The 45,617-nt window shown below is 55.1% G+C and carries 35 protein-coding genes, 2 tRNA genes, 3 rRNA genes, 1 other RNA gene and 2 pseudogenes (1 of these 43 only partly in view); 4 read left to right on the forward strand and 39 right to left on the reverse strand.

What is annotated here, in order from left to right:
• The 4 genes from MELB17_RS04420 to MELB17_RS04435 all read right to left on the reverse strand — a co-directional run.
• Positions 1–159, reverse strand: the beginning of a protein-coding gene (locus MELB17_RS04420; protein ID WP_007348940.1) for a Nudix family hydrolase. Its footprint begins 786 nt before the window's first position; only the first 159 of its 945 coding nucleotides appear in the window; its start codon is at positions 157–159; its stop codon lies beyond the left edge, outside the window.
• Positions 160–341: 182 nt separating this feature from the next.
• Positions 342–1,559, reverse strand: coding sequence for a bifunctional glutamate N-acetyltransferase/amino-acid acetyltransferase ArgJ (gene argJ / locus MELB17_RS04425; protein WP_007348941.1), 1,218 nt, complete (start codon positions 1,557–1,559; stop codon positions 342–344).
• 117 nt (positions 1,560–1,676) lie between these two features.
• Positions 1,677–4,424: a preprotein translocase subunit SecA gene (gene secA / locus MELB17_RS04430; RefSeq protein ID WP_007348942.1), complete on the reverse strand. Its 2,748-nt coding sequence runs from the start codon at positions 4,422–4,424 to the stop codon at positions 1,677–1,679.
• 137 nt (positions 4,425–4,561) lie between these two features.
• Positions 4,562–5,494, reverse strand: coding sequence for a M23 family metallopeptidase (locus MELB17_RS04435; protein WP_007348943.1), 933 nt, complete (start codon positions 5,492–5,494; stop codon positions 4,562–4,564).
• Positions 5,495–5,641: 147 nt separating this feature from the next.
• On the opposite strand from MELB17_RS04435, the gene MELB17_RS04440 reads away from it, so the two are divergent.
• Positions 5,642–6,088 (forward strand): DciA family protein, encoded by a 447-nt coding sequence (locus MELB17_RS04440; protein WP_007348944.1) that lies wholly within the window; start codon positions 5,642–5,644, stop codon positions 6,086–6,088.
• A gap of 10 nt (positions 6,089–6,098) precedes the next feature.
• Here MELB17_RS04440 and lpxC read toward each other — a convergent pair whose 3' ends face one another.
• The 18 genes and pseudogenes from lpxC to rsmI form a co-directional block, all read right to left on the reverse strand.
• Positions 6,099–7,013, reverse strand: coding sequence for a UDP-3-O-acyl-N-acetylglucosamine deacetylase (gene lpxC / locus MELB17_RS04445; protein ID WP_007348945.1), 915 nt, complete (start codon positions 7,011–7,013; stop codon positions 6,099–6,101).
• 377 nt (positions 7,014–7,390) lie between these two features.
• Positions 7,391–8,377 (reverse strand): annotated as a pseudogene (gene ftsZ, locus MELB17_RS04455) (cell division protein FtsZ); the annotation flags it as partial.
• 97 nt (positions 8,378–8,474) lie between these two features.
• On the reverse strand, positions 8,475–9,710 hold the full coding sequence (gene ftsA / locus MELB17_RS04460) for a cell division protein FtsA (protein ID WP_007348948.1): 1,236 nt from the start codon (positions 9,708–9,710) through the stop codon (positions 8,475–8,477).
• A gap of 36 nt (positions 9,711–9,746) precedes the next feature.
• Entirely contained in the window at positions 9,747–10,586 is an 840-nt protein-coding gene (locus MELB17_RS04465; RefSeq protein WP_007348949.1) for a cell division protein FtsQ/DivIB, read from the reverse strand.
• Complete coding sequence (locus MELB17_RS04470; protein WP_007348950.1) at positions 10,579–11,607, reverse strand: D-alanine--D-alanine ligase; 1,029 nt, start codon at positions 11,605–11,607, stop codon at positions 10,579–10,581. The genes MELB17_RS04465 and MELB17_RS04470 overlap by 8 nt, the downstream gene beginning before the upstream one ends.
• Positions 11,600–13,060, reverse strand: coding sequence for a UDP-N-acetylmuramate--L-alanine ligase (murC, locus tag MELB17_RS04475; RefSeq protein WP_007348951.1), 1,461 nt, complete (start codon positions 13,058–13,060; stop codon positions 11,600–11,602). Before murC ends, MELB17_RS04470 begins: the two co-directional genes overlap by 8 nt.
• Positions 13,053–14,138 carry an undecaprenyldiphospho-muramoylpentapeptide beta-N-acetylglucosaminyltransferase gene (gene murG, locus MELB17_RS04480; RefSeq protein ID WP_007348952.1) on the reverse strand — a complete coding sequence of 362 codons (1,086 nt, stop codon included), beginning with the start codon at positions 14,136–14,138 and terminating at the stop codon, positions 13,053–13,055. The genes murC and murG overlap by 8 nt, the downstream gene beginning before the upstream one ends.
• Positions 14,131–15,333 (reverse strand): putative lipid II flippase FtsW, encoded by a 1,203-nt coding sequence (ftsW, locus tag MELB17_RS04485; protein WP_007348953.1) that lies wholly within the window; start codon positions 15,331–15,333, stop codon positions 14,131–14,133. The genes murG and ftsW overlap by 8 nt, the downstream gene beginning before the upstream one ends.
• Complete coding sequence (gene murD, locus MELB17_RS04490; protein ID WP_007348954.1) at positions 15,330–16,676, reverse strand: UDP-N-acetylmuramoyl-L-alanine--D-glutamate ligase; 1,347 nt, start codon at positions 16,674–16,676, stop codon at positions 15,330–15,332. Before murD ends, ftsW begins: the two co-directional genes overlap by 4 nt.
• 15 nt (positions 16,677–16,691) lie before the next feature.
• Positions 16,692–17,777 (reverse strand): phospho-N-acetylmuramoyl-pentapeptide-transferase, encoded by a 1,086-nt coding sequence (mraY, locus tag MELB17_RS04495; protein WP_007348955.1) that lies wholly within the window; start codon positions 17,775–17,777, stop codon positions 16,692–16,694.
• Entirely contained in the window at positions 17,762–19,141 is a 1,380-nt protein-coding gene (locus tag MELB17_RS04500; protein WP_007348956.1) for a UDP-N-acetylmuramoyl-tripeptide--D-alanyl-D-alanine ligase, read from the reverse strand. The genes mraY and MELB17_RS04500 overlap by 16 nt, the downstream gene beginning before the upstream one ends.
• Positions 19,138–20,622 (reverse strand): UDP-N-acetylmuramoyl-L-alanyl-D-glutamate--2,6-diaminopimelate ligase, encoded by a 1,485-nt coding sequence (locus tag MELB17_RS04505; RefSeq protein ID WP_007348957.1) that lies wholly within the window; start codon positions 20,620–20,622, stop codon positions 19,138–19,140. The genes MELB17_RS04500 and MELB17_RS04505 overlap by 4 nt, the downstream gene beginning before the upstream one ends.
• A gap of 2 nt (positions 20,623–20,624) precedes the next feature.
• Complete coding sequence (locus MELB17_RS04510) at positions 20,625–22,370, reverse strand: peptidoglycan D,D-transpeptidase FtsI family protein (RefSeq protein ID WP_007348958.1); 1,746 nt, start codon at positions 22,368–22,370, stop codon at positions 20,625–20,627.
• A gap of 73 nt (positions 22,371–22,443) precedes the next feature.
• Positions 22,444–22,851: a cell division protein FtsL gene (ftsL, locus tag MELB17_RS04515; RefSeq protein ID WP_007348959.1), complete on the reverse strand. Its 408-nt coding sequence runs from the start codon at positions 22,849–22,851 to the stop codon at positions 22,444–22,446.
• Positions 22,851–23,828, reverse strand: a complete 978-nt coding sequence (gene rsmH / locus MELB17_RS04520) for a 16S rRNA (cytosine(1402)-N(4))-methyltransferase RsmH (RefSeq protein ID WP_007348960.1) — start codon at positions 23,826–23,828, stop codon at positions 22,851–22,853. The genes ftsL and rsmH overlap by 1 nt, the downstream gene beginning before the upstream one ends.
• Positions 23,825–24,274: a division/cell wall cluster transcriptional repressor MraZ gene (gene mraZ / locus MELB17_RS04525; protein ID WP_007348961.1), complete on the reverse strand. Its 450-nt coding sequence runs from the start codon at positions 24,272–24,274 to the stop codon at positions 23,825–23,827. Before mraZ ends, rsmH begins: the two co-directional genes overlap by 4 nt.
• A gap of 313 nt (positions 24,275–24,587) precedes the next feature.
• Positions 24,588–24,944: RNase P RNA component class A (gene rnpB, locus MELB17_RS23145), an RNA gene on the reverse strand.
• 50 nt (positions 24,945–24,994) lie between these two features.
• Positions 24,995–25,876, reverse strand: a complete 882-nt coding sequence (rsmI, locus tag MELB17_RS04530; protein ID WP_007348962.1) for a 16S rRNA (cytidine(1402)-2'-O)-methyltransferase — start codon at positions 25,874–25,876, stop codon at positions 24,995–24,997.
• Between the two features lie 68 nt (positions 25,877–25,944).
• Between rsmI and MELB17_RS04535 the strand changes: the two genes are divergently transcribed.
• From MELB17_RS04535 to MELB17_RS04545, 3 genes are read left to right on the forward strand one after another with little or no spacing between them, the layout of a single operon-like run.
• Positions 25,945–27,930 carry a penicillin-binding protein activator gene (locus MELB17_RS04535; RefSeq protein WP_227498785.1) on the forward strand — a complete coding sequence of 662 codons (1,986 nt, stop codon included), beginning with the start codon at positions 25,945–25,947 and terminating at the stop codon, positions 27,928–27,930.
• 26 nt (positions 27,931–27,956) lie between these two features.
• Positions 27,957–28,322, forward strand: coding sequence for a YraN family protein (locus tag MELB17_RS04540; RefSeq protein WP_007348964.1), 366 nt, complete (start codon positions 27,957–27,959; stop codon positions 28,320–28,322).
• Positions 28,323–28,331: 9 nt separating this feature from the next.
• Positions 28,332–28,922, forward strand: coding sequence for an SIS domain-containing protein (locus MELB17_RS04545; protein WP_007348965.1), 591 nt, complete (start codon positions 28,332–28,334; stop codon positions 28,920–28,922).
• Positions 28,923–29,106: 184 nt separating this feature from the next.
• Here MELB17_RS04545 and MELB17_RS04550 read toward each other — a convergent pair whose 3' ends face one another.
• The 17 genes and pseudogenes from MELB17_RS04550 to MELB17_RS04630 form a co-directional block, all read right to left on the reverse strand.
• A complete protein-coding gene (locus MELB17_RS04550; protein WP_227498797.1) occupies positions 29,107–29,520 on the reverse strand; it encodes a ClpXP protease specificity-enhancing factor in 414 nt (137 codons plus the stop codon).
• Positions 29,521–29,582: 62 nt separating this feature from the next.
• Positions 29,583–30,212, reverse strand: coding sequence for a glutathione S-transferase N-terminal domain-containing protein (locus tag MELB17_RS04555; RefSeq protein ID WP_007348967.1), 630 nt, complete (start codon positions 30,210–30,212; stop codon positions 29,583–29,585).
• A gap of 108 nt (positions 30,213–30,320) precedes the next feature.
• Positions 30,321–31,076, reverse strand: coding sequence for a cytochrome c1 (locus MELB17_RS04560; RefSeq protein ID WP_007348968.1), 756 nt, complete (start codon positions 31,074–31,076; stop codon positions 30,321–30,323).
• The gene (locus MELB17_RS04565) at positions 31,076–32,308 is read right to left on the reverse strand and encodes a cytochrome b (protein WP_007348969.1); all 1,233 of its coding nucleotides are present in this window, start codon (positions 32,306–32,308) and stop codon (positions 31,076–31,078) included. Before MELB17_RS04565 ends, MELB17_RS04560 begins: the two co-directional genes overlap by 1 nt.
• Positions 32,308–32,901 (reverse strand): ubiquinol-cytochrome c reductase iron-sulfur subunit, encoded by a 594-nt coding sequence (petA, locus tag MELB17_RS04570; RefSeq protein WP_007348970.1) that lies wholly within the window; start codon positions 32,899–32,901, stop codon positions 32,308–32,310. The genes MELB17_RS04565 and petA overlap by 1 nt, the downstream gene beginning before the upstream one ends.
• Positions 32,902–33,141: 240 nt before the next feature.
• Entirely contained in the window at positions 33,142–33,534 is a 393-nt protein-coding gene (rpsI, locus tag MELB17_RS04575; RefSeq protein WP_007348971.1) for a 30S ribosomal protein S9, read from the reverse strand.
• A 12-nt stretch (positions 33,535–33,546) separates the two neighbouring features.
• Positions 33,547–33,973, reverse strand: a pseudogene (gene rplM, locus MELB17_RS04580) (50S ribosomal protein L13).
• Positions 33,974–34,253: 280 nt separating this feature from the next.
• The gene (locus tag MELB17_RS04585) at positions 34,254–34,973 is read right to left on the reverse strand and encodes a TatD family hydrolase (RefSeq protein WP_007348973.1); all 720 of its coding nucleotides are present in this window, start codon (positions 34,971–34,973) and stop codon (positions 34,254–34,256) included.
• A gap of 36 nt (positions 34,974–35,009) precedes the next feature.
• Positions 35,010–36,599 (reverse strand): peptide chain release factor 3, encoded by a 1,590-nt coding sequence (gene prfC, locus MELB17_RS04590; RefSeq protein ID WP_007348974.1) that lies wholly within the window; start codon positions 36,597–36,599, stop codon positions 35,010–35,012.
• A 111-nt stretch (positions 36,600–36,710) separates the two neighbouring features.
• Positions 36,711–37,199 (reverse strand): ribosomal protein S18-alanine N-acetyltransferase, encoded by a 489-nt coding sequence (rimI, locus tag MELB17_RS04595; RefSeq protein ID WP_007348975.1) that lies wholly within the window; start codon positions 37,197–37,199, stop codon positions 36,711–36,713.
• Between the two features lie 3 nt (positions 37,200–37,202).
• Positions 37,203–38,123 (reverse strand): hypothetical protein, encoded by a 921-nt coding sequence (locus tag MELB17_RS04600; RefSeq protein WP_007348976.1) that lies wholly within the window; start codon positions 38,121–38,123, stop codon positions 37,203–37,205.
• A 40-nt stretch (positions 38,124–38,163) separates the two neighbouring features.
• Positions 38,164–39,714 carry a 2-isopropylmalate synthase gene (locus MELB17_RS04605; RefSeq protein WP_007348977.1) on the reverse strand — a complete coding sequence of 517 codons (1,551 nt, stop codon included), beginning with the start codon at positions 39,712–39,714 and terminating at the stop codon, positions 38,164–38,166.
• Positions 39,715–39,894: 180 nt separating this feature from the next.
• A 5S ribosomal RNA gene (gene rrf / locus MELB17_RS04610) occupies positions 39,895–40,008 on the reverse strand.
• A 108-nt stretch (positions 40,009–40,116) separates the two neighbouring features.
• Positions 40,117–43,009 (reverse strand): 23S ribosomal RNA (locus MELB17_RS04615).
• 356 nt (positions 43,010–43,365) lie between these two features.
• Positions 43,366–43,441, reverse strand: a tRNA-Ala gene (locus tag MELB17_RS04620).
• Between the two features lie 235 nt (positions 43,442–43,676).
• Positions 43,677–43,753: transfer RNA gene (locus MELB17_RS04625), tRNA-Ile, on the reverse strand.
• A 214-nt stretch (positions 43,754–43,967) separates the two neighbouring features.
• Positions 43,968–45,522 (reverse strand): 16S ribosomal RNA (locus MELB17_RS04630).
• Together the 16S, 23S and 5S rRNA genes with 2 tRNA genes alongside form the textbook arrangement of a ribosomal RNA operon.
• Between the last annotated feature and the right edge of the window lie 95 nt (positions 45,523–45,617).

The raw sequence follows: 45,617 nt of genomic DNA on the forward strand, positions 1-45,617 counted from the left end.
TTCTTCGGCAATCTCACGCACTAACGCCTGCTGCACGGTTTCACCCGGCTCCACTTTACCGCCAGGAAACTCCAGTAATCCCCCCTGATGGGCGTGTTCGAGCCTGCGGGCAATCAGTACCCGCCCATCGCGAATGATCACACCGACGGCGACGTGCACTTCACGTAATACGCCTGGCGCTTGCTCAGGTACCTTTCCAGGTGCTTTCTCAGGTGCTTTCTCAGGTGCTTTCTCAGGTGCTTTCTCAGGTGCTTTCTCAGGTGCTTTCTCAGGTACTTCCTCAGGTACTTTCCCAAGTGCTATCGCAGGCGGTCGCTCAGGCATTTTATTAGTCACAGGCATCAACTGCGGTAGTCGGCGTTGATGGTGACATAGTCGTGGGAGAAGTCGCAGGTCCAGACGGTTTCATTCACTGCGCCTCGCTTGAGGTCGATGCGGATGGTAATTTCTTCCTGGTTCATCACCGCCTGCCCGCGTTCCTCCGAGTAATCGTCTGCCCGGCCGCCATTCTGTACCAGACACACGTCTCCCAGATAAATCTCCAGGGCGTTCAAGTCCAGGCCTTCGACACCAGCGCGGCCAACGGCGGCCAGAATGCGACCCCAGTTGGGGTCTGATGCAAACAGCGCAGTTTTAACCAGCGGCGAATGGGCGACCGTGTAGGCTACATCCAGAGCTTCATTGACTGTCGCTGCGTGGTTAACCTCAATGGTCACAAACTTGGTTGCCCCTTCACCGTCGCGCACAATGGCGTGGGCCAGATCCATATACACCTGGCGCAAAGCGTCTTTCAACGGCGCCAGTAGCGAACTGTCAGCGGTTATTTCCGGGCCGCCGTAACAACCGCTGGCCATCAGCATGCAAGCGTCGTTGGTGGAGGTGTCACCGTCGATGGTAATGCGATTGAAGGACTGCTCACCCAGCTCCGAGGCCAGGGATTGCAAGACTTCCGGCGCGATACGGGCGTCGGTAGCAATGAACCCCAGCATGGTAGCCATGTTGGGGCGAATCATGCCCGCGCCCTTGCTAATGCCGGAAATACTCACCGTATGACCGCCCAAATCCACTTGCACCGATGCCCCTTTGGGACGAGTGTCGGTGGTCATAATGCCGTTTGCCGCTTCTGCCCAGCGATCTACGCGAGTATCCGCCAGTGCATCGGGCAGCGCTGCGACAATTTTGGCGACTGGCAGGGGCTCACCGATCACACCGGTAGAAAATGGCAACACCTGTTGCTCGCCAACGCCGGCAGCAGCTGCAAGAGCCTCGCAGCAGACTGCTGCGTCGGCCAGGCCGCGTTCGCCAGTGCCCGCGTTGGCGTTACCGGTATTAATGAGTAGATAGCGCGGCGCACCTGCAGCAAGATGCTTGCGACTAAGCGTAACCGGTGCCGCACAGAACTGGTTGCGGGTGAAAATTCCGGCTACCTGCGTGCCCTCAGCCAAGGAAAATAATACGATATCTTTGCGGCCAGACTTTTTAATACCGGCACTGGCAATACCCAGTTCTACGCCTGTGATGGGAAAAAACTCGGGTAAGGTTCCGGGACCTACCGCCATGGTAATTCTCCTGACAAATAATGAATAAAGACTGCCCGCAGGCATTCAAAACGCAAAAACCCGCAGCCTGAATGAACCAGATTGCGGGTTGAAAATAGCTTTCAATGACAGTGCTGTTTAACTAATTTTGCCACAGCACTGCTTGAACTTCTTACCAGACCCGCAAGGACAAGGCTCATTACGGCCCACTTTTCGCTCGTTACGTACAAAGGTTTCCGGCATGGCCTGGCGTGAACTATCGTCGCCACCGGCCTCTCCCCCGGCGCCAGCCTGAGATGTTGCGCTGGTTTCGTTGTGGCGCAGACGAGCACGTGCCAGTTCATTCGCCAATGCCTCTTTACGCTGGCGCTCAATTTCTTCCAACTCTTCCTGACTTTGCACTTTAACGTGGCAAAGCACCCGAATAACATCCCCCTTCATGGCTTCCAGCATACTTTCAAACAGATTGAAGGCTTCGCGCTTGTATTCCTGCTTCGGGTTTTTCTGAGCGTAACCACGCAGGTGAATACCGCGGCGCAGGTGGTCCATATTCGACAGATGCTCTTTCCACAAGGTATCCAATACCTGCAAAAACACCTGTTTTTCAAACTTACGCATGGGTTCCGCGCCGACCACGGCCTCTTTGGCGTCGTAAGCAGTCACAATCAGCTCCAGAATTTTCTGGCGTAAATTGTCTTCGTAGAGTTTGCTGTCTTCATCCAGCCACTGCTGGACCGGAAGATCAATGCCCATTTCCGACTGCAGCTGGGTTTCCAAACCGGCAACATCCCATTGCTCCGGCATGCTCTGCGGTGGAATGTGAGCACTCACCAGGGTGTCTACTACGTCAGCGCGAATGGTTTTCACCATCTCCGACACGTCGTCTGAACCCATTACGTCGTTGCGCTGGTCGTAAATGACCGAACGCTGGTCGTTGGCAACGTCGTCGTATTCCAGCAGCGTTTTGCGCATGTCAAAGTTTCGGCCTTCGACCTTGCGCTGGGATTTCTCAATGGCGTTAGTGACCATGCGATGCTCAATGGCCTCGCCTTTTTTCATACCCATGGCCTGCATCAGACTCTTGACCTTGTCCGGAGCAAATATCCGCATAAGGTTGTCTTCCAGCGACAGGAAGAAGCGGGATGAACCCGGATCGCCCTGGCGGCCGGCACGACCCCGCAATTGGTTGTCAATGCGGCGGCTTTCATGACGCTCGGTGCCAATGATGTGCAAACCGCCGGCTTCCAGCACGCTGTTGTGGCGCTCAGTCCACGCATCTCTCAGCACCGCGCTCTGTTCGTCAGTCGGGCTATCATGTCCTGCCAACTCATATTCCCAGTTACCACCGAGCACGATATCGGTACCCCGCCCAGCCATGTTGGTGGCAATGGTAACGGCGCCAGGGCGGCCCGCCTGTGCAATAATCTGGGCTTCGAATTCGTGCTGCTTGGCGTTCAGAATTTTATAATCAATCTGGGTTTTCTTCAGCAGGCTCGCCAAACGCTCAGACGCCTCGATGGACGCAGTACCCACCAGAATGGGCCGACCTTCGCCTGTAGCGTCTTTAATTTCGTCGATAATGGCGTGGAATTTTTCTTCTTCCGTCAGGTACACCAAATCGTTGTAATCGGTCCGCTGAATCGGTTTGTTAGGCGGAATGACCACCACATCCAAGCCGTAAATCTGGCGAAATTCAAACGCTTCGGTGTCTGCGGTACCGGTCATGCCCGACAGCTTTTCATACAGCCGAAAGTAGTTCTGGAAAGTGGTGGACGCCAGGGTCTGGCTTTCCGCATGAATTTTCACGCCTTCTTTGGCTTCAATCGCCTGATGCAAACCTTCACTCCAGCGCCGGCCCGGCATGGTGCGACCGGTGTGCTCGTCAACAATGATAACCTGCTCGCCCTGCACGATGTAATCCACGTTTTTCTGGAACAGGTTATGGGCCCGCAATCCGGAGTGCACGTGATGCAGAAGGCTGAGATTGGCCGCGGAATACAGGTTTTCATCCGCTTTAAGCAGTTCCCGCTCCAGCAGCAACTGCTCTACTTTTTCGTGGCCGCGCTCGGTCAGTTCTACCTGACGAGTTTTTTCGTCAATAGTGAAATCGCCGGTAGGATCGCCTTCCTCTGGCACTTCACCTTTTTCCAAGCTCGGAATCAGAATGTTAATCGCCTGATACATCTTCGAGCTGTCTTCGGCGGCGCCAGAAATAATCAGCGGTGTACGGGCTTCGTCGATCAGAATGGAGTCGACTTCGTCAACGATAGCGAAATGAAGACCGCGCTGAACTTTGTCCGCGGTACTGAACGCCATGTTGTCGCGCAGGTAGTCAAAACCGAATTCGTTGTTGGTGCCGTAGGTGATATCAGCCTGATAAGCGGCGCGCTTTTCTTCGCCCGGTTGGCCGGCGTTTACAACGCCCACTTGCAGACCCATAAAGTTATACAACTTACCCATCCAGTCCGCATCGCGGCGGGCCAGATAATCGTTCACGGTGATCACGTGAACGCCCCTGCCAGACAAAGCGTTCAGATAAGCCGACGCGGTGGACATCAGGGTTTTACCCTCACCGGTTTTCATTTCGGCTATGCGGCCCTCATGCAGGGTTACAGCACCTACAAACTGCACGTCGTAATGGCGCATGCCCATGACTCTGCCACTGGCTTCGCGCACGCAGGCAAACGCCTCGGGCATCAGCTCGTCTAGACTTTCGCCTTTTTGCAGGCGCTCACGGAACTCTGTGGTTTTTCCCTGCAACTCGCTGTCGGTCAGGCTGCCAAATTGCTTTTCAAGTTCATTAATACGCACGGCAATCTTGCGCATTCGCTTGATTTCCCTGGCGTTCTTACTACCGAATACTTTCGTTGCAAGCTTTGTGAACATAGACCAATGCTTCTTTGATTAAACGGAGGAAGCCGGCATTCTACCTTTATTTAGCGGCGGGGCAAAAGCCACAGCCGGTGACAACAACGCCAGCCGACAATTCGGCGCTGCCAATCACATTTGCGTTACAGGATTTTCTAATGGCTGGCCCGCGCCATGTACTTCACCGGATCTGTCGTGCGGCCATGTTTCAGTACTTCAAAATGCACGTGGGGCCCGGTAGACCGGCCGGTACTGCCCATCAGCGCCACCACCTGGGCTTTCTGGACCAGGTCACCGACTTTTACACTCACGGCTTTGGCATGGGCGTAGCGGGTAACCAAACCATCGCCATGGGCGATTTCCACCAGGTTGCCATAGCCACGACGCTTGCCAGCCCAAGTAACAACGCCCGCGGCCACCGCAACAATGTCACTGCCGTCTTTGCCTGCCAGATCAACGCCGCCATGCCAGGTGCGTTTGCCGCTAAACGGATCCGTTCGGTAGCCATATTCGGATGACAGCCAACCCCAGGTAATGGGGCGGCCCTCAACAAAACGTTCATCATCAAATTTTTGCCGCGAGGCCAGCTTGTCCAGCAAACGCAACTGCTGCTCGCGATTGTCTAAGCGGTGTTCCAAGCGCTCAATCATCTCGCTTAGACCCGGCACGTTGTAAGACTCTGGAGGCAATAGCACTTCGGGGCCGCCCACTGGCGCCGGAGCGCTAAAATCAAACTCTTCGTTGTTCACCAGTCCACTTTCGACAAATCGTTGCCCCAAAGCGTCCAGCCGCAACAGGCGGCCCTGCATCGCACCCAGGCGTAGCGTCATGGCATCGACTTGATGCTGCACGTCTGTTTCAACCTGCGCCAGTGCGGCCTTCTGCTCCTGCAAGCGTGCCTGCCAGCGTACAACTAACTCAGCGCTAGCAGGGGTTTCAGCTCCAATTTTCGCCACCGCCAGCGTGTAGCCAGTCCAACTGGCAATGGCTGTCAGCACCAGAGCAAAAATCAGCAAGGCGAGTAAAAAACGGCGATTCAGTATGATGGCCGGAGGCGGGAGCAGATCAGAAACAATGTTTGTCGTCATAATGTGTGGTTGTTGCAGTGGATCGCAAACCGATGTTTAAAGCACCCGCCAGCGGTTACACTGGTTATGAATAGTCGTGGTACTCACCTAAAAAAGAAAAAGAAGTGTACCCAATGGTTTACAGCTCCGTCGAGTACCCAGGCCGCAATGACGCCAAAAAATGAACAGAAAATGACTTTCGACCCATTCTCCGGGCCGGCCGGCTTGCGCAAACTGGTGGCGCGGGCCGAGCAGCACCGGCTTGCTGAACAGGCGCTGCTGGCTGAATTGCCGCCGTCGTTGCAGTCAGGTACGCGTTTTGTGAGCTGTCATGAGGGCGAACTTGTTCTGGCAGCAGACAGCGGGCCCAAAGCCAGCCAGATTCGCTTTCGCCAGCATGACATTATGACTGCTGCGCGCAATCTGGAGTTATTTCGCTTTGTCTGGAAGCTGAAAGTAAAGGTTGTACCGCCGCGCTTTCAGGACAAGGCGATGGCCAAAAAGCTGCCACTAAGTAAAGAAAACGCCCAGCTCCTCAAAGAAGAAGCCGGGCACACAAAAGACAAAGCGTTGCGCGAGATTCTGGAAAAGCTCGCCAGTCACGTTCGCGACTGACGATGGCGCTTCAGGCGCTGGCTAATACAGGTTTGACGTAAGAAATCGGAGCATTCGCTTCGTCATCAAAGGTGACTACTTCCCAGGCGTCCTGCTCTGCAATAAGAAGGCGCAGCAAGCGATTGTTCAGGTCGTGGCCGGATTTCACTCCGCGGAACTCACCAATCAGGCTGTTGCCCAACAGATACAGGTCGCCGATAGCGTCCAGAACCTTGTGCTTAACGAACTCGTCTTCATAACGCAAACCGTCTTCGTTAAGAATTTTGTAATCATCAACAACGATGGCGTTATCAACGCTGCCACCAAGAGCCAGGTTCATAGAGCGAAGTTTTTCAATATCGCGCATGAAGCCGAAGGTGCGGGCCCGACTGACTTCTTTCACAAACGAAGTGCTGGAGAAATCAACAGTGGCGTTCTGGGCGCGGCCTTTGAAAGCAGGGTGATCAAAGTCGATACCAAAGCTGACCTTGAAGCCTTTAAATGGCAAAAAGGTAGCGCTTTTATCACCGTCTGTGATCGATACTTCACGTTTGATGCGGATAAATTTCTTGGCTGCGTCTTGCTCGGCAATACCGGCAGACTGCAGCAAAAACACGAAAGGCCCTGCCGAGCCATCCATGATCGGCACTTCAGAAGCGCTCAGTTCCACAAAGCAGTTATCGATACCCAAGCCGGCCATAGCAGACAGTAAGTGCTCTACCGTTGACACCCGTACGCCGTCTTTCATCAATGTGGTTGACAGCATGGTCTCGCCGACATTTTCTGCACGGGCCCGAATTTCGACCACAGGGTCCAGGTCGGTACGGCAAAAAATAATGCCAGCGTCAATGGGTGCGGGCTTAAGGGTTAGATACACCTTTTCACCCGAATGCAGGCCAATGCCGGTAGCGCGAATGGTGTTTTTCAGAGTCCGTTGTTTGATCATCGGTCCATAGTTCCGTCGAAAAGGCGATACGCTAAGCAAAAAAACTGCTCGCACAATATCAGAAAATACAACTGGCCACCATGAAAACGCCCTTTTCTGCTCAAAAAACAGCCAAAACGGGCCATAGGTAACCAGTGCACACTTTCCCGACTGAAGGTTTCAAACACCCGCCCCAGCCGGCTCCGGGTCATATTTATGACAGTCTATCAATCCGCCTGACGGCGAAGGAATGCGGGAATATCGAGATAGTCCACATTCTGCTCTTCGCTGTCGCGACCTTGATCCAGCGCCGTATTACCGGAAGCCACTGCGCGACGACGCAGAATGGCCGGCCGGTCCAGTTGGTTGTAGTCGGTTTTGCCATCCAGAGTGCGGCTATTATCGACCACTTTGGTCGGTTTTTCGCGACTGCCGCCCAGGCCGGTGGCTACTACAGTCACCTTAAGTTCGTCCGTCAAGTCCTGATCAATCACCGTGCCCACAACCACTGTGGCCGTATCTGAAGCAAATTCGCGAATGATGTCGCCTACCTCAGCAAACTCGCCCAGATTCAGGTTAATGCCGGCGGTAATGTTAACCAGAATGCCCTTGGCACCGTGCAGGTTAACGTCTTCCAACAGCGGGCTGCGAATAGCGGCTTCGGCGGCTTCACGGGCACGATTTTCACCGGTTGCTCGGGCCGTACCCATCATCGCCATGCCCATTTCGGACATCACCGTTTTCACGTCTGCGAAGTCGACGTTGATCATGCCATTGCGGGTAATCAGATCGGCAATACCCTGAACCGCGCCCAGCAGTACGTCGTTAGCAGACGCAAAGGCATCCAGCAGGCTGGTATTCTTGCCCATCACCGACAGCAGCTTCTCGTTAGGGATGGTGATCAATGAGTCTACGCACTCTTCCAGCTCGCGCAGCCCGGCTTCCGCCACGCTCATACGCTTGCCGCCTTCAAACAGAAATGGTTTGGTGACTACGGCGACGGTCAGAATGCCCAGCTCGCGGGCCACTTGAGCCACTACCGGTGCCGCACCCGTACCGGTACCGCCACCCATGCCAGCGGTAATGAACACCATATCCGCTCCGCTGAGTGCGTCAGCAATACGGTCGCGGTCTTCCAACGCCGACTGACGTCCTATTTCCGGATTAGCACCGGCACCCAGGCCCTTGGTGATAGCGCCACCGAGCTGGATGATTTGGCGTGCGTCCAGGTCTTTCAAGGCCTGGGCATCCGTGTTGGCACAGATAAAATCAACACCTTCAATATCGCTGTTTAGCATATGACGCACGGCGTTACCGCCACCGCCACCCACACCAACCACTTTTATGACTGCGTTTTGCTGCACACTATCGACAAGTTCAAACATATCCCCACTCCTTCGTGCTTTAGTCAGCCTGTTTTCCGGCTGTTCTTTTTTAAGATTTGATGGTTCAAAACGGTTGCTGTTGTGCTTGTCTGGCGGCTCAGAAATGGCCGGTAAACCAGGCTTTCATTCGCTCAAACAGCGTGGGAGCATGCTCCCCCTTGAGCACCGGCGCCCGCCCCAGATCCATTTGGCGGAAACCGTGTATCAACAACCCAACACCCGTGGCGTAAATCGGGTTGTTAACCACTTCCGTCATGCCCGACACGGCCTGCGGACAGGCCAGCCTGACCGGCATGTGGAAAATCTCTTCTGCTAGCTCAATCACGCCCTCCATGGTGGATGCGCCTCCCGTAATTACGATGCCCGCCGGGATCATGTCTTCAAATCCCGAACGTCGAAGCTCCGACTGCACCAACATGAACAGTTCTTCGTAGCGCGGCTCAACCACTTCGGCTAAAGCCTGACGTGACAAATCTCGCGGAGCGCGATCGCCAACGCTGGGCACTTTGATGGTTTCATCCGCGCCCGCCAACTGGGTCAGCGCGCAAGCGTATTTGATTTTGATTTCTTCGGCGTTCTGGGTTGGCGTACGCAACGCCATGGCGATGTCGTTGGTGACCTGATCACCGGCGATCGGAATCACAGCGGTGTGGCGAATAGCGCCACCGGTAAACACTGCGATGTCGGTGGTACCGCCGCCCATATCCACCACGCACACGCCCAACTCTTTTTCATCTTCAGTGAGAATGGCGTGGCTGGAAGCCAGCTGCTCAAGAATGATGTCGTCGACTTCAAGGCCACAGCGGCGAATGCATTTTTCAATATTCTGGGCGGCGTTCACCGCGCAGGTCACCAAGTGCACCTTGGCTTCCAGGCGCACGCCAGACATGCCCAGCGGCTCTTTAATGCCTTCCTGGTTATCAATCACAAATTCCTGCGGCAGTATGTGCAGAATTTTCTGATCGGCCGGAATGGCCACGGCCTGGGCTGCGTCAATTACCCGATCGATATCCGCCTGGGTCACCTCGCGATCACGAATGGCCACAATGCCGTGGGAGTTCAGGCTTTTGATGTGGCTACCGGCAATGCCTGCGTACACCGAATGAATGCGACAGCCGGCCATCAGCTCGGCTTCTTCCACCGCGCGTTGAATAGCCTGAACCGTGACTTCAATATTGACCACGACACCGCGCTTCAGCCCTTTTGAGGGGTTAGAGCCAACGCCCAACACCTCAATAGAGCCGTCCATTTTGCGCTTACCAACAATGGCCACCACTTTTGAGGTGCCAATATCCAGGCCGACAATCATGTTTTCCGTTTCAACCGATGACATGTGTTCCACCAAACCCCAGGTCTGAATAAACCGTTGTTATGTTTTCGGAGTTGAGGCAGCCGTAACCGCCTTCCACTGCACCGCTACACCATTGGTGTAGCGCGCATCCACCCTACTGACTTCATCTGCCCGGGATGACAGCCGGGCCTGATACACGGTCATAAACCGCTCAAAACGCTGCTCAACCTGGTCACGGCCCAGCACAACATCTATGCCGTTACTCAGGCGCAGGGTCCACGCCCCGCGCTGCTCCAGATTCAGGCCACTGAAGCCAAGTCCATGGCCAACCAGTTGATCACTCAGCGCGCGCGCCATGGCGATCACATCTCTTACCCGCTCATCAGGACCGGACAACAACGGCAAAGCGCCGGCCACTTGCGGGTTTGGTGGGCTGAACAACTCGCCCGTGCGGCTAACCAGGCGGCCGTCGCTCCAGTAGGCCAGCGGCTTTTTCTCGCGAATGTTGACCGTTAGACGGTTTGGCCATTCGCGCTTCACGGCCGCCGATTCAACCCACGGGCGCTGCTCCAGGCTAGCCTTGATCTCTTCCAGATCAGTTGCGAAATAGCTGCCTCCAACCCAGGCCCCAAGGTGGCGCTCCAGGCCCACCTGGTTTTCGCCAACCAGCGTGCCATTCACGTCGATAGCTAAAATCTGCTGATCCATGGCGGCCAGCACTTTACTGACGCCCCAGGGCACCAGTGCTGCGGTCAGGATCACCACAATACCCAAACCAAACTGCAACCAAGGCACGGCGCCAAATACCGCTTTTAACACTGCAAACCGATCATGCTCCGGGCCAAGGGTTGTTGCCCCACGGCGTTGCGGCGGCTCGGACGGCAGTGTCCGAGCCCGGATCAGCAGGTTATCAAGCATGGCCCGGCTCTCCTTCTTGTTCTGCGCCGTTTTGCTCCAGAGTGTCGGCCAGAATGCGCACCACCAGTTCTTCAAAACTAATGCCCGCTGCCCGTGCAGACATTGGCACCAAGCTGTGGTCGGTCATTCCCGGCACGGTATTCACCTCCAGCAACCAGAACTTACCGTCAGCATCCTGCATAATGTCGACCCGGCCCCAGGTGCGGCAGCCCACAACCCGGAAGGCTTCAAGCGCTAACTGCTGAAGACGCAGTTCTTCATCTGCTGACAGCCCACAGGGAATGCAGTAGCGGGTGTCGTCGGCCAGATACTTGGCGTCGTAATCGTAAAACACGTGATCGGTGCTCAGGCCGATAGCCGGTAGCGCGCGGTCTTGCAACAAACTGACGGTAAATTCCGGGCCTTCAATCCACTCTTCCACCAACACCGAGGTATCCAGCGCCGCGGCCGCCTGCCATGCTTGAACTAACTCGCCTGCACTGGTGACTTTACAGATGCCAATACTTGATCCTTCACGCGACGGTTTCACGCTCAGCGGCATTCGCAACTCAGCGGCGATACTGTTGGCGTCTTCCGCAGACGCCATGGTGCGGAACTTGGGCGTGGCCAAACCGCAACCCGCAAACACGTATTTGGTGCGCAGCTTGTCCATGGCCAGGGCCGAAGCCATCACGTCACTGCCAGTGAACGGAATACCGGCTTGGGACAGAATCGCCTGCAGCGTACCGTCTTCACCACCGCGACCGTGCAACGCAATAAATACCCGGTCGAACTCTGGCTGCTCCACGGTTTTCAACAGACAACCTTGCACGTCTACGCCAAAGGCATTTACACCCGCTGACAGCAGCGCCGAAAGCACTGCTTGTCCGCTTTTCAGCGACACATCGCGCTCGGCGGAATCACCGCCCATAAACACGGCCACCCGGCCAAAGGCCCTCAGCATGGCAGGCTCGGCCAGAAACGGCTGTATTTGGTGCAATATTGGATAGTGCTGCAATGGATAGTGCTGCTGGTCACTCACCGCTTATCTCCCCTGTTGCTACTACTCCCGTTGTTGCCAGACGGGCTGCCACCGCCCCGATATCACCGGCCCCTTGAGTTATCAGCAAGTCACCATCGCGCAACACGCTGGCCAACAGGGTTTCGATGTCTTTATTGTGCTCGACAAACACCGGTTCTACTTTGCCTCGCTGGCGCAGGCTGCGGCACAGCGCGCGGCCGTCACATCCGGGGATCGCTGCTTCGCCGGCGGAGTAAACGTCCATCAGCAGCAAACCATCCACCGTAGACAGCACTTTGACAAAATCTTCGTAAAGGTCACGGGTGCGGCTGAACCGGTGCGGCTGGTACAGCATGACCACGCGTCGGCCGGGCCAAGCATCACGAGCGGCGCGAATGACCGCGGCGACTTCGGTGGGGTGGTGGCCATAATCGTCAACCAGGGTTATGGAACCCTTGGCGATCGGATAGTCGCCGTACACCTGAAAGCGCCGGCCAACACCGGCGAAACCCGCCAAACCGCGGCCGATTGACGCGTCGTCAACACCGTCATCGGTGGCCACGGCAATCACCGCCAGAGCGTTGAGCACGTTGTGGCGGCCAGGCATTTTCAGCTCTACCTGCAAATCGGCCCGCGGCCCCGGGCGCTTTACCAGAAAGCGCGTGCGCAGGCCGTCAGACACAATATTCTCGGCGCGGTAGTCGGCCTCCGGATTATCAATACCGTAAGTAATAATGGTGCGCGAGATACGCGGCAGTATTTCACGCACGTAGGGATCGTCTATGCACATCACGGCCACGCCGTAAAACGGTAAGTTGTGGAGGAAATCAACAAAAGTCTGCTTCAGCTTTTCCACATCGCCACCGTAGGTGTCCATGTGGTCGGCTTCGATGTTGGTGACCACGGAAATCAGCGGTGTCAGGTGCAGAAACGATGCGTCGCTCTCGTCGGCTTCCGCGATCAGGTAGCGCGATCCGCCCAGCTTGGCATTGGTGCCGGCGCTGTTTAGCTTGCCACCAATCACAAAGGTCGGGTCCAGACCCGCCTCAGCAAACACCGAAGCAATCAGGCTGGTGGTGGTGGTTTTACCGTGGGTTCCGGCAACCGCAATGCCGTGGCGATAACGCATGATTTCCGCCAGCATTTCCGCTCGCGGCACGATGGGAATGCGATTACTGCGCGCAGCAACCACTTCCGGGTTGTTGGCCGCCACCGCTGAAGACACCACGACCACATCGGCTTTTTCAGTATTTTCGGCGCGATGGCCAATCTGTACATCAATACCCATGGCCGTCAGGCGCTGGGTAACGGCACCGTGGCGCAAGTCAGAGCCGGACACGTTATAGCCCTGGTTCTTTAGCACCTCGGCAATACCGCTCATGCCGGCGCCGCCAATACCGACAAAGTGAATATGACGGATGCGGCGCATTTCCGGTACCTGATATACCAGTGGCAGTGTGTTGGCATCAGCCATTGGCGGCCTCCAGACAATAATTCACGACTCTCTCCGTTGCATCGATGCGGGCCAGCTTGCGAGCTGCCTGCGACATCATTAATACCCGTTCACGATCATTTACCAGATCGCCCAGAGTGTCTGCCAACAGCGCGGGGGTAAGGCGCGGCTGGGGTATAAGTAGGGCCGCACCGGCGCTAACCATCTGTTCGCCGTTGCGTGTCTGGTGGTCATCCACCGCGTAGGGGAAAGGCACCAGAATGGCGGCGCAACCGGCAGCACAGAGTTCCGACACGGTTAACGCACCCGCGCGGCACAGCACCAGATCGGCCCAGGCAAAAGCCGCAGCCATATCGGTAATGAATGGCTCCACGCTGGCCTCAACGCCTACTGCCTGATAGGCATCGCGAGCGGCCTCGGCGTGGTTTTCACCGCACTGGTGGCGCACTTGTGGGCGACACTCGCCCGCCATTTGCGCCAGCGCCTGGGGCACCTGCTGGTTGAACACCTGTGCGCCCAGACTGCCACCAACGACGAGTAACTGCAGCGGGCCTGTGCGCCCCGCCAGACGTTCTATTGGTGCTGCCAGCGCGGCAAAATCCGTGCGCACCGGATTGCCGGTGCAGCGGGTGACAGTTTTTGCATCAAAGCTACCGGGGAATGCTTCCAGCACAGTGTCGGCGAAGCGCACCAGCAGTCTATTGGTCATGCCGGCAACGGCGTTCTGTTCGTGAATGACCAAGGGTGTGCCGGTCAACCTGGCCGCTAACCCACCAGGGCCGGTCACAAAGCCGCCCATGCCAACCACGCAGTGCGGGCGAATGCGCCGAATAATGGTGAACGCTTCGCCCAGGGCACGCATCAGTTTGAACGGTGCTTTTATCAGCGCCAGCTTGCCCTTGCCGCGCAATCCAGAAATATGGATCAACGACATTTCAATATCGGTATCGGCGACCAGCCGCTGTTCCATTCCGCCAATGGCACCCAGCCAGAACACCTGATGGCCGCGGGCCTGCAAGGCGCGGGCGGTAGCCAGCGCCGGGAACACGTGGCCACCAGTGCCACCGGCCATCATCAAAAAACGCCGGGGTTCAGTCATAAGCAGCCCCTCCCCGGTGTTTCTTGCCGGCAGGCTCGGCTGCTGCCGTTTCGGCATCTAAGCGCTCCATCTCTATGCGCGCCAATATGCTCAGGCACACGCAGGTCATCATCAAGCTGGAACCGCCGTAACTAACCAATGGTAACGTTAGCCCTTTGGTAGGCAGCAATCCGGTGGCTACCGCCATATTAATGGCCGCCTGCAGGCCAATCAACAGGCTAATGCCATAGGCGAAACAGGCCGCAAATGGCTGCTTGGCCTGTTCTGCGCGGCGGGCAATCACAAAACCGCTGATCACCAGAATGGTAAACAGTGCCACCACTAACAAAGCCCCAATCAGGCCAAATTCTTCGGCAATAATGGCGAAAATAAAGTCGGTATGGGCCTCGGGCAGAAAAAACAGCTTCTGAATTGAGTTGCCCAAGCCGACTCCGGTCCAGTCTCCGCGTCCGAACGCAATCAGCGACTGGGTCAGCTGATAACCGCTGTTAAACTGGTCCTGCCACGGGTCCAGATAGCTCACTACGCGTTTCATTCGATAGGGCTCGGCAATCACTGCCAGGGCGCCCAGTGCAGCCAGTGCCACAACTAAGGGTGCAAAGCGCATAAGGCTGACACCGCTAAGGAAAATCATGCCGGCGGCTGCGCCCACCAGCACCACGGTGGCGCCAAAGTCCGGCTGCACCATCAGCAGGCTCGAGGCCACACCCATCACCGCCAGCGGCTTGATAAAACCGGGCCAGGTATTCAACAGCTCTTCGCGGCGGCGAACCACGTAGCTGGCTAGATAACCCACCAGGCAAACCTTGGCGATTTCGGACACCTGAACGTTGAAAATGCCAAACGGAATCCAGCGAGTAGAGCCGTTTACCGTGCGCCCCAGCGGCGTTAGCACCAGCACCAAAACCAACAACCCCACGCCCAACAGCAACCAGCCGCTATTCTGCCACCAGAAAACCGGCACATTAACCGCGATCAGAGCCAACATGCAGCCAAGCACCACAAACACAAGCTGGCGAACTATAAAGTGGTAACTATTGCCAAAGGTCGCACTGGCAATGTCCATAGACGCCGACGAAATCATCACCAGCCCCAACACCATCAACGCGGCGGCGCTAACAATCAGCAATGGCAAGGGTTGCAGCGCTGAATGACGATTGCCGTACACGGGCAATACCGATTGGGCCTGAATCATAGCGCCTCCACCAGCGTGCGGAAGCGCTCACCGCGATCAATATAATCACGGAACATATCCAGACTGGCGCAGGCCGGCGATAACAACACCCGGTCACCCGGTTGCGCCAGCCGCGCGGCGCTTGCCACCGCGTCGGCCAAGCTATTTTCAATATGGGTTGCGGTGCCCTGCGCCAGAACTTCTTGCAGCTGCGCCGCATCACGGCCAATCAGAACGACCGCACGGCAGTGTCGGCGTGCAGGGTCCGCTAGCGGGCTGAAATCGGCGCCTTTTCCATCACCGCCAGCAATCAGCACAATCTTGCCCGCCGCCGGTGCCAGACTGTCGAGCGCGGCAACTGTAGCGCCCACGTTGGTGCCTTTTGAATCGTTGATGTACTCAACGCCATTGACCAGGCGAAGTGATTCACAACGGTGGGGCAAACCGTGAAATGCGCGCGCGGTCGCCAGCATGCTATCCATGGGCAGACCGGCCGCTTTGCCCAGACCAAGCGCCGCCATCACGTTGCTGAGGTTATGGCGGCCGACTAGTCCAAGTTCATCGGCGCGAATCAGATTATCCAACCCCCAGGTTACCCAGGGGTGGCCACTGACACTGTCGTCACGGGTGCTGAAGGTCTCCGGATTGACCCGGTTCATACCAAAGCAGATAAAGCGCAGAGTGTTCCGCGCCATAGGTGTACTAAGGGCGTCATCCAGATTCACAATGGCGTACTGACAGCCACGGAATATCCGCTGTTTGGCTTGGTAATAGGCCATTTTATCTGGGTAACGATCCATATGGTCGTCACTGACATTGAGCACCGTAGCCGCCAGCGCATTCAGTTCATCCGTCGTCTCCAGTTGAAAACTGGACAGTTCCAACACGTATAAGCGCGCCCCGGTATTCAACAAATCCAGCGCCGGAGTGCCAATATTGCCACCCACTGCCACCTGGTAACCGGCATCACGAGCCATGTCAGCGACCAGCGTGGTCACCGTGGTTTTGCCATTGGAACCGGTGATGGCAATAATCGGAGCATCGGCGGCTTCTGCAAACAGGTCAATATCACCGCGAATACGCGCGCCACTGGCAGCAGCAGCAGCGATAGCGGGCTCGGCCACACTAATACCCGGGCTTACAATCAGTTCACTGAAAGCGCTGAAAACGTCGCTGTCAAACGCACCCAAATGTACTTCGACGTCAGGCCAACCGGTTTGCAGCTCAGCAAGACCCGGTGGTGCCTCACGGGTGTCAGCCACGGCCAGGTTGCGGCCTTGTGCTGCCAGATAGCGCACGCAGGAAAGCCCGGTTTTACCGAGCCCTACGATTAACGTGCGACGATCCGACACAATGACACCCATATTCGGCAACCCTCCTTATCTCAGCTTCAAACTGGCCAAACCAATCAACACCAGAACCACGGTAATAACCCAAAAGCGCACGATAACCCGCGGCTCGGGCCAGCCTTTCAATTCGAAATGGTGATGCAGCGGCGCCATGCGGAAAATTCGCCGCCCGGTCAGGCGGAACGACGCCACCTGCAAAATTACCGATACGGTTTCCATCACAAACACGCCGCCCATGATGAACAGCACAATTTCCTGGCGCACAATCACCGCCACGATGCCAAGAGCTGCGCCCAGAGCAAGAGCACCGACATCGCCCATAAACACCTGAGCGGGATAGGTGTTGAACCACAAAAACCCCAGACCGGCGCCTACAATGGCGCCGCAAAACACAATCAGTTCGCCGGTGCCAGGCAAGCGCGGAATCAACAGGTAATTGGCAAACTGGACGTGGCCCGACAGGTAAGCAAATATGCCCAGCGCAGCGGCTACCATCACCGTGGGCATAATCGCCAGACCGTCCAGTCCGTCGGTAAGGTTGACCGCGTTACTGGTGCCAACAATCACGAAATAGGTCAGCAGAATAAACAGCACCGGGCCCATAGTGAGCGACACCTGCTTGAAAAACGGCAGATATAGCGAGGTTTCCTGAGGTAGAGACGCCGTCATAAACAACGCGATAGCGGCACCGGCGCCTACCACCGACTGCCAGAAGTACTTCCACCGGGCCGACAGGCCACGGGGGTTGCGCTCGACCACTTTGCGATAATCATCTACCCAGCCGATAGCACCAAATAGCAGAGTAACCAGCAGGGTGATCCACACGTAGCGATTGCTTAAGTCTGCCCACAATAGGGTACTGACAGCGATGGCCACCAGAATAAGAGCGCCACCCATAGTGGGCGTGCCGGCTTTGCTCAGATGGGTTTGTGGGCCGTCGTCGCGCACCGCCTGGCCAATTTGGTATTGCGCCAGCTTGCGAATCATCACCGGGCCCACCAGCAGCGAAATCAGCAGCGCCGTTAACGTGCCCAGAATGCCGCGCAGGGTGAGGTACTGAAACACCGTCAGCGATGTGAAGTACTGTGAGAGTATCTCTGTCAGCCAGAGCAGCATGTGCCATTCACCTTATTTTTTATTCCCTCCGCCACAATCTCCATGGCGGAACTGCGAGAACCTTTTACCAGCACGGTGGCCGGTACCTGTGTGTTTTTTAAAACGGCGTTAATCGCCTGGTCGTGACTGGCGCAGATTTCGACCGTGGCACCAAATCCCCTGCCGTAGCCTTCACAGCCCGGGCCTACCGCCAGCAGCCGCTCAATGCCCAGATCACGAGCGTATTGCGCGACTTCCCGGTGCAGCTGGGCAGCCTGCTCGCCCAGTTCAGCCATGGCGCCCAGTACCGCAATGCGCGGTGACGGGCGTTTTGCCAGCACCGCCAGCGCGGCTTTGATCGACGCCGGATTGGCGTTGTAACTGTCATCAATGAGGGTCCAACCCTGCGCCAGTGGCTGTATGTGCAAGCGACCTTTTACCGCTAACACCTGCTCCAGCCCCGCTTTAATATGTTCATTGGTGGCGCCCAGTTCACGCGCTGCAGCGGCTGCCATAGCCGCGTTACTGAGATTGTGCTCACCTTCAAGACCAAGCCGTAGGTCGCAAAGCCAGCCATCTGGCCCGCTGATCTGCACCTGACCGCCAGCCCCGGCTATGACCTTATAATCAGCGCCGGCATGGCCTGCGCGACTTACGCTTGCCACACGGCGACGGCCGGCACGGACCAGCCACTGATCAAACGCCGGATCGTCCCGATTAAGCACAACCAGGCCATCATCAGCCACGCCGTCAATGATCTCGCCCTTGGCAAGCACGATGTTCTGGTAGCTGCCAAAACCTTCAAGATGGGCCTGGCCCGCGTTAGTCAGAATCGCCACCTGCGGTTTCACCATCGCTACGGTGTATGCAATTTCATTAAGGCCACTGGCGCCCAGTTCGATTGCACCAAATCGGTGCTCAGGCGCCAGACCAAACAGAGTCAGCGGCACACCAATGTGATTGTTCAGATTGCCCTGGGTTATCAAAGCCGGGCCCATTTGCTGCAAAATCGCCCCGGTCATTTCACGCACCGTGGTTTTGCCGCTGCTACCGGTAATGGCAATCAGAGTCGCGTTGCTGGTTGCACGGTGTCTCGTTGCCAGCTCGCCCAGCGCGATCAAAGTGTCGCTGACCAGCAACTGGGGAAGGTCCACAGCGGCATCAATGCAATCCACGACAGCAGCGCTTGCGCCCTGCTCCTGCGCTTTTTGCAAAAACCGGTGGCCGTCAAAATTCTCACCACGCAACGCCACGAACAACTGCCCTGGCAGCAAACTGCGGGTGTCGGTGTTAACAGCGTTAAACGTTAATTTGTCCGGCCCGTCAAAATGACAGTCAGGCTGCAACCATTGAACGGCTTCCGCTAGCGAAAAAGCGCGCATCATGCCACTTCCTCCCGCTGTTTCAGAGCCTGGGTTACCTGCTCGCTGTCACTGAACGGATACTTGCAACCGGCGATATCCTGATAGTCTTCGTGGCCTTTGCCAGCGACCAGTACCAGATCGTCCGGGCCGGCCAGAGCAAGGGCAGCGGCGATGGCTTGGGCACGACTGTGAATCAGTTGAATCTTTTCCGGAGCTATAAATCCAGCCATAATATCGGCTGTGATAGCGGATGGGGTTTCAGTACGCGGGTTGTCGTCAGTGACAATCACCAGATCAGCACCGTTTTCAGCCTGTTGCGCCATTTCCGGCCGCTTGCCACTGTCACGGTCGCCGCCACAGCCGAAAACGCAAATCAGCCGTCCGCTTACGTGGGGGCGCAACGCCGCCAGCGCGTTGTTCAAAGCATCAGGGGTGTGGGCATAGTCCACCACCGCCCGGGCACCGTCGCCGGCGGTAAACACCTGCAAGCGTCCGGCGGGTGGCACTAGCCGGCGAACGCCGTGCTGCACTTGGGTTACATCAACCCCCAACGCCATCACCGTGGCAACCGCAGCCAGTACATTGCTGGCGTTAAAGCGGCCCATCAGCGGCGCCTCGATGGTGAATTCGCCCCACCGGCCATCCAGCACGGCGCGAAAGCCGTTGTCCAAAGCGCAAAATTCTTTTAGCCATAACTCCGCTTGCGGTTCATGCAGGCTGAAGCGAAGGCGGTCACACTTGCCTTCAAGCTGGTGATAAAGCTTGCGACCAAATGGGTCGTCGACATTAATCACCACAAAGCGCAACTCTTCACGGCTGAAAAGCTTGGCCTTAGCTTCACCATAGGCGGCCATGGAACCGTGGTAATCAAGATGATCCCGGGTCAAATTGGTAAACACCGCGGCCGTTAGAGTAAGACGATCGATTCGACCCTGGTCCAAAGCATGGGAAGACACTTCCATCGCCGCAGCACGGCCGCCGCTGGCTAAAATACCTGCCAGTACCCGATTGGCTTGCACCACGTCCGGGGTTGTGTGCGTCGCCGGCTGCAAAGTCTCGGGCATGCCGTAACCTAATGTACCCAGCACGCCACAGGGCGTGCCTGCCGCCTGAAGTAGCTGGGCAATATACTGGGTTACCGAGGTTTTACCGTTGGTACCTGTTACACCGACAAGCTGCAGGCGTTGTGACGGGTATTCAAAAAACCGGTCCGCCAGCTTACCCAGACGGACTTTTAATTCGGGCACTGGCACAATTAATGCGCCGCTACGCTCGCTGCACTCACCAGCCTGTTCAGATTCCAGCAAAATCACCGATGCGCCAGCGCGAATAGCGTCGTCTATATAATGTTCGGGCCCTGTATGAGCGCCCGCCAACGCAACAAACGCATCACCGGTTCGCACTTTGCGGCTGTCAGTTTGCAAGCCATGGATGGTCACATCGAATACCGACGGCACCACAACCACGCCTTGCAACAGTGTATTTAGTGACGTTATCTGCATGGTCAGCCCCTCTCCCCGCTGGCGGATGAAGGTGCTGACGGTCGCGGCGCACTGCTGTGCACTATGTCCAACTCCGGTTTGACATTAAGCAACCGCAAGGCATCGCTCATCACCCGTGCAAACACCGGCGCAGCAACCTCACCGCCGTAATACTCGCTAGACTGAGGCGCATCCACCGCCACGATTGTGACGATTCGCGGATTATCAATGGGCGCCATGCCGGCAAAAATAGCCTTGTATTGGCCATCTTCGTAACCTTGAGCACCTACCAGGTGAACGGTGCCGGTTTTACCTCCGGCAGAATAGAACCCCGGTTGCGCGCGCTTGCCGGTACCGCGAGTGACAACGTCACTTAGCATGCTGCGAATCTTTGCTGTTATCTGCTCTGACACCACACGCTCGCCGGTCGGCGCATGATCCAGCTTCAACAAGCTCAACGGATAGCGCACGCCACCGTTGGCAATGACCATATAAGCTTGGGCCAGCTGCAGCGCATTTACGCTAAGCCCGTAACCGTAAGACAGCGTGGCCTCTGCTGCCGGGCGCCATTTAACGGGCGAGGGCAGAACCCCGATAGCTTCACCCGGAAAACCAATGCCAGTCGGCTGACCCAGGCCGACCCGGGCGTAAAAATCGCGAATCACCTGGCCGCCAATCTCGGTGGCAATCTTGCTCATGCCTACGTTGCTGGACTTCACAACGATATCCGTCAGACTCAAAACGCCGTAGTTACCGCTATCACGAATGGTAAAACGGCCAAAACGGCGAAAACCCGGGGACGTATCAATCTGGCTGCCGATTGTGTATTGACCCGTTTCCAGCGCCGCTGCCATAGCCAGTGGTTTCATCGCAGAACCCGGTTCAAACAGATCGGTAATGGCTTTGTTGCGAAGATTTTCCGCCGCCAACTGGCTGCGGTCATTAGGGTTATAGGAGCCCTGATTCACCATCGCCAGCACTTCGCCACTGTTCGCATCCAGCATCACCAAGGTGCCACCGCGGGCATTGTGAGCGCTAACGACCGCTTTCAATTCGCGGTAAGCCAAATACTGCAGTCGCAAATCGAGGCTTAATGTCAGTTCGCCACCCGGACGGGCATCACGAATTAGTGTCAAATCTTTGATCAGCCGACCACGGTTGTCTTTCAACACCCGCTTACGCCCGGACTCTCCGGACAAAACCCGGTTGAAGGCCAGCTCAATACCTTCCTGACCGTTCTCGTCTATGTTGGTAAAGCCAACAACGTGCGCGGTGACTTCTCCAGCAGGGTAGTAGCGCCGATATTCTTGGCGAGAGTAAACTCCGCCGATACCCAGAGCCATAGCGTTACGCGCCAGTTCAGGCTGGATTTTTCGGCGAAGATAAATAAATTCCCGAGCGGCATAGTCAATCAGTCGCTGACGCAGAGTCGCTTCGTTAAGGTGAAGCAGGCGAGCAAGATTGGCGATGCGCGGATCTTTTGCGTCCATCTCTGTTGGATTCATCCAAAGCGTCTGTACCGGCGTACTAACTGCCAGCGGTTCGCCATAACGATCGGAAATAACGCCGCGATGGGCGTCTATGCTTTCTACGCGAATTGTCCGGACGTCGCCCTGCTGGCGCAAAAATTCGTTGTCGATAACGTGCAAATCCACCAAGCGCACGGAAATAGCACCGATCACCAGTACAAATGCGCCCAATACAAAGCCATAGCGCCAGTTAGCGGCGATGCGCTGACTCCATGTAGCTGTGGCTTGCGGGTCGGACACGTTAGGGATTCCTGCGTAAGATTCTGTTCATTATCAAGCGGCCTAATAACTAACTTCGGCAGCTGCGTGAAAGTCAATAGGATCGTTTTTCTGGGACCAGAAGCGGCACCAACACAATGTCCTGGCGCCCGGGAACAACCATACCGAAACGCGTGGACGCCAAGCTTTCAACACGCCCGTGAGCACTCAGCGCACTTTGCTCTAACAGCAACTGACTCCACTCTCTCTGAAAATCGTCACGCTCTTCATGCAGTTGTGACAGTCCATTGAACAGAACACGATTTTTATGTGCACTCACCACCACACCAATGGCAGAAGCCAGCAACATAATCACTAGCAACAGTGAGACCAAAACGTTGCTTTGCCGTGTTGCAACGAACACCTGACCGGAAATGCGCAGCGCAGACGCTACGCCACTCCTCACCACTTTGGTGTTCAAGCGGCGGGTTTGCACCCGCTCTTCAATAGCCACAGCGCCCATCAGATTTTCTCCTGTGCAATGTCTGCGCGACGTTCCAACACCCGCATTACCGCGCTGCGGGCTCTTACGTTATCGCTCACCTCGTCAGACGCCGCCTTGCTGGGTTTACCAATAAGACGATACGCCGATGACTCTTCGGCTGCGGTGACCGGAATACCCTTTGGCATCTGCGGGCCGCGCGCCAGATCACGCATAAAACGCTTCACTAACCGATCTTCCAACGAGTGAAAACTGATCACTACCAAACGGCCACCGGGGGCCAGTTTTTCGGCAGCGGCCTTCAATCCCAGCTCCAGATCTTCCAGTTCGCGGTTGATAAAAATGCGAATAGCCTGGAATGTCCGGGTTGCCGGGTGTTTGTGTTTTTCCTTTTTTGGCACCGCCTTAGCCGCCAGTTCTGCTAACTCCAGAGTGGTGGTGATCGGCGCTTCCGCTCGACGCTCCACGATCAGCCGGGCAATACGGCGGGAGAATCGTTCTTCACCATATTTGAAAATAACGTCAGCAATCACTTTTTCATCAGCGCTGGCCAGCCACTCTGCGGCACTGGGGGCTTGCTGAGGATTCATTCGCATGTCCAGGGGGCCCTGGCGCATAAAACTAAAACCACGAGAGGCATCGTCCAGCTGTGGCGAAGACACACCTAAATCCATCAATACGCCTTCAACCTGAGGCCAATGCGCCTGTTCCAGCGCCTGACCCAGGTCAGCAAACGAGCCATGAAAAGCATTAAAACGTGAATCTGCCGCCGCCAGAGTACGAGCTTCATCGATGGCCTGCGGGTCTTTATCGATACCCAGTAGCGCGCCATTTTCAGCCAGGCGCTCAAGAATCATGCGGCTGTGGCCGCCACGGCCAAACGTAGCGTCAACGTAGCGGCCGCCGCTATCGGTCAGCAATAAATCTACCGCGGAGTCCAGCAATACCGAGCGATGCGAGAACGAACCCGCAGCGCCATCCGTCGACGTCAGCGTCACAGCGACAAGTCCTTCATGGCGTCAGTCATCTCTTCGGCGTCAGGAGGTGTATCCAGCAAATGGTTCCAGCTTTCCTCGCTCCACAATTCCAGCTTTTTACCCTGGCCTATTAACATCAGTTTTTTCTCCAGCCGGGCGTATTGTCTGAGCGTGGGTGGAATCAGAACCCGGCCTGCCGAATCCAGTTCCATTTGGGCGGCATTACCCAGCACCAGGCGCTGCAGGCGTAATGCTGCTCTGCTCATGTTGGGAAGCGCTTCAATGGCGGGACGCAATTCATCCCACACAGATTGCGGATACAACCGCAGACAACGGTCAGCGTCTGCAACCGTCAATATAAAACGGCCGCCACAGACCTGAATGAGCTCCTCGCGCACTTTGGCAGGGATCGCCAAGCGACCCTTAGCGTCCATATTGATCGCATGACTGCCAAAAAAATTACTCATTAGCCCTGTCTCTGGGGTTTGAAACCACTATAAACCACTAAAAACCACTAAAAACCACTTTTTCCCACTTGTGCACACTATAGGAACACGCACCCTACAATGCAAGCGGCGACTATTAGAGCCAATATTAAAAAGTTTCTTTTAAGACAAGGAGTTACAAACAGAGCTGAAGGGAATTTGCCAGATTAAACTTAAGAAAATAAATAAAATCAAATACCTGCATCGAACATCGCAGACTGTCGTTGAGGTGTAAGATTTTTTGGCTATAAATCGCACAAAGGTGATTAAACAGGGGATTAAAAGAGGGGCGAAAAAATCGAGCTCGCCGGTAAGCCGGGTTCTGTCGTGGACAGTCATTCATCTAGGGCCTGCGTCACCACAGGCCTCAAGCAACCTACCCGAGTCCAGCGCGGGCCACGCCAACGGACTCCTATTTGGTCTTGCTCCAGGTGGGGTTTACCATGCCGTGAACTGTTGCCAGCCACGCGGTGCGCTCTTACCGCACCCTTTCACCCTTACCGGCCATCGGACGAATCCGCTGGCTTAGGCGGTCTACTCTCTGCTGCACTTTCCGTCGGCTCGCGCCGCCCAGGCGTTACCTGGCACCTTGCCCTATGGAGCCCGGACTTTCCTCCCCCGGTAAAACGGCGGCGACTGTCTGGCGAGCTCGGCGCCGACAATAGCGCGGCGCCGCAGCCCATGCAAGCAAAAGCGCAGCGCTCAGCCACCACTTTTAAGATGCAAGGCGCGCTGGTAAAGCTCGTTCTTCTTGCGGCCGGTAATCTCCGCCACCATTTTCGCCGCAGTCTTAACTGGCAATTCGGTCAACAAAATCGTTAATAGGCGATCGGTGTCCAGCGTTGTCTGCTCACTATCGGGCTCTGGTGCTGCGCCGTGAATCATCACCACAAACTCACCGCGACTGCCGTGGGGGTCCTGTTGCAATTCGGCCAGTACCTGCTCGGCTGTTCCGCAGTAAAAGGTTTCAAACGCCTTCGTCAGCTCCCGCCCCAACACCAACTCCCGGCCTGCGCCCATTATCGCAATGACATCAGCAATTGTATCGGTGATGCGATGTGGTGACTCATATAGAACCAGAGTTGACGTTTCGGCCTGCAGCGATTCCAGCACCGAACGACGGCCGGAACCTTTGGCCGGCAAAAAGCCGATAAACTGAAAACGATCGGTGGGCAGGCCACTAGCGCTTAGGGCTGCTACCAGAGCACAAGCACCGGGTATGGGGCTAACCTGAAAGCCTTGGACTCGGGCTTCGCGCACCAAAATAAAACCGGGATCTGAAATCAATGGCGTTCCGGCATCCGAAACCAAAGCCACGCTACGGCCTGCCCCTAGCTCGGCGAGTATCCGACTATGTTGGTCACGCTCGTTGTGATCGTGTAGCGCCATCATTGGTTTGTGCAAGCCCAAGTGCTGCAACAGGCGCCCGCTGTGGCGCGTATCTTCAGCGGCAATCAGGTCTACCGTTGCCAAGGTTTTTACCGCACGTGTCGATAAGTCGTCCAGGTTACCAATGGGCGTTGCGACAATATAAAGCACCCCGGCGCTAGTGGCTTGAGCCTTGTCTGCGTGCTTTGTAACCATCGTGTTAACCGCCTTGCCCGCAAAAGCGAGACTGTGTGTATGAATCCGCGCGCTTACAGAAGCGCGGCATGACACTTACTTCATGTGAATTAATGCCGGAGCTGCTAAACTTTGCGGGTTTTTCTTCCAAGCTTAACCACCCGGAGCACGCTGAGCCAGCTATGACTAACAAGCGCCTTGCCCACCCCGCCATTGCCGGCCTATTGGTCGCTATTCTGCTAACCGCCGGCTGCGCAGGAGTTGATCTGCAGTCCCAGGTCGTTAACACACCAGCGCAAGCTCTGGAACTGGCCAGCCAGGAGCGCAATCAAGATACAGCACAACGCTACCTGCTGCGCATCGCCAGCCGCTTTCAGCAGCAGGGTGATCATCAGGGAGCGCGCAAGCTACTGCAAAGCGGGCAATTGGCGCAACCCCTACCCGAACTGGCCAGCCAGAAACGATTATTGGCCATGAACGGCGCGGTGACGCTGAAAGACCAAACGTGGGCACAGCAGATTACCGCAAACCTTAGCATCAACAGCTTTATGGAGGTAACGCCAGAGCTGCTTAATCGCGCCGGCAGCCTGCAGGCGCAGACGCTCGCGCTGGCGGGCAATCCGCTGGAAGCCGCCAAAACCTTGATCGCGCTGGCCCAGGCTGACAGCAGCGCCAACGCACAACCGCTGCACGATCGCATCTGGCAATTGTTAAAAACCGTCAGCGACACACAACTTAGTAGCGCCGACACTCGCGAAATAGGCTACGAGACCCAGGGCTGGCTGGAACTGGCAACGCAGGTGAGATCACCAGGCACGGGCTTCGACGAGCAAGGCCGGGTTATCCGGCGCTGGCAGTCAAACTGGCCAGGTCATCCTGCTGCCCAGCTACTGCCTTCTGAGCTGCAGCTGATTGCCGGCCTTGCTGCCAGCCGGCCTGAGCAGATTGTTCTGGCACTGCCCCTGAACGGCCCACTGACCACCGCCGGTAAAGCCATACGAGACGGTTTTCTGGCTGCTTACTTCAGCGATACGTCCGTTGACCGCGAAGCCACGCGAATACGGGTTGTCGACAGCAAACAGAAGCCTTTTGGGGAATTGTATCAAGAACTGGCGAAGCAGCCAGTAGACCTGTTGGTAGGCCCGCTGGACAAAGGCGCTCTGGCCGAACTGGGCAAATTGCCCAGTCTGCCTCTGCAAACACTGGCCCTGAACTATTTGCCCCCGGGCGTCAGTGCCCCCGCAGGACTGTACCAGTTTGGCTTGTCCGCTGAAGATGAAGCCCGGCAAATTGCGGATCGGCTGGGCGCCGAGGGCCTTAAACGCATATTGGTGATTATTCCCAGTGGCGAATGGGGCAACCGCGTAGAAGCCGCCTTGATCGAACAGATGGCCAAACATGGCGGGCGCGTTATTGGCATCCAGAGGTTTTTGCGAAAGGACAACCTACGCGCGGTTACTGCCGATCTGCTGGGCATCAACACTTCTCGCGACCGCGCTATTGATGTGGAACGCACCATAGGCCTCAATATTGAGTTCGAAGCGCGGCGTCGCCAGGATGCCCAAGCCATTGTGATGGTGGCCGAGCCTGATACCGCACGCCAACTGAACCCCCTGTTTGCGTTTTACTTCGCCGGCGATCTGCCTGTTTACGCACCCTCTATTGTTTATGCCGGCACCCCTGCGCCTGGCCGCGACCGCGACCTGAACGGGGTGATATTTACCGACATACCCTGGGTGCTGGATGAAAAAAATCCCCTCCGGGATGAAGCCGGCAGCCAGCTTCCGGGCGCCACGCGCGGACAGCTAGGCCGCCTGTTTGCCATGGGCGCAGACGCTTGGCATCTAAGCAAGCGCCTGCCGCTGCTCAGGCAGGTTCCAGAAGCCACTATTGACGGCCAAACCGGTGTACTGGCAATGACGCCCTCCGGCAGCATTCGCCGTTATCAGCGCTGGGCCCGCTTTAGTTCCGGCAACGTCGAACTGCTGCCAGCAATAGCTGCCAGCTTACCCAAGGCGGAAACCAACGCTAACCAGCCCCAAGCCAAGCCGGCGATTACCGGGGGCGCACTCTGATCACCTGACAAAGGACAGACAAAGCCATGGATGGCAAACGCAAAATCGGCGATCACTACGAAGGGGTAGCTGCACGCTACCTAGGCAGTCATGGCGTAAGAATTCTGGCGCGAAATGTTTACAATCGCGGTGGAGAAATCGACCTGATCGGCCAGGATGGCACTACATTGGTGTTTTTTGAGGTTCGTTATCGCCGTGCCGGCAGCTTGGTCGGGGCGGCTGAATCTATCACCTGGCGTAAACAGCAACGTCTGATTCAAGCGGCGCGCTTTTATTTGCACCGCCACCAACTGAGCAATACCGACAGCCGTATTGACGTTATCGCTATTGGTCCGGGTAGCCTAAAAAAATACCGGGTACAATGGCTTAAAAACGCACTACAGGCAGGATGACTTCAACCCATGACCGATTCTGCACAAGAGATCAACCAGCGGTTTGCCAGCCATATGGAACATACCGCTATGGCAGCAAGTATGGCCACCGAAAATATTGAAGCCATGGCTGACGCTTTTGTAAATGTATTATTACAAGATGGAAAAATCGTGACCTGCGCCAACGGCAGCGCCAACGTACTAGCGCAGTATTTTTGCACCGCATTTCTGAACCGCTTCGAGCAAGATCGTCCGGCCCTGCCTGCAATCAATCTAGGCGCCGACGCCACTACCTACTCGGCTATTTGTCGGGACAACCGCTTTAACGACACTTTTTCGCGCCAGATCCGCGCCGTGGGCAAGCCCGGCGACCTGCTATTTCTAATTGTAGACGACGGCCACAAGGCGAATCTTATTCAAGCCATTCAGGCCGCACACGATCGTGACATGAGCGTTGCCGTATTGAGCGCCCGTGATAAATCCGATATTACGTCTTTATTGGATCCGCAAGATCATGAAATCGCATTGAACAATCTCAGCCCGAGCGATGCCATGCCGCTACTGATGCTGCTCATCAACGTTCTGTGTGCCAGAGTTGACAGTAAGCTGTTCGGTGGTTAATAACGGCTAATGTCCCGTCTGGCTAATTCGTAGACCTACTGAGCATCTGAGTGCTCAAGAATTAGCCAGACGGGGCGCTAACGAATTTTAGCCAAAAAAAACCGCTGTATCCTCACTGTCAGAAGACAGGTTGGATACAGCGGTTTATATTTGCCAGAACATCAGCTTTTCTGAGCGGACAACTCTATTTAACAACCTTTAGAGTCGGGCGACCGCTCGGGCGATCTTCCTTCGCCTTGGAACCGCCGGCGTTACTAGTCTCACCTGTGCCATTCGGATCTGGCATACCAGGTTCAGAACCAAACACCATACCTTCGCCATTTTCTTTAGCGTAAATAGCGATCACCGCCTGCAATGGCACAAATACTTGCATAGGCACACCACCAAAACGGGCGTTGAATTCCAAAGCACTATTGCCAATAACCAGAGACTTGACCGCACCAGGGCTGATGTTGAGCACGATCTGGCCATTCGCCACGTGCTCATTTGGAACCTGCACACCCTGGATCCCGGCGTCAACCACGATGTAAGGCGTGCAATCATTGTCCAGAACCCACTCGTTCAACGCCCGCACCAGATATGGGCGACTGGAGCTCATGGTAGTTTTTACATCGGCCACTGCGACTCTCCTGCTGCTGCGACTGGCGTATTAATCACTGCTTAGCTACGAATGTCTTCTTCAAGGTCAGACAAACTGGCCTTGAAACCTTCGCGACTAAAAATACTCTTCATGTACTTATCCAGCGGCTTAGCCTGCTTGTCGTCCAGCTCAATACCCAGAGCTGGTAAACGCCACAGAATCGGCGCAATACAGCAATCCACGATGGTAAATTCTTCCGACAGAAAAAACGGCATCTCGCCGAATACCGGCGCAGTGGCCAGTAGGCTCTCGCGCAATTCCTTACGCGCGACTTCCGAAGCCTTGGCATTGGGCTGGGCCACAATCTGATCGACCTTGACACACCAGTCGCGCTGAATTCGATGAATCATCAGGCGGCTGTTAGCACGGGCGACCGGGTAAACCGGCAGCAACGGCGGATGAGGAAAACGCTCATCCAGATATTCCATCATGATATTGGGCTCGTAGAGCACAAGGTCACGATCCACCAATGTCGGCAACGCGTTGTACGGGTTGAGGTCAGCAAGCTCGGCCGGAGGGTTATCCGGATCCACATCTACGATATCAACGGTAACGCCCTTCTCAGCCAATACAATGCGAACCCTATGGCTATACTGGCTCGCGGGGTCTGAAAAAAACGTCATCGACGACCGCTTGGTCACAACGCCCATAGCACTACCTCATGATTGATCAAAAAAATTGGCCCTGAAAAACGAAAAAAGCCCAGCGAACCGATTACGGCTCGCTGGGGCTCAGGGCTGGGGATTATACCCTATTTCTCAGTGTATATCCTTCCAGTACTCACGGTTGAGCAGATAGGCGAACACAAAGAAAATCGCGACGAAGATCAGCACAAAGACGCCAAGGCGTTCACGCTCCACCTTGACCGGGTCCGCCATATAAGACATGAAGTTGGTCAAATCGTACATGGCACGGTCAAACTCGGCCGCCTCCATACTGCCTTCGATGGCATAGCTGGGACAGATGTCTGCGTTATTGATGTTGCCACTGAGCGGCTCAACCGACGCTTCCACGCCAATATTTGGCTTGACCGCGCACAAACCCTGCAGTTCAACCAGTACATGGGGCATACCCACGGCTGCAAACACGACGTTGTTAACGCCTAGCGGGCGGCTGTCGTCCTTGTAAAAGCCTCGCAGGTAAGAATACACCCAGCTTTCACCACGCAGACGGGTTTCCAGCGTCAGATCCGGAGGCGGCGCACCAAACCAGTCGGCGGCCATATCCTTGTTCATGGAGTTTTTCATCAATTCACCGATATTTGCACCGGTGAAAATCAGATTTTCCTTGTACAGATCAACCGGAATTTCCAGATCTTCCGCCACGCGCTTATAGCGGGCGTACTCCATGGAATGACAGCCCATGCAATAGTTAGTGAACATTGCCACGCCGCGCTGTAATGACGCTTTATCGGTGTGATCGGTTTTGATGTGGTCCAGTGGAATGCCACCACCCGCTGCCAGCCCGAGTGCCGGCAGGATGACCATGAAAAGACCAAGAATCAGCTTTTTCATTATCCTGTCACCCTCTCTGGAACTGGCTTGGTTTTCTCAATGCGCGAATAGAACGGCATAAGAATGAAGAAAAGAAAGTAAAACACGGTCAGAATCTGGGCGGCTATGATACGGCCTTCAGTAGTCGGTACCAGGCCAAGATAACCCAGAACTACGAAACTGATCACGAATACCGCCAACGCCACACGGCTCATCCATCCCTTATAGCGCATGGAACGAACCGGGCTGCGGTCCAGCCAAGGCAGAACAAACAGTATGGCGATTGCACCACCCATTACTACCACGCCCCAGAACTTTGCAGGCAGCCCCAAAAAGTCAACGGTCACCGCACGCAACATCGCGTAGAACGGTGTGAAGTACCAGACCGGCGCAATGTGCGCAGGCGTCTTCAGCGGGTTAGCAGGCTCAAAGTTCGGCGCTTCCAAAAACAGACCGCCCATTTCAGGGAAGAAGAACACCACAATAAAGAATATAAAGAAGAACACAGCCACACCCACTAAGTCGTGCACAGTGTAGTATGGATGGAATGGAATGCCGTCCTTCGGTATACCGTTTTCGTCCTTATTCTTTTTGATTTCGATGCCGTCGGGATTGTTGGAACCCACTTCGTGCAACGCCAGAATATGCAGTACTACCAGACCCAGCAGCACTATTGGCAAAGCCACGACGTGCAGGGCGAAGAAACGGTTCAAGGTAATGCCCGAGATCAAGTAATCACCGCGAATCCACAGCGACAGATCTTCACCAATCACCGGAATGGCACCGAACAGGTTCACGATAACCTGTGCACCCCAGTAGGACATCTGGCCCCAGGGCAGCAGGTAGCCCATAAAGGCTTCGGCCATCAGCACCAAATAAATCAACATGCCGAACAGCCAGATCAGCTCACGGGGCTTCTGGTACGAGCCGTACATAAGGCCGCGGAACATATGCAGGTACACAACAATAAAGAACGCAGAGGCGCCTGTAGAGTGCAGGTAGCGCAGCAACCAACCCCATTGCACATCTCGCATGATGTACGCCACCGAGGCAAACGCGCCTTCGCCGGAAGGGTTATAGCTCATGGTCAACCAAATACCGGTAACCAGTTGGTTAACCAGTACCAACATGGCCAACGAACCGAAGAAGTACCACATATTGAAGTTCTTCGGCGCGTAGTACTTGGCCAGGTGTTTGTTCCAAGCATCAACAACCGGGAGACGTTCATCTACCCACTGCAAAAGTTTTGACATTACGCTGCCTCCGGATCAAGACCAATGGTGATGGTCGTGTCATCATCGTAGCGATAAGGCGGAACTACCAGGTTCAGAGGCGCAGGCTGGGCAAAATAAACGCGTCCTGCCATGTCGTAGCGGGAACCATGACATGGGCAGAATAGCCCACCGAGCCAATCCTCACCCAAATCAGCAGGAGCCACTTCCGGACGGTACGAAGGCACACAGCCTAAGTGAGTGCATATGCCAACCAATACGGCTAGTTCCGGCTTGATTGAACGGTACTTATCAGCAGCGTACTCCGGCTGTTGTGGCTCTGCCGACTGAGGATCTCTTACCTTATCGTCGAGCTTTTCAATATTATCCAACATCTCAGTTGTACGACGGATAAGCCAAACTGGAGTACCCCGCCACTCAACAGTGACCTGCTGACCCGGCTCAACTTTATCAACATTGACGGTTACCGGTGCACCAGCCGCTTCCGCTTTGGCACTGGGATTCCAGGACGCCACGAAGGGCACTGCAGCACCAACAATCCCAACACCGCCGACCGCAGCCGTAGCACCGACTAAAAACCGACGCCGACCATGGCTTACGTCGCCATTTTTCATTATGGTTTTCTCCCATCAGGCGATGATACACGCTGCAAACATTACAGCAATGCGCATCTAAAAGGACTTCACAACCCAAGATTATAAGCGCACAAATAGTAATGAAATTACCACTTCCTTACAAGTCAGAAAGCCGCTAAGGCAGCCTCTTGCCGTGCGCCAGATCAATTTGGACGCGGGTTAGCAGGCGAAAAAAAACCCGACAATAAGCCGGGTTTTTGTGTCTGCTCCAGCAAAAAATTAACGCTTGGAGAACTGAGGACGCTTACGCGCCTTGCGCAGACCCACTTTCTTACGTTCAACTTCACGTGCATCACGGGTTACATAACCCGCTTTGCGCATGGCTGGACGCAATGTTTCGTCGTATTCCATCAAAGCGCGGGTCAAGCCGTGGCGAATTGCGCCGGCTTGACCACTGATACCACCGCCTTTTACCGTGACGTTGATATCAAAACGATCCACAGACTCGGCAACAACCAAAGGCTGACGCACGATCATACGCAAAGTCTCACGACCGAAGAACTCTTCGATGGTGCGACCGTTGATTGAAATACTACCGCTTCCCGGCTTGATAAATACACGAGCCGTTGAGGTTTTGCGGCGACCGGTACCGTAATTTTGTGCTACAGACATATCCGCCTTCCGTTAAATGTCGAGTTCTTTGGGCTGCTGGGCTGCGTGAGGGTGCTCAGCGCCGGCATAGGTTTTCAGCTTCAGGAACATGGCGCGACCAAGCGGACCCTTCGGAAGCATGCCTTTGACAGACTTCTGGATGATTTGCTCAGGGGCCTTTTCGATCAACTTCTCAAAGCTGATGGATTTGATTCCACCCGGAAAGCCGGAATGGCTGTAGTACATCTTGTCAGATGCCTTCTTGCCGGTAACCCGCACCTGGCTGGCGTTGATAACAATAATATAATCGCCAGTGTCTACATGGGGGGTGTACTCAGGCTTATGCTTGCCCGCAGACGAAGGGCGATTTCGGTGAAAGACGACCCAGCGTCTTGCCGGCTGCGTCTACAACGTACCAGTCACGTTTTACAGTTTCTGGTTTCGCACTCAGAGTCTTCATTGATTCCGCCTTGAACGCTATAAAATAATCGTTAAAACCTGCTTTAAGCTGAAAAATAACAGCAGCAAGATTTCTCTACTGTTGGTTGCGCTGACCTGTTCCGGGCTGAAGACAGTATCACGGCTTGAAAGCCAGTGCGCGGAGGATATACTTAGGCGCGCAAAAAAATCCCAACCCGGATATCGTCAGTTTCGGTATTCAACCCAGTTGCGACCCCCAAAGCCTCGGCTTGTAGCGAGGAACATTAGGAGTCGACAGCTATTTTCGAGCAGGCCAGCTGCTAATTCGGGCTCGCTACGCCAACGCAGTAGAGCCCAGTTCTCGCAGTATTATCCGGCAAAAACTGCGGAGAGTTCTGGCCTTGCCGAACACCGGCCGGTGCCATATCAGGTGCGTCTGTCTCTATAACCAACGCAGAGGCCGGGACACGCGTTAACGTATCGCGTGTTTTACCACCCTTGGCGTGAGTAATCACACCACCCACCCCTAACATACAGCCCAGATCTATCAATTTTACCGCTTGCTGATAGCTACCGGAAAAGCCGTGAACCAACGCATTACCCGTCCAATTCGCCGCCTTTAATACCTCGACCACTTCATCATGGGCTTTAACGGAGTGGATCACCAGCGCTCGCTGATACTCGGCGGCAACTCTTACCTGGGCTTCAAACCATGGCATCTGCTCGCTCAGGCTACCCCGTAGCCGATCTAGCCCGCATTCACCAACACCCACACACTGCTCGCTCGCGATGGCCAAGTGGTCTCGCAACCGCTGCAGATCCTCAGGGCCATGTTCGTCAATATACCAAGGGTGGATGCCCAAACAGTAAAAAACACCAGAATGGGCCATAGCTACTTGCTGTACTTTCGGCCAATCGGCGCAGCGAACGCCGGGTATCACTAGCCCGCCAATGCCCTGCCCGCGCAATTCGCCCATCAATTGCTCGCGCCGCCCGTCAAACTGGGGGAAATCGAAATGGCAATGGACGTCAACCAGCATCACGTGGGCCTCTGAACCGAATAGCAACGGGTAAAATCAATGCTCCCGGGTTTTGTGGAACTCCACGTCGGGATAACGCTCTTGAGCCAAGCTCAAATTCACCATGGTAGGCGCAATATACGCTAGCTGATTAGCGCCATCGAGGGCCAGATTGTCGTTATTCTTGCGTTTAAATTCGTCCAGCTTGCGCTCGTCGCTGCAGGTTACCCAGCGCGCCGTGGATACGTTAATAGGCTCGTAAATGGCTTCTACCTTATACTCAGTTTTCAGACGGCTGACCACTACGTCAAACTGCAGCACCCCAACGGCACCGACTATTAAATCGTTATTGCGCAGCGGGCGGAACAGCTGAACAGCGCCCTCTTCTGACAGCTGAATCAGCCCTTTTTGCAGCTGTTTGGCTTTTAGCGGATCTTTCAAGCGGATACGGCGGAACAGTTCAGGCGCAAAGTTGGGGATGCCGGTAAATTTCATGTCAGCACCGGAGGTAAAGGTATCCCCCAGCTGGATAGTACCGTGGTTGTGCAAACCGATAATATCACCCGCAAATGCTTCCTCTGCACGCTCCCGGTCACCGGCCATAAAGGTAAGCGCATCAGAAAAACGTACATCTTTGCCTAGTCGCACGTGGCGCGCTTTCATCCCTGGCGAATACTGGCCAGAGACAATCCGCAAAAAGGCAACGCGGTCGCGGTGCTGTGGATCCATGTTGGCCTGTATTTTAAATACGAAACCAGAAAAATTTTCATCCACCGGCTGCACCAGGCACTGGTCAGCTTGCCGTGGTTGCGGCGCAGGCGCCCATTCCACCAGACCATCCAGCATGTGATCAACGCCGAAATTGCCCAGCGCAGTGCCAAAAAATACCGGCGTTAACTCTCCGGCCAGAAAAGCCTGCTGATCAAATTCGTGAGACGCACCCTTAACCAACTCTACCTCGTCACGCAGCTCTGCGGCATAGCCCCCCAGGGCGGCCTCAAGCGCGGGATTGTCGAGACCCTTTATAATTCGCTCTTCCTGAATCATATGGCCCTGCCCGGTGTGATACAAAATCACTTCATCCCGCAGCAGGTGGTACACCCCTTTGAAGCTCTTTCCCATGCCGATAGGCCAGGTAATAGGCGCACAGGCAATATTCAGAACCCTTTCGACTTCGTCCATCAGATCTACCGGATCACGGGTCTCCCGATCCAGTTTGTTCATGAACGTGATGATGGGTGTATCGCGCAGGCGCGTCACTTCCATCAACTTGATGGTGCGCGCCTCAACACCTTTGGCGCTGTCTATGACCATCAGGCAAGAGTCTACGGCTGTCAGGGTACGATAGGTGTCTTCAGAAAAGTCTTCGTGGCCCGGTGTATCCAGCAGGTTGATCAAACTGCCGTGGTAGGGAAATTGCATCACCGAGGTGGTGACGGAAATGCCCCGCTCCTTTTCCATTTCCATCCAGTCTGATTTGGCATGCTGGCCGGATTTTTTGCCTTTTACGGTGCCTGCCCTTTGAATAGCCTTACCGAACAGCAACACCTTTTCAGTAATAGTGGTTTTACCGGCGTCCGGGTGGGAAATAATCGCGAAAGTGCGACGGTTAGCCACTTCCGTTGAGAGCTGGGAAGGATTCGACATAGTATCAAAACGACCTGAATAAATAGTAACAAGACAACCTGAATAGAAAGTGCTGAAAAGGGCATCATTATAGGGCTTAAGGCGTTTATACGCGAACCCCGGTGCAGTGGCTTAGAGCAAACAGGGGCGCGTCATCACCCGAGCGTTTTCACGGCCATTGGGCGCAGGGTAATAATCCGGGCGCACACCAACCTGTTCAAAACCCTCAGAGCAATACAAGCGGTAGGCAGGCCGGTTGCTGTGGCGAACCTCCAGCAGCAACAGCTGCATACCGTCGTGGCCAGACCGTGCAATCAGATACTGTAACAGCCGCCGCGCGACACCCAGGCCGCGCGCCGCCGGCGCTACGCAAAGATTCAGCAGGTGAGCTTCATCATACTGATAAGTCACCACCGCGTAGCCAGCAAGCTCACCATTACGGCGCGCCGCCCACAGTCGGTAAGTGGACTTGAAGCAATCTTCAAAGATACCTGCGGACCAGGGATTGGAATGGCAGCCGCGCTCTATTTCAAGGATTGCCGGCAGCTCTTCCGGATTCAAGGTGTCTATAACCAGGTCGCCCTGAGCCACCTGCTGATACGCATTAGTCCGGTCGCCCATGATTCAGCTCACCCATTCCCTGATGGCACTCCACAGGTCCCTCTTGTACTGAGACTGCGCTGCAAGTTCGGCAAGACTGAACCGGAAAGCCATCAGCGGCTGCTTTAACGTCGGCAATGCTTCCGCTAGCCAGGACGGCACGGGGCTCCCGGTATAATCAGCGCTTACCCGGTCGTCTGCAGTCACACCCAGCACGATCAGATGTTGGGCGTTCAAACCGGATAAAATCGGTTTCAAAACGCCAACCAGATCCTGTGGCTGGTTGCCAGGCACCAGAAGGTTGTTAAACACCGGCCAGTGTACGGCTACGTTCTCACTCGGTTCCTTTTCGCCGAGGCTGCGCAAAATATTGTGCGCCAGCGCTTGTTGCAACTTGACGCTGGCGTCGTTCGAGAGTGCCGCTACCAGGCTGACATTGCGGCCCTGCCACAACGCCAGGGTAACCTTTAGAGGATCGGCTGTTGGCACAACCGGATCAGGATGGCGCATTGTTGGCGAGAGCGCCGCTGGCACAGGAGCAATTTCCACCGGCGGCGACGCGTCCATAACAGGGGCGGGCGTCGGGTCAGGAGCCCGACGGGTGCTGGCAGGAACATCTTCTACCGGCTCGGGGCGGCGATTGAGCTGGTGAGCCTCGGTCTTTCCCGCCTTCATCAACGACTGCAGATCGGCAATACGGGCGGCTGCCGCGGGATCTGCCCGGCGCAACGGCTTGGCTTTCGGTAAGTGGGCCGAAGAAGGCGCGTGAACGGGCGCAGACGGGTTTCCGGCAGGCATTGGCAACACCGGGGTCGTTAAAGCGCGCTCTAACGGAAACACGAATTCAGGGCTAGGCGCTGCACCCGGCAGCGGCTCGCGAGCATACCAGAGCTGCACGCCAGCCATCGCCAAATAGAATTGCCGTTCCGCCTCGTGGGTGTGCATTAACATCCTGCCAAATTATTCAAACGTATTTTTATAACTGCTATACATCAGCTTCTTGCGGATGGTGCCGTATGCCGCCCGCACTGATCAAATTCAACGCAGCTATGTAAGCTTTAGCCGACGCAATAATGATGTCAGTGTCTGCCCCTACGCCATTAACAATGCGACCACCGCGCTCAAGGCGAACCGTAACCTCACCTTGTGAATCAGTACCACTGGTGATGTTGTTCACCGAGTAAAGCTGAAGCTTGCAACCGGAATCCACCAACGACTCAATGGCTTTGAATGTCGCATCTACCGGGCCACTGCCTTCCGCCTGCACACGGTGCTCTTTGTCATCCATGGTGATCGTCAGATCGGCTTTCGGAATAACACCGGTTTCCGAGCACACTTTCATGCACACCAATCCGAAGCGCCCTAACTGATCTTTTTGACGGGTGTTGCTGGCAATAGCCTGCAAGTCTTCGTCAAAAATCTCGTGCTTCAGATCCGCAAGCGCTTTGAAGCGGGCAAAAGCCTCATTCAACTCGGTTTCGGTACCAAACTGGATGCCCAGCTCTAGCAACCGCGTGCGGAATGCATTGCGGCCGGAATGCTTACCCATCACCAGGCTGTTGGTGTGCCAGCCAACGTCTTCAGCCCTCATGATTTCATAGGTTTCGCGATGCTTGAGTACGCCGTCCTGGTGAATACCGGACTCGTGGGCAAAGGCGTTGGCGCCTACAATCGCTTTGTTAGGCTGTACCGGGAAACCGGTAATGGTCGATACCAAACGGGAGGCCGGAACGATGTAAGTGGCGTCTATGCGGGTATCAAGATTGAAGTAGTCCTGACGGGTACGCACTGCCATAACAATCTCTTCCAGGGAAGCGTTACCAGCGCGCTCGCCCAAACCATTAATAGTGCATTCAACCTGGCGTGCGCCCTGGGACACAGCCGCCAAAGAGTTGGCAACGGCAAGCCCCAAGTCGTTGTGGCAATGAACCGAGAAAATAGCCTTGTCGGCGTTGGGAATGCGGTTCAGCAACTGAGCCATGGTGTTGCCGAACTGATGGGGTATAGCGTAACCCACGGTGTCCGGAATATTGATGGTTGTAGCACCGGCGTCAATCGCCGCCTCAATAATGCGGCACAGAAAATCCAACTCGGAACGACCCGCGTCTTCGCAGGAAAATTCTACATCGGCAACGTGATTACGCGCGCGTTTAACCGCGCGCACGGCCTGCTCTACCACCTCGTCAGGCGCCATATTCAGCTTGTGCTTCATATGGATAGGGGACGTTGCTATAAAGGTGTGAATGCGACTGCGATTTGCCGGGCGCACAGCCTCGGCAGCCCGATCAATGTCACCATCAATGGCGCGAGCCAGACTGCATATTGTGGAGTCTTTGATGGTTTCTGCGATCCCTTTGATCGCCTCGAAATCGCCCTGACTGGCTATGGCAAAGCCGGCTTCAATGACGTCAACACGCAATTTTTCCAGCGCTTTGGCAATGCGCAGCTTTTCGGCCTTGTTCATGGTAGCGCCAGGGCTTTGCTCGCCATCGCGCAGAGTGGTGTCAAATATGACGAGGTGATCATTGGCAGACATGCAGCAACTCCATCAGGCTTATTGGCTTTGAGCCGACAGTATATCACCGAGACAGACCAGGGACAGACTTGAAGTCTGTCCCTTACCTTTCACCGGGGACGGATTTGAAATCCGTCCCTATTTTTCTCAGACAAAAAAAAGCCCCGACGGCTTGCGCTATCGGGGCATTTATCAATAAGAGTCTGACGATGACCTACTCTCACATGGGCGAACCACACTACCATCGGCGCAGGCCTGTTTCACTTCTGAGTTCGAGATGGGATCAGGTGGTACCAGGCCGCTATGGTCGTCAGACAAAACGGTTGATCACTGGGGGATGAGATAGAACTGGCTTTTGGGCCGTGATATTGATTTTTTCGTCGTTATCCGTGTTGTGTCAAACCCAATTGTCTTGGGTGTTATATAGTCAAGCCGCACGAGCAATTAGTATCGGTTAGCTCAACGCCTCGCAGCGCTTACACACCCGACCTATCAACGTCCTGGTCTTGAACGGCTCTTCAGGGGCCTCTAGGGCCCAGGGAGATCTCATCTTGGAAGGGGCTTCCCGCTTAGATGCTTTCAGCGGTTATCCTATCCGAACATAGCTACCGGGCAATGCCACTGGCGTGACAACCCGAACACCAGAGGTTCGTCCACTCCGGTCCTCTCGTACTAGGAGCAGCTTTCCTCAAATCTCCAACGTCCACGGCAGATAGGGACCGAACTGTCTCACGACGTTCTAAACCCAGCTCGCGTACCACTTTAAATGGCGAACAGCCATACCCTTGGGACCGGCTTCAGCCCCAGGATGTGATGAGCCGACATCGAGGTGCCAAACACCGCCGTCGATGTGAACTCTTGGGCGGTATCAGCCTGTTATCCCCGGAGTACCTTTTATCCGTTGAGCGATGGCCCTTCCATACAGAACCACCGGATCACTATGACCTACTTTCGTACCTGCTCGACGTGTCTGTCTCGCAGTCAAGCGGGCTTGTGCCATTACACTAACCGTACGATGTCCGACCGTACTTAGCCCACCTTTGTGCTCCTCCGTTACGCTTTAGGAGGAGACCGCCCCAGTCAAACTACCCACCACACAGTGTCCTCATCCCCGATAAGGGGACCGAGTTAGAACCTCAAACATGCCAGGCTGGTATTTCAAGGTTGGCTCCACGCAAACTGGCGTTCACGCTTCAATGCCTCCCAGCTATCCTACACAAACATGTTCAAAGTTCACTGTGAAGCTATAGTAAAGGTTCACGGGGTCTTTCCGTCTAGCCGCGGATACACCGCATCTTCACGGCGATTTCAATTTCACTGAGTCTCGGGTAGAGACAGCGCCCCCATCGTTACGCCATTCGTGCAGGTCGGAACTTACCCGACAAGGAATTTCGCTACCTTAGGACCGTTATAGTTACGGCCGCCGTTTACCGGGGCTTCGATCAAGAGCTTCGCACGAATGCTAACCCCATCAATTAACCTTCCGGCACCGGGCAGGCGTCACACCGTATACGTCCACTTTCGTGTTTGCACAGTGCTGTGTTTTTAATAAACAGTCGCAGGGGCCTGGTATCTTCGACTGGCTTTTGCTCAACCCGCGAGGGGTGTCACATACCACCAGCGTGCCTTCTCCCGAAGTTACGGCACCATTTTGCCTAGTTCCTTTACCCGAGTTCTCTCAAGCGCCTTGGTATTCTCTACCTGACCACCTGTGTCGGTTTGGGGTACGGTCTCAAATCACCTGAAGCTTAGAAGATTTTCCTGGAAGCATGGCATCAATAACTTCCCGCCACATGGGCAGTCGTCATCACGTCTCAGAATTGAGGACCCGGATTTGCCTAAGTCCCCTCCCTACACGCTTAAACCGGGACGACCGTCGCCCGGCTTACCTAGCCTTCTCCGTCTCTCCATCGCAGTGATTCAAGGTACGGGAATATTAACCCGTCTCCCATCGATTACACCTTTCGGTCTCACCTTAGGGGCCGACTCACCCTGCGCCGATTAGCGTTGCGCAGGAACCCTTGGTCTTCCGGCGTGCGAGTTTTTCACTCGCATTGTCGTTACTCATGTCAGCATTCGCACTTCTGATACCTCCAGCAAGCTTCTCAACTCACCTTCGCAGGCTTACAGAACGCTCCCCTACCCCGCATACAAAGTATGCAGCCGCAGCTTCGGTATCCAGTTTGAGCCCCGTTACATCTTCCGCGCAGGCCGACTCGACTAGTGAGCTATTACGCTTTCTTTAAAGGATGGCTGCTTCTAAGCCAACCTCCTAGCTGTCTGAGCCTTCCCACATCGTTTCCCACTTAACTGGAATTTCGGGACCTTAGCTGGCGGTCTGGGTTGTTTCCCTCTTCACGACGGACGTTAGCACCCGCCGTGTGTCTCCCGGATAGTACTCACAGGTATTCGGAGTTTGCATCGGGTTGGTAAGTCGGGATGACCCCCTAGCCGAAACAGTGCTCTACCCCCTGTGGTATTCGTCCGAGGCGCTACCTAAATAGCTTTCGGGGAGAACCAGCTATCTCCGGGCTTGATTAGCCTTTCACTCCGATCCACAAGTCATCCCCTGGCTTTTCAACGACAGTGGGTTCGGTCCTCCAGTTGATGTTACTCAACCTTCAACCTGCTCATGGATAGATCGCCCGGTTTCGGGTCTATGCCCAGCGACTAATTCGCCCTATTCAGACTCGGTTTCCCTACGGCTCCCCTAAACGGTTAACCTCGCCACTGAACATAAGTCGCTGACCCATTATACAAAAGGTACGCCGTCACAGAACAAGTCTGCTCCGACTGCTTGTACGCATACGGTTTCAGGATCTATTTCACTCCCCTCACAGGGGTTCTTTTCGCCTTTCCCTCACGGTACTGGTTCACTATCGGTCAGTCAGGAGTATTTAGCCTTGGAGGATGGTCCCCCCATATTCAGACAAGGTTTCTCGTGCCCCGTCCTACTCGATTTCACTAGACTCAGGTTTCGGATACAGGGCTATCACCCACTATGGCGGCACTTTCCAGAGCCTTCTCCTACCCGTTGTCTAGCTTAAGGGCTAGTCCCCGTTCGCTCGCCGCTACTTAGGGAATCTCGGTTGATTTCTTTTCCTCGGGGTACTTAGATGTTTCAGTTCTCCCGGTTCGCCTCTTACACCTATGTATTCAGTGTAAGATACCCGACCTAGATCGGGTGGGTTTCCCCATTCAGAAATGTCCGGATCACAGCTCGTTTGCCAGCTCCCCGAACCTTATCGCAGGCTTCCACGTCTTTCATCGCCTCTGACTGCCTAGGCATCCACCGTATGCGCTTAGTTGCTTGACTATATAACCCCAAGACAACTGACTCTAAGTAGAACCACACAAAATCATCCCGGCCTAAGCCAAGACGTTCCAGGTGGAACCGATTAGAGATAGTCACTCGAAGTCATACACAACCACTTCAACGACAACACCGGATAACGCTTGAAAAAATCGTTATCACTTGAACACTTTCCTCAAAGACCGTAGAGAAAAGTATTCGTGTTCTATCTCATCCAATTTGTTAAAGAGCAAATCTGACCCAGTGATCAGAAAGAAGAACTTCAGACTTAGCGGACGCTAAACTGAAACACTTTTTTCTGTACACTGACCGAAGCCAGGGAATTCAGGATTTTCAGGTTATTCGAACCATCTGTATAATGGTGGAGCTAAGCAGGATCGAACTGCTGACCTCCTGCGTGCAAGGCAGGCGCTCTCCCAGCTGAGCTATAGCCCCGTCTGCTTGTCCAGCTTTTGTTACTCGTCGTTGCAGCCCTCGCTCGCGTCAGTCATGACCCCTTGGTCACTCCTTAACTCGCTTACGCTGCGCCTAGATTAACAAAATCTGTCCGGCGCATCCGCGTTCGTTTCTGACTCTAGAGTCGTACTCGGAAATCGTTCAGATCAAGGCATCGGATGTCGCCGCATAGTTTTCTATGCAAGTCATTCGATAACGCCGAGCTGGACGATTTTGGTGGGTCTGGGTGGAGTTGAACCACCGACCTCACCCTTATCAGGGGTGCGCTCTAACCAACTGAGCTACAGACCCAATTATCACACCATCTTATTGTGCCTGGACTGCGTTGCGGCTCTCGCTCAGTCGGTCACGTACTCATGTACGCTCCCGTATTCGCTCCATCCGCGCCTTGCCAGACTCAACAATCTGTCGCGCTAATTCAGCGGGTCGGTCGAGACCCTTTGCTCTCTTTAATTAATCAACCAAGTAATTCGTGTGGACTCTGACCGAAGCGTTCGACATCGTTTAAGGAGGTGATCCAGCCCCAGGTTCCCCTAGGGCTACCTTGTTACGACTTCACCCCAGTCATGAACCACACCGTGGTAATCGTCCTCCCGAAGGTTAGACTAACTACTTCTGGTGCAATCCACTCCCATGGTGTGACGGGCGGTGTGTACAAGGCCCGGGAACGTATTCACCGTGACATTCTGATTCACGATTACTAGCGATTCCGACTTCACGGAGTCGAGTTGCAGACTCCGATCCGGACTACGACGCGTTTTGTGAGATTGGCTCCCCCTCGCGGGTTTGCAGCCCTCTGTGCGCGCCATTGTAGCACGTGTGTAGCCCTGGCCGTAAGGGCCATGATGACCTGACGTCATCCCCACCTTCCTCCGGTTTGTCACCGGCAGTCTCCCTAGAGTTCTCAGCATTACCTGCTAGCAACTAGGGATAGGGGTTGCGCTCGTTACGGGACTTAACCCAACATCTCACGACACGAGCTGACGACGGCCATGCAGCACCTGTGTCAGAGTTCCCGAAGGCACCGATCCATCTCTGGAAAGTTCTCTGCATGTCAAGGCCAGGTAAGGTTCTTCGCGTTGCGTCGAATTAAACCACATGCTCCACCGCTTGTGCGGGCCCCCGTCAATTCATTTGAGTTTTAACCTTGCGGCCGTACTCCCCAGGCGGTCAACTTAGTGCGTTAGCTGCGCCACTAAGGATTCAAGATCCCCAACGGCTAGTTGACATCGTTTACGGCGTGGACTACCAGGGTATCTAATCCTGTTTGCTCCCCACGCTTTCGCACCTCAGTGTCAGTGTTGGTCCAGGTAGCCGCCTTCGCCACTGGTGTTCCTTCCTATATCTACGCATTTCACCGCTACACAGGAAATTCCACTACCCTCTACCACACTCTAGCCATGCAGTTCGAAGTGCCGTTCCCAGGTTGAGCCCGGGGCTTTCACATCTCGCTTACATAACCACCTACGCGCGCTTTACGCCCAGTAATTCCGATTAACGCTTGCACCCTCCGTATTACCGCGGCTGCTGGCACGGAGTTAGCCGGTGCTTCTTCTGCGAGTGACGTCAATCCTCAAGAGTATTAATCTTGAGGCCTTCCTCCTCGCTGAAAGTGCTTTACAACCCGAAAGCCTTCTTCACACACGCGGCATGGCTGGATCAGGCTTGCGCCCATTGTCCAATATTCCCCACTGCTGCCTCCCGTAGGAGTTCGGGCCGTGTCTCAGTCCCGATGTGGCTGATCATCCTCTCAGACCAGCTACGGATCGTTGCCTTGGTAGGCCATTACCCCACCAACAAGCTAATCCGACTTAGGCTCATCTAATAGCGCAAGGTCCACTCTCCGAAGAGAACGAATCCCCTGCTTTCCCCCGTAGGGCGTATGCGGTATTAATCCGAGTTTCCCCGGGCTATCCCCCACTACTAGGCAGATTCCTAAGCATTACTCACCCGTCCGCCGCTCGACGCCTGGTAGCAAGCTACCATCGTTTCCGCTCGACTTGCATGTGTTAAGCCTGCCGCCAGCGTTCAATCTGAGCCATGATCAAACTCTTCAGTTTAAATCATACAAGATCCGAAGATCTTAAATCTGCTCAAGACAAAAACTCACTTCTTGACGAGTCGTTGACTTGGTATTTCTTATCGAAATACTCCC

The sequence above is a fragment of the Marinobacter sp. ELB17 genome, from assembly GCF_000169375.1.
In the GTDB taxonomy this organism is placed as follows: Bacteria; Pseudomonadota; Gammaproteobacteria; order Pseudomonadales; family Oleiphilaceae; genus Marinobacter.

What these genes read in the sequence shown, in the direction of transcription:
- argJ (WP_007348941.1), bottom strand. Translation starts at nt 1,559, where the DNA reads ATGGCGGTAGGTCCCGGAACCTTACCCGAGTTTTTTCCCATCACAGGC.
- secA (WP_007348942.1), bottom strand. Translation starts at nt 4,424, where the DNA reads ATGTTCACAAAGCTTGCAACGAAAGTATTCGGTAGTAAGAACGCCAGG.
- MELB17_RS04435 (WP_007348943.1), bottom strand. Translation starts at nt 5,494, where the DNA reads ATGACGACAAACATTGTTTCTGATCTGCTCCCGCCTCCGGCCATCATA.
- MELB17_RS04440 (WP_007348944.1), top strand. Translation starts at nt 5,642, where the DNA reads ATGACGCCAAAAAATGAACAGAAAATGACTTTCGACCCATTCTCCGGG.
- lpxC (WP_007348945.1), bottom strand. Translation starts at nt 7,013, where the DNA reads ATGATCAAACAACGGACTCTGAAAAACACCATTCGCGCTACCGGCATT.
- ftsA (WP_007348948.1), bottom strand. Translation starts at nt 9,710, where the DNA reads ATGTCATCGGTTGAAACGGAAAACATGATTGTCGGCCTGGATATTGGC.
- MELB17_RS04465 (WP_007348949.1), bottom strand. Translation starts at nt 10,586, where the DNA reads ATGCTTGATAACCTGCTGATCCGGGCTCGGACACTGCCGTCCGAGCCG.
- murC (WP_007348951.1), bottom strand. Translation starts at nt 13,060, where the DNA reads ATGGCTGATGCCAACACACTGCCACTGGTATATCAGGTACCGGAAATG.
- murG (WP_007348952.1), bottom strand. Translation starts at nt 14,138, where the DNA reads ATGACTGAACCCCGGCGTTTTTTGATGATGGCCGGTGGCACTGGTGGC.
- ftsW (WP_007348953.1), bottom strand. Translation starts at nt 15,333, where the DNA reads ATGATTCAGGCCCAATCGGTATTGCCCGTGTACGGCAATCGTCATTCA.
- murD (WP_007348954.1), bottom strand. Translation starts at nt 16,676, where the DNA reads ATGGGTGTCATTGTGTCGGATCGTCGCACGTTAATCGTAGGGCTCGGT.
- mraY (WP_007348955.1), bottom strand. Translation starts at nt 17,777, where the DNA reads ATGCTGCTCTGGCTGACAGAGATACTCTCACAGTACTTCACATCGCTG.
- MELB17_RS04500 (WP_007348956.1), bottom strand. Translation starts at nt 19,141, where the DNA reads ATGATGCGCGCTTTTTCGCTAGCGGAAGCCGTTCAATGGTTGCAGCCT.
- MELB17_RS04505 (WP_007348957.1), bottom strand. Translation starts at nt 20,622, where the DNA reads ATGCAGATAACGTCACTAAATACACTGTTGCAAGGCGTGGTTGTGGTG.
- ftsL (WP_007348959.1), bottom strand. Translation starts at nt 22,851, where the DNA reads ATGGGCGCTGTGGCTATTGAAGAGCGGGTGCAAACCCGCCGCTTGAAC.
- mraZ (WP_007348961.1), bottom strand. Translation starts at nt 24,274, where the DNA reads ATGAGTAATTTTTTTGGCAGTCATGCGATCAATATGGACGCTAAGGGT.
- rsmI (WP_007348962.1), bottom strand. Translation starts at nt 25,876, where the DNA reads ATGGTTACAAAGCACGCAGACAAGGCTCAAGCCACTAGCGCCGGGGTG.
- MELB17_RS04535 (WP_227498785.1), top strand. Translation starts at nt 25,945, where the DNA reads ATGACACTTACTTCATGTGAATTAATGCCGGAGCTGCTAAACTTTGCG.
- MELB17_RS04540 (WP_007348964.1), top strand. Translation starts at nt 27,957, where the DNA reads ATGGATGGCAAACGCAAAATCGGCGATCACTACGAAGGGGTAGCTGCA.
- MELB17_RS04545 (WP_007348965.1), top strand. Translation starts at nt 28,332, where the DNA reads ATGACCGATTCTGCACAAGAGATCAACCAGCGGTTTGCCAGCCATATG.
- MELB17_RS04550 (WP_227498797.1), bottom strand. Translation starts at nt 29,520, where the DNA reads ATGAGCTCCAGTCGCCCATATCTGGTGCGGGCGTTGAACGAGTGGGTT.
- MELB17_RS04555 (WP_007348967.1), bottom strand. Translation starts at nt 30,212, where the DNA reads ATGGGCGTTGTGACCAAGCGGTCGTCGATGACGTTTTTTTCAGACCCC.
- MELB17_RS04560 (WP_007348968.1), bottom strand. Translation starts at nt 31,076, where the DNA reads ATGAAAAAGCTGATTCTTGGTCTTTTCATGGTCATCCTGCCGGCACTC.
- MELB17_RS04565 (WP_007348969.1), bottom strand. Translation starts at nt 32,308, where the DNA reads ATGTCAAAACTTTTGCAGTGGGTAGATGAACGTCTCCCGGTTGTTGAT.
- petA (WP_007348970.1), bottom strand. Translation starts at nt 32,901, where the DNA reads ATGAAAAATGGCGACGTAAGCCATGGTCGGCGTCGGTTTTTAGTCGGT.
- rpsI (WP_007348971.1), bottom strand. Translation starts at nt 33,534, where the DNA reads ATGTCTGTAGCACAAAATTACGGTACCGGTCGCCGCAAAACCTCAACG.
- MELB17_RS04585 (WP_007348973.1), bottom strand. Translation starts at nt 34,973, where the DNA reads ATGCTGGTTGACGTCCATTGCCATTTCGATTTCCCCCAGTTTGACGGG.
- prfC (WP_007348974.1), bottom strand. Translation starts at nt 36,599, where the DNA reads ATGTCGAATCCTTCCCAGCTCTCAACGGAAGTGGCTAACCGTCGCACT.
- rimI (WP_007348975.1), bottom strand. Translation starts at nt 37,199, where the DNA reads ATGGGCGACCGGACTAATGCGTATCAGCAGGTGGCTCAGGGCGACCTG.
- MELB17_RS04600 (WP_007348976.1), bottom strand. Translation starts at nt 38,123, where the DNA reads ATGCACACCCACGAGGCGGAACGGCAATTCTATTTGGCGATGGCTGGC.
- MELB17_RS04605 (WP_007348977.1), bottom strand. Translation starts at nt 39,714, where the DNA reads ATGTCTGCCAATGATCACCTCGTCATATTTGACACCACTCTGCGCGAT.